Source organism: Chryseobacterium taeanense, assembly GCF_900099685.1.
Classification (GTDB): domain Bacteria; phylum Bacteroidota; class Bacteroidia; order Flavobacteriales; family Weeksellaceae; genus Chryseobacterium; species Chryseobacterium taeanense.
On the sequence record NZ_FNDW01000016.1, the window covers coordinates 1 to 42,639 of the forward strand.

Below are 42,639 nucleotides of genomic sequence, written 5' to 3' on the forward strand. Positions count from 1 at the left end.
TAAATCAAAAAACACCTGCAAAAAAGTTTTTGCAAGTGTTTAATTAATTATTTTTATCTAACAAATCTGTATCGATTTTTTAGGACTAGTCAATATATATTGAGTTTTTAATTGAAATTAGTTGTTGTTTTTAAGCCATTTCAGACGGCGTTCATCGGGTAAATGTTTTACTTCAAAATTTTCAAAAGTAGCATTGAATCCGTCACCGTCCGGGCAGGCCGCCATAAGACCCACCATGACAGGAGAATTATCCTGAAGATGAGCGTTACGCATCATGGTATAGTTTTTATCGTCAAAAGAATAGAATATTTCCACGGCATCAAGTCTTCTTACGGCTTTTACCCAGATATCAGAAGGAGTCTTATCCAGTGTGATTACGCTCCAGTCACTGGTTGTATGTGTAACTACTGTGCTGAGATTGTATTTTCCGTCGACAAATTCAATTCCGGCTTTGATGTAGTTTTCCTTATCGATCCTCAGCATAAGACCTGTCTGATCGAATCTCGTTTTGTAATTTCCCTTGATTTTAACTTTTGCTTCAAACTCGCCGCCATATACATTATATAAAAAGGGCGCATCATCAACTGTAAAGCCATAATGTGATATTCTCCAATAATCACTTTGCGGTGTGACAAACATCTTCAGACTGTTATTCTTAATTTCCCATTTTGAGGGTTCGTTGAACCACGTCATCTTTTCTAATGTCTGTGCAAAGCTTTTACTGATTATTCCTAATACACAAAAACTTAAAAATATTCTCTTCATTTTATTTCCACCTAAATACGGTCGTTTAATTATTGTTAATTTAGCAAAAGTATTATTAAACATTTTTTCGTCCAATACTGAAAAATAACCATTTTATGGAAATTGTAAAAAAACTGAATAAAGCTTTGCTTCATAACAAACCTGATGGCAGATGTCTTCTGAATATCGAAGATTTTAAAAATATTGCAGAAGCTTATACCGGAACGGAAAATTGTATTGCAGTGCTTAGCGATATGCAGTATGATAAAAGCTATATATTCAGCTCAAAAACATCTTTAGAATTAGGATTAAACTTTCACGATTATCCTGTGACTATTGACTCGATATGGGAAGAGGAAATGCTGAAAAAAATTCATCCGGACGACAGAATGAAAAAATATGTTCATGAGCTAAGATTTTTCAGATTTTTAGAATCTGTGAATATTGAAAATCGTTCTGAATTCAGTGTATTTTCAAAAATCAGAATGGAGGATAAAAAAGGAATCTATCAGTGGATAAGACATAGGATGTTCTATTTTTTTTCGCCATACAACCGGAAACTGAGATTTGCTCTGTGTTTATATGATATTGAATGGGATCAGTCAGCATTATCTTCCAGATTTTTAATAATTAATACTGTAAAAGGTAAAGTGGCTTTTGAAGACAAAATGGATTATAATAATATTCTTTCTTCGCGGGAAATGGAAATTCTTAAACAGATAGGCGAGGGACTTACCAGTAAAGAAATCGCTGATGTATTATCAATAAGCATTCATACTGTAAACAGACATCGCCAAAACATCCTGGAAAAACTGAAAGTAAAAAACTCTGTAAGTGCTTTCAATGAAGTAATGGATAAATTTCTTTAAAAAATTTATTCATAACCATATAATAGCTTTTTTGAATTGAAATTTTATATTTTGATTTATTAATGATATTTATTTAAAAATATTGAGAATATGAAATTTTTTTAAGACTATTTAATAAAAAATATTCTGAGAATAGTAAAATTTAATATGTATTCAAAACAATTTTATATAAATAATTCCTATATTTGTTATATAACAACTAACACTTATAGGATGAATATTAACTTCTCAACAGCAACTTTTAAGGATTTTGAGAATATTCCCGGATTTGATATGATGGAACGTGCGGATATTTACTACGATTTCCTTGAATATATGAAAACAAATGGTCATCGATACAGGCTACAGAATAATACAGGATGTAGCTCCGTAATGAATGTCGGTACGCAAGATGACGGAATAAAAGAAATGGTGAGTTTTGTCACCAGTGATTATTTAGGACTTACACAACATTTAAAAGTAAAAGAAGCTGCAATAGAGGGGATTAGAAAGTACGGTACAGGCTCTGCAGCAACACCGCTTATAGGCGGGTATTATTCCTACCACAATGATCTTGAATCAAAAATTGCTGGTTTTTTCGGACGTTCTGCGGATGAAGCTGTAACATTCACTACAGGATATACAGCCAATAGTGCCACACTTCAGATATTACTCCAGAAAGAAGATATTGCAATTGTTGATATGGCAGTGCATGCAAGTGTTTATGAAGGATGTATACTTACAAACAGAAAAACATTTCCTCATAATAACCTGGAAGCCCTTGAGCAGATTTTGAAACTTTCTAAAAATCAGTTTCGTACAAAATTAGTAGTAATTGATGGTGTTTATTCGCAGGATGGAGATACTGCACCAATTGAAGAAATTTATAATTTAGTAAAAAAATATGATGCCTACCTGATGGTTGATGACGTACATGGAGTAGGGATTTTAGGGAAAACAGGAAGAGGGACTATTGAAGATACAGGATTACTGGATAAGATTGATATTATAACCGGAACCTTCAGTAAAACGTTTGGTAATCTGGGTGGATATGTAATAGCAAGTAAAAAACTTACAAATTTTATCAGATTTCAGTCGCGTCAGCAGATATTTTCTGCTACTATTCCTCCGGGAACGGCTGCAGGAATTATCAAGGCAATTGATTTAATAGATGAAGAACCACATTTGCGTACCAAACTATGGGATAATATAAATTATTTTAAAAAAGGTCTTAATGATTTGAAACTGGATACCGGAACTACTTGTTCTGCAGTTATACCCGTTAAAATCGGAGATATTCACACTACTATGGATGTAGGCAAAATGCTTTTAGACAGAGGAGTCTATACAAACCCAATTATGTACCCTGCCGTAGCAAGAAAAGATGCACGTATCAGGATGAGTATGACGGCTTCACATGAGCGTGAACATCTCGACAAAACACTCAATGCATTTGAGGATATCAATAAAAAGTTGCATATTGCGAAAAAATAATAACAAATGGCTAGAAAAGTTGTCCAAGGCCCTATCAGGGACAAAGAAAAAACAAAACAAAAACTGTTGGGCGCAGTAGGGAAAATTTTAAGAACAAAAGGTTATGCAGGTCTGAAAGTCAGTAAGATAGCTGCAGTAGCCGGATTTGATAAAAAATTAATTTATGAATATTTCGGAAGTACCGAGAAGCTGATTGACGAATACGTAAAAACTCAGGATTACTGGAGCCGGATGAATCAAAACAATATGGAAGTTGATATTTCTGATGGTGGAAGAGAACTTTCTAAAATGGCGATTCTCAATCAGTATGATTATATTAAGAAAAATAAGGAACTTCAGAAAATTATTCTTTGGGGACTTTCAGAAAGCAAACCTATTCTTAAGAAGATTGCTGATGAAAGAGAACAGATGGGCGAGCTGCTTTTCAGTAATATTGTAGATCCATATTTTGAAGAAAAATCTACAAGATATCGTGCCATTGCAGCAATCCTTGTATCGGGAGCTTATTATCTGAACCTTTATACGGCGCATAATGCAAGCACATTTTGCGGAATCGATCTGAAGACCGATGAAGGACGACACGAAATCGAAAAAGCTATTGCCGAAATCATTGATTTCGCATACGATGAAAAATAATGATGAGAAGAAATTTTCCTATTGACCAATAATAAGTTTTTGTGGATAATTTGAAATTTAAAATTTTCAAATTACAACTATATTTCTTACTTTTGGCCAATGGAAAATTTTATTGTATCTGCACGAAAGTATCGTCCACAGCAATTTGATACTGTTGTCGGACAATCGCACATTACGGATACTCTAGAACATGCAATCGAAGAAAATCAGCTTGCTCAGGCTTTATTGTTCTGTGGGCCGAGGGGAGTAGGAAAGACTACCTGTGCAAGAATTCTTGCAAGAAAAATCAACGAAAAGGATGGATCTGTTTCAGATGACGGATTTGCTTATAACATTTATGAGCTGGATGCAGCATCAAACAACTCTGTTGATGATATCAGAGAACTTATCGACCAGGTGCGTTTTGCTCCACAAGTCGGTAAATATAAAGTCTATATCATCGATGAGGTACATATGCTGTCTTCTGCAGCTTTCAACGCTTTTCTAAAAACTCTTGAAGAACCGCCTGCTCATGCTATTTTTATCTTGGCAACAACCGAAAAGCATAAAATTATTCCCACCATTCTATCACGTTGTCAAATCTACGACTTCAAACGAATCACTATCGAAGATATTAAGGGACACCTCAGAAGTATCGCCCAGAAAGAGAGCATCCAATATGAAGATGATGCCTTGTATCTTATTGCTCAGAAAGCTGATGGTGCCTTAAGAGATGCGTTGTCTATTTTCGACAGGCTTTCTACTTTTTCACAGAAAAATATTACTTTGGCCAAAGCTGCTGAAGTACTTAATATTCTTGATTACGATCAATATCTGAAAATTGTGGATCTTGCCAAAGAAGGTAATATTCCTGAAGTACTCGCTGCTTTCAATGATATCGTAAAAAAAGGTTTTGATCCTCATATTTTTATTGCAGGATTGGGAAATCATTTCAGAGATCTGATGATGGCTCAGAACTCATCTACAATTGACCTGATTGAAGTTGGTGAGCAAACAAAAACCAAATTTGTACAGCAGGCTCAGAACTGGAATGCACAACAGCTGATCGATGCTATAGAAATCTGTAATCATGCAGATATCAATTATAAAAATTCAAAGAATCCAAGGCTTACTGTGGAAATAGCTTTGATGCAAATTTCTTCTCTTACAGCCAACGCAGATATTTCTAAAAAAAAAAGTTTATAATATTAGCGCCGTTTCTCAGTGAAAAACAGGAGGTAAAAATTCCTGAAAAAAGTGTTGAGAAAAGAGAAGTGAAAGTTAGCCAACCACAAATCGTGGATCTGGATACTCCTCAAGAGGCTGAAATTAAAAAAACAACCAAACCTCTTACAAAACAGGTAATATCTACAGGCTTCAGTATCAATGCTCTTCTAAACAAAGAAGAAAAAACTGAAGATGAGGAAGAAAAAACAACTGTAAAAGCAGATAATCTTCCCCAAAACCATTTTACCGAAACAGATCTTCAGGCAGAATGGAGTTTACTGTTAAAACAACTTCAGAAGAAAGATACTTTTGTATTCAATGCTATTAAATCGTTTAAAATAATCAAATCAGGTGAAAATCAGATTACTGTTTTGTTTCCTTCAGATTCTGCAAAATCAGAGTTTGATAAAGTGAGCAGGGAATTTTTCAATCATTTTAAAACCAAAGTACACAATTTTTCTATTGAAATAGTCTACAAGAGAGACGTAGAAAATCTAAAGATTGAAGTGATGACCAAACGTAAAATCTTTGAAAAGTTTGTACAGAAAAATCCTCTTTTAAAAGATCTTGATGATTTAATGAGATTTGATCTTACGTAAAAATAAATCCTCATTTAAAGGAAAATATATTTTCAAAATCCTGCATACCATATTTAAATAAATTTTATATATTTGCTAAATAATTGCAGAGAAAATAATTTTTCACAAAGGCAATTTATACAGAAAAGCTTATCAACAGAAGATTGAAAGTGAGAAATTTATTGAAATCATATCAATTTGTTTTTACACCCGCTACATATTTTAGCGGCTATTTTAGCTTTTCTTCAATGTATTTTAGAAGTTCAGGAAGATATTATCGATTTTACTATTGGTATTGTTAACTGAATTTCTTTCCAAAAAATAACAGGAAACCCGATTCTTCGGTCCTGATTCCATTAATTAAAATTTTTAACGGCATTTTTTAGAAAGAATTATAAAGTGACTTTATAATGAGATTTCTATGGATTTATATTAACAAAAAAGAATAAAAGAATTAACAATAATGAATTTAAGAGAATTACAGAACGACTGGATCAATGCTTTCTCGCAACCTATGATGATTGCTGGGCCATGTAGTGCAGAAAGTGAATTCCAGATGTTGGAAACAGCCAGAAGAATTAAAGAAACCAATGCAAATGTGCCGATTTTCAGAGCAGGAATCTGGAAGCCACGTACCAAACCGAATGGATTTGAAGGGGTAGGAGTAATCGGTTTGAACTGGTTAAAAAAAGTAAAAGAAGAATACGGATTTAAAACAGCTACTGAAGTTGCAAACGCCCACCACGTTTTTGCAGCTCTTGAGGCAGATGTTGATATCCTCTGGATCGGAGCGCGCTCTACGGTAAATCCGTTCACTGTTCAGGAAATTGCGATGGCATTGCGGGGAACCGATAAAATCGTACTTGTGAAAAATCCTGTAAATCCGGATCTTGCTTTATGGATCGGTGCTTTGGAAAGGCTCTTAGGTCAGGGTATTAAAAATCTTGGAGTGATACACAGAGGGTTTTCAACTTACCAGAAAACAAAATACAGAAATAATCCAAACTGGCAGATTGCTTTAGATTTTAAAAGTCAGTTTCCCAATATTCCTATGTTGATCGATCCTTCGCATATTTGTGGAAACAGAACAGGTTTGGCTGATATCACACAGGAAGCGTTGAATGTTGGTTATCAGGGAGCTATTATTGAAACCCATGCAAATCCTGACGAGGCATGGAGTGATGCATCTCAACAGATTACACCGGAAGTTTTGGCAGAACTTATTGCCAATCTTAAAGTAAGAAGCACTGACTTAGCAGGTTTTGAAGGAGACATGGGAAGACATAGAACCTTAATTTCCGACATCGATTTTCAACTGATTGAATTGCTTTCCCAGCGAATGAAAATTTCAGAGAAAATAGGTAAGCTTAAAAAAGAGAATGATATTGCGATTTTTCAGCCGGAGCGCTGGAAAGTAATCACGGAATATGCTACACAAAAAGCTGTAGAAACAGGCATGTCTAAAGAATTTATCGAGAAGGTATTTAAAGCTATTCATGAAGAATCGATAGAGGTTCAGAATAGTATTATGATTGACAGATAAATTATTTACAGATAATATAATAAGGGCTTAGATTTCGGGAAAGAATGCAAAATATTTTAACCTGAATTCTAAGCCCTAATTTCTTATATTTGCATTAAGTTAAAATATGAAAGGAAAAATCATTAAATCTACGGGAAGCTGGTATCAGGTTTTAGAAATGGAAACCGGTAAAATTTTTGAAGCCAGAATTCGGGGTAAATTTAAACTGATAAAAACCAGACTCACCAATCCGCTTGCTGTAGGAGATTTTGTGGAATTTCAACTCGAACAGGATGACATTGCATGGATTACTAAAATCGAACCCCGCAGAAATTACCTGATCAGAAAATCTGTAAACCTTTCAAAAGAGGCACACATTATTGCTTCTAATATTGATCTTGCCTGCTTTATCTTTACCTTAAAACACCCGGAAACATCCCTCGGGTTTCTTGATCGTTTTTTAGCATGTTGCGAAGCATATAATATCACTCCGCTGATTTTATTCAATAAAATAGATGTATTGCATCACGAAGAAATTGAAATTGTGAAAGATATAGAATTTCTTTATGGTGAAATAGGATATCAGACCTTAGAGATCTCATCTTATTCCCGATTGAATTTGGATAAACTAGAAGAAATTCTTAAAGATAAAACTTCAGTATTTTTCGGACATTCAGGATGTGGTAAATCTACTTTGGTAAATGCGCTGCAACCCGGGCTCAATTTAAAGACTTCGGAAATTTCCGATACCCATTTGAAAGGTAAACATACTACCACTTTTGCCCAAATGCACTTTTGGGATTTTGGTGGTAATGTTATTGATACACCAGGCGTTCGTGAATTTGCCATGATTGATATTGAAAAAGAAGAAGTACAACATTATTTTCCGGAAATTTTCAAAAAACGAGAAGAATGTAAATTTCACAACTGTCTTCACATCAATGAGCCAAAATGTGCCGTCATTGAAAGTCTTGAAACCGGAGAAATACAACATTCGAGATATTCAACATACATTAAGCTGATGGAAGAGGCTGAAGAAATCAATCAAAAATAATTCATTTTTTCTTAATAATAAATTCATTTCAACATTCATTGATTTAAAACGAAGCAATAACTATTTGACTTCGTTCTATTTATCGTTTTTAAAATTTACTTTGGAGATAAAAACCTTCGGAATGCCCACCAATAAAAAACCCAGCCGAGGCTGGGTAAAAACTAATAACCATGAAAACTCAAATTAAACATGAGAATCACAACTATATAAGCAATTAGTGTGCCAAAGTTTAATTTCTATCACCATCATTAAATGTTATTTTTATGTTAAAATTTGTTTAAAAATAAAGTAACCGAATTTTTTTGTATTTTTGCGCCATTAAAAAATATACATATATGTCTAACATTACATTCACCATGATTAAGCCTGATGCGGTAGCTGACGGACATATTGGTGCTATATTAGGTAAAATTGCTGAAGGAGGTTTCAAAATTAAAGCATTAAAACTTACGCAGCTTACTGTAGCTGATGCTAAAAAATTCTACGAGGTTCATGCTGAAAGACCATTCTATGGAGAATTAGTTGATTTTATGAGTTCGGGGCCGATTGTTGCTGCTGTGTTGGAAAAGGATAATGCTGTTGAGGATTTCAGAACTTTAATCGGTGCTACTAACCCTGCGGAGGCTGCAGAAGGTACAATCAGAAAAATGTTTGCAAGAAGCATCGGAGAAAATGCTGTTCACGGTTCTGATTCTGATGAGAATGCTCTTATTGAAGCTAAATTTCACTTTTCAGGAAGAGAGATTTTCTAATAAAATTCACTTAAAAAATAATGATCCGGAGAAATACTTTTTCTCCGGTTTTTTTTATATTAAAATAATCAATTGTAAATCAGATGGAAAGTCTGGTGAATAAATATGAATTAGGTATAAATACTGACTGGGAAAATCAGTGTTTTTACGGATGTTTTGCGTGATTTTTTTTGCCAATTTTACATTGTAATTAAAAACAAAACAATTACCAACGCTAATAACCATTAAAGACTCTGATTCGGTAAAGAAGAAAGGCAGCTCAACGAGCTGCCTTTTTGTCATATATGCTTTTGTTTTGTCATATTTTCAACAATTCAATTGTTCTTTCAGGGTTTTCTGAGGAAAAAACAGCATTTCCAGCCACCAGAACATCTGCTCCTGCTTCAAATAATTTTGCAGCATTGTCAATATTCACGCCTCCGTCAATTTCAATAAGTGCTGTAGAATTGTTACTCAGGATAAGATCTTTTGTTTCAGCTATTTTTTTGTAAGTATTTTCAATAAATTTTTGCCCGCCAAATCCAGGATTCACGCTCATTAGCAATACCAGATCTACGTCGGCAATAATATCCTCAAGCATTAGTACAGGAGTTGAAGGATTCAAAACAACACCTGCCTTTGCCCCTAAGCTCTGAATGTGGTGGATTGTTCTGTGAAGATGAATGCATGCTTCATAGTGCACGGAAACGAGGTCTGCTCCCTGATTTATAAATTCTTCGACATACTTCTCTGGTTCTACGATCATTAGGTGTACATCAACAAACTTTTTGGCATGTTGCTGCACGGTTTTCATTACCGGAAAGCCGAATGAGATATTCGGGACAAATCTTCCGTCCATGACATCCACATGAAACCAATCGGCCTGTGAATTATTAACCATTTCAATATCTCTCTGCAGGTTGCCGAAATCGGCCGCCAAAAGGGAAGGAGCAATAAGCTTTGTTTTCATTTTTTACTTTTATACTTTACTTTATTCTTTATTTCTTATTTGTAAAAATATTAATACAAATACAGGAAAAAGCTACCAAAAATAATGGTCTCAATAATTGCTAATTTAATATTATTAATTTTAAGCACTAACAATCGGTCAATCATAAATAAACCTAAAGGAACTATACTGAAGACGAGAAGTGTTTCGAGAACCATATTATAAGCTGACCCAATCTTAGGAGGATCGAACCATTTATATACAACAGCATAAATAATGTAAGCAAAGTATAGAGCTGTCATAATGGATATAAATGTTGGCTTCCTGACCAGATGATTAATGAAGCTATTCATCCTAGTGATATTTCAGTTTCATTTCAGGCTGGATTTTTAGAAGTGTTTCATAAATCAATTTAATTACATTTCCTACATCTTCCTTGGAAACCATTTCTACGGTGGTGTGCATATATCGCAAAGGCAATGAAATTAATGCACTCGGAACCCCTCCGTTTGAATGGGCAAAAGCATCGGTATCTGTACCGGTCATTCTGCTCGCGGCGGCTCTCTGGAATGGAATCTTCTTATTTTTTGCCGTTTCGATAATCAATTCTCTTATAGTATGATGAACACTTGGTGCAAAAAATATAACCGGTCCGTCGCCACATTTCTGATCACCTTCCTTTTTCTTTTCGATCATAGGTGTCGATGTATCATGAGTAACATCTGTCACAATGGCAATATTGGGTTTAATTGTATCTGCAATCATATCTGCGCCATACAATCCTACTTCCTCCTGAACCGAATTGGTGATGTACAAGCCAAAAGGAAGTGATTTTTTATTTTCTTTTAAGAGACGTGCTACTTCAGCAATCATAAATCCACCGATTCTGTTGTCTAAAGCTCTGCAAACAAAATATCTCTCATTCATTTCAAAGAATTCGTCAGGATAGGTAATCATGCAGCCTACATATATTCCCATCTCTTCAACCTCTTTTTTTGAAGTGGCACCACAGTCGATAAATATATTTTCTATTTTTGGTGTAGGTTCGTTCTGGTTTGTTCTGGTATGGATAGCCGGCCATCCGAAAACACCTTTCACAATTCCTTTTTCACCATGAATATGAACTACTTTTGATGGAGCAATCGTTTGGTCAGAACCTCCGTTTCGGATTACATAAATGAGTCCGTCATCAGTAATATAATTCACATACCATGAGATCTCATCGGCATGAGCCTCAATTACCACTTTAAATTCAGCTTCAGGATTTATGATACCGTAACATGTTCCATAATGATCTACCTCAACTTTGTCAACATAAGGCTTGATGTAATCCATCCAGATTTTCTGCCCTTCATGCTCATAACCAGTAGGAGACGAGGTATTTAAATATTTTTCTAAAAATTTCAAAGATTTCTTGTCAAACTTCATAAAAAGGAATGATTTTTGCGTTTAAATTTCTTTATAATAGCTGTAAAAATAATGAAATTTAGCAAGATTATTTATCTTTATCTTTTCTTTTTTGGGGTGAGTGCTTTTGGTCAGAAAGATTCTGTTATTGCAAAACCGCTAAGTCAATATCCTCAGGAATTATTAAAGGTAGACGAATTCGGAAATAAATATTTTTATGATGAAAGGCAGAAAGCTAAGATTTATGAAATAAATGGGGAGACCGTTGTGGTAATGGACGAATTGATTTTGCTTAATAAGCCTAAATTCAATAACCAGCTAGACAGAAATTATTACTATTTTCTTAATAAAAAACTGTACAGAGTGTACCCTTTATTTGTAACTGCTTTGCAGCAATACAGGGATATACAGGGTGAAATGACCAATATGGACAGTAAAGCAAAAAGAAGGTATATAAAAGACCGACAGAATATGCTTGCCGATCAATATGAAAAACAGCTTCGCGATCTTACCACAACAGAAGGACAGATATTCGCCAAATTGATGAACAGGGCTACCGGGAAAAATGTCTATGAAATCATCAGGGAATTAAGGGGAGGATGGAGCGCCTTCTGGTGGAACCTAAAAGGTAAAATGGCAGACATTGATCTTAAAGACAAGTATGACCCTCATGCCAACAGAACCGATGAATACCTTGAATCGCTGCTTCAATCAAACTGGAATTCAGGCTATCTTCAGCCTTATCCTGGAGCAGGTGATTTTAAAATCTACAAATAATATCAGCATAAAAAAATTCCTGTAAGTTTTTTACAGGAATTTTTCTTTCAGTTTATCAAAAACAATTTTATCAATAGGAAGTACAAAAGGATTATCGGATCTGCTGATATCTATCCATTCGGTTTTTTCTATGCATGGATCAAGAATCAGAAAATCTTCTTCATTGGTAATATTCACCAGATAATAAATGGTAAGTAACTGTTCATTTTCCCGGAAGCGTGAAACCAGGAAATCTTCCTGAGTGTAGAAATGTTCTACGACTTCTATCTTTACATTTAATTCTTCATCAAACTCGCGGTGCAGGCATTCTATCGTTCCTTCTCCAAATTCCAAACCTCCACCCGGAAATTTCATTAATGGTTCGCCAGCATATTCTTCAAATAAGGCCAGGACTTTTTTATCCTTCACTGCACAGGCATAAACCCTAATGTTGATCTTATCTATCATATATAATAATTTGTATTGCTAAATTAAGAAATTAACTGCAAAACGTCTGTGCAAAGCATTAAACTATTTTGAAATCATTTAATCAGCTTTGAATTAATCCTAAATTTCAGTATATTTAAAGATAAACGTTTAACCAAAATCATTATCAACATCACTAAAAATACTAATTTGATGTGCTTAATTTAGGCAATATAAATTTAATTTTTTTATAAGGTGTTGTTTTTCAGTTGTTTTTATATTGGATTTGTATTAATTTAAAAAGGCGCTAAACTACAATTATTTCTGAAACAGCCAAAAAATAATGCTATTGTTTTTTATCTCTATTAAAGAATATTTTTGTGCTAAAGTAAATCACAATGAAAAGAGCTTCTATAAAAGACATTGCAAGAATCGCGGGTGTTTCCGTAGCAACGGTATCGTATGTTCTCAACCGAAAAGAAGGAAGCAGAATCAGCGAAGCTACGCAGAAGAAAATACTGGAAGTTGCGGAAAATATCAATTATACTCCCAATAAGATTGCCAAAAGTCTGAAAATGAGCAAGAGTAAACTGATAGGTCTTATTGTGGCAGATATCTCAAATGATTTTTACTCCAATATTGCAAGAAGCATTGAAGATGAAGCCATGAAACTTGGATACACTCTTCTGATCGGAAGCTGCGATGAGAATCCCGAAAAATTTAAAAAGCTTACAGAGCTGTTTTCCGAGCAGCAGGTCGACGGAATGATCGTGGCTCCCGTAGTAGACTCTGATGATGCAATTAACAAGCTGATTAGGGAAGAGTACCCGATTGTGACCATTGACCGTTACCTGAAAAATATAAACCTCCCTGGGGTAATGATTAACAATTTCGAGGTTTCACAGTATATCTGTGACTATTTGCTTAAAAAAAACTTTAATGAACTGATTTACGTCGGTTACGATACGGAATTACCACATCTTCTTGACAGGCAGCATGGTTTTGATGAAAGAATTGAAAAATCAGGTATTGCGGTAAAGAGAATTTTGACAGGCATTCATAATATTACCGAAGAAGTACACAAACAATTAAAAAATAAACTTGATCTTTCTAAAAAGACAGCTATCTATTTTTCAAGCAACAAATTGGGAATTGCAGGTCTCCGATATCTTATTGACAATGATATCAAAGTTCCGGAAGATGTTTCCTTGGTGGCTTTCGATGAAACCGAGGCTTATTATCTTTTTCCTACGGAAGTGAGTTTCGTACAACAACCTTTAGCAGAGATGGCAAGAGAATCGGTGAAACTTCTTGACCAACAGATTAATCATTATAACCCTGATGGAAAAAGAGTGACTTTTCAGGCAAAATTCATGCAGCGGAATTCTGTAGAATGATAATTTTAATTTTTAAAACAGACAAATGAAAGATAAACAACCTTATATAGTATGTTTTGGTGAGGTTTTATGGGATGTTTTTCCTGAAGGTAAACGAGCGGGAGGAGCACCATTCAACGTAGCCTATAATGTTCATAAAATGGGTTTTGATGCGAAAGTACTCAGTAAAATCGGAAAAGACGATCTTGGTCAAAAACTTATACAGCAGATCAGCAATTGGGGGATTTCTACCGAATATATTCAGATTGATGAGTGCTATCCCACCAGTACAGTAATTGCGAAGATTGATGAACACAACGAAGCAACATATGAAATCATTAATAACGTTGCATGGGATCATATTGAATTCAATCCTAATCACAATGAATTAATAACCAATGCAGAAGCATTTGTATTCGGAAGTCTTTCTTCAAGAAACGAAGAAACTAAAAACACACTTTTCCGACTTCTTGAAATGGCAAAACTCAAAGTTTTTGATGTTAATTTAAGACCTCCTTTTATTGATATCGAATTGATTAAAACTCTTTTACTTAAATCTGATATTGTTAAAATAAATAAACTCGAATTGCATCAGATCATCGATTTCATCGGTGAAAAATTTAATACAGAAGAGCAAGCTGTAAAGTTGATTCAGAACCATTTCGATATTGGAGAAGTTATTCTTACAAAAGGAAGCGAAGGAGCAATATATTTTGTACAGGATCAACACTACGCTTTTCCGGCATTACCGATTAGTATTGCTGATACGGTTGGAAGCGGAGATTCTTTTTTATCAGGATTTATTTCAAAAAGAATTCAAAAGGGAACGACTCCTGAAGAAATACTCAGAGAAGCTATTGCATTAGGCGCATTTATTACTTCAAAATCCGGAGCTTGTCCGGAATACGAATATTCCGACTTTGAGAAATTTAAGGCGAAAAGTTTTCTCTGAAACAAAAGGGCTACCACATAAATGATAATCATGGAAAATTTTATTTAAAATCTGTAATAATTGAGAGCTGATTTCGTTTTAAATTTAAATCAACAAAATTAAACGATATGAAAAATTTAAAAAAGCTGACAAAAACAGAGCTTAAATCATTGTATGGCGGAGAACCCAAAAAGTATTGCGTTTACTGCGAAAGACTAAACAAAACAGTATGTAGTGAGATTCCGATCGCACAATGTCCTTAATCTTTTAAAACCGCTTTTTCAGGCGGTTTTTTGTTTGGGCTAATCCTGAATTTATAACGTAATTGGTGTTTCTTCTGAGAATGTAGGCCGGTAAAAATATATTGACACATTTTGAAGTTGATCTGGTTTATTTCTAAAGATTTGAAAAGTGAATAAGCGTTTGGTTTTATTGATGATTTGGCATCCTGATTGATAATTATATATCAATCACAAATCAAGACTTATGAAAAACTTATCCAAAATGTTATTGGTACTGGCTATGGTTTCGGTGCTATCGTCATGCCTGCACAGACCGCCGGCTCCGCCAAGACCACCTGAACCGCCACACAGACGTTAAAAAAAGTAAGCCCGGAATTTTTCGGGCTTTATGTATTTTTTAGAAGGAATAATTTTAAATTCTTGATTTCTTTGGGTTCAAAAAAGTATTGAAAATCATTACTTCCTGTCCAAATTTAGCTTCAACGCGTTCTGCTATATTAGGAAGCTCGCTTTTTACAAAATCTTCTCTCAGCTCGTCATTGTCAAAAATGAGCAGGAGATTGTAGTTTTTACCTTCTTCGATATAATCACTATATACTTCGGAAAGAATGTATTTACTAACATCCATCAAATTTTCAGTCATTAAAACCAATGTTTCATCGATATAATTTTCCCATTCTTTAAGATTGCTTTTTGTACAGTGGAAAGTTATACTAAGTAGGCTCATGTTTTATGATTTTTTTAATATTTTGATTAAAATTCTACAGCAAAAATCGGCAAATTTTTCGTAAATTAGCCCGTTAATAAAAATTCAAAAAAAATAATTTTCAGACATACAGCTAAGGGTCTGACTGTCATTATAATAAAATTTGTTTATGCAAAAAGAAGGAGAAAGACTGATTCCCATCAACATTGTTGATGAAATGAAGTCGTCTTATATCGATTATTCGATGTCGGTTATCGTTTCAAGGGCGTTACCTGATGTAAGAGACGGCTTAAAACCCGTTCATAGAAGAGTACTTTACGGTATGTATGGATTAGGGGTTTTTTCTAATAGAAAATATTTAAAATCTGCTAGAATTGTTGGAGACGTTTTAGGTAAATATCACCCTCACGGAGATTCTTCTGTATATGATGCAATGGTAAGAATGGCTCAGGACTGGAGCCTTCGTTATCCTCAGGTAGACGGTCAGGGTAACTTCGGTTCAATGGATGGCGACCCGCCTGCAGCAATGCGTTATACCGAAGCACGATTGAAAAAAATTTCTGATGAAGTACTTTCGGACTTAGACAAAGAAACGGTAGATTTTCAGAATAACTTCGACGACAGCTTACAGGAACCGACTGTTCTGCCTTCAAAAATTCCTAATCTTTTAGTAAACGGAACTTCCGGTATTGCAGTAGGGATGGCGACCAATATGGCACCACATAATTTGTCTGAAGCTGTAGATGCCATCTGCGCATATATTGATAATAAAGAGATTACGATTGATGAATTAATGCAACACATCATTGCTCCTGATTTTCCTACAGGTGGAATTATCTACGGATATGACGGGGTAAGAGATGCATTTCATACAGGTAGAGGAAGGGTAGTGCTTCGTGCTAAAGTTGCCTTTGAAGAAATAGGAAATAGAAATGCCATTATCGTCAATGAAGTTCCCTATCAGGTAAACAAAGCCGAGATGATCGCCAGAACCGCAGATTTGGTGAAGGAAGAAAAAATTCCCGGAATTTATGAAATCAGAGATGAGTCGGACAGAAGAGGGCTTCGTATTGTTTATGAATTGAAAAATGATGCGATCCCGAATGTTGTTCTGAACTTATTATATAAATATACTGCACTTCAAACATCTTTCAGTGTTAATAATATTGCTTTGGTACACGGAAGACCGGAACAATTAAACCTGAAAGACATTATCCACCATTTTGTGGAGCACAGACATGAAGTGATCGTAAGAAGAACCCAATTTGAGCTTAGAAAAGCAAAAGAAAGAGCTCATATTTTGGAAGGTTTCATGAAAGTGATCGGGACTCAGGATTCCCTGGACAGAGCGATTTCTATCATTCGTCATTCTGCCAATCCGCAGGCTGCAAAAGAAGGATTAATTGAAGCATTTGAACTTTCTGAAATTCAGGCTCAGGCAATTCTTGATCTTCGTCTTGCGCGTCTTACAGGAATGGAGCTTGATAAGATTCGTGATGAATATGATGCAATCATGAAAGAAATTGCTGATCTTGAAGATATCCTTACTAATGAGCCAAGAAGATTCCAGATTATTAAAGATGAATTAATTGAAGTTAAAGAAAAATACGGCGACGAAAGAAGAACAGAAATCGACTATTCCGGAGGTGAAATGTCTATTGAAGATATCATCCCTAATGAAGCTGTAGTACTTACAATTTCTCACGCCGGTTATATTAAAAGAACTTTGCTTTCAGAATATAAAATTCAAAGTAGAGGAGGTGTAGGAAATAAAGCGGCAACAACAAGAGATTCAGATTTCCTTGAATATATAGTTTCAGCAACCAATCACCAGTATATGCTGTTCTTCACTGAAAAAGGAAGATGTTACTGGCTAAGAGTATTTGAAATTCCTGAAGGTTCCAAAACTGCAAAAGGAAGGGCGGTACAGAATTTAATTAACATCGAGCCTGATGACAAAATTAAAGCGTATATAAGAACCAATAACCTGAAAGATTCTGAATATGTTAATCAGATGAGCGTAGTAATGGTAACCAAAAACGGTACGATCAAGAAAACATCACTGGAAGCTTATTCAAGACCTAGGGTAAATGGGGTTAATGCTATTGAAATTAGGGACAATGACCAGTTGTTAGGAGCATATTTAACGAATGGTACATCAGAGATCATGATTGCCACGAAAAACGGTAAATGTATCCGTTTCCCGGAAGAAAAAGTAAGAGAAGTAGGAAGAGGATCTATCGGGGTGCGCGGTATTGCTATGGAAGACAATGACGAAGTAATCGGTATGATCGTTGTAAATGATGTGGAAAAAGAAACCGTTCTTGTAGTATCTGAAAAAGGATATGGAAAAAGAACAGCCGTTGAAGATTACCGAATTACCAACAGAGGAGGAAAAGGAGTTATTACCCTCAATATTACTGAAAAAACAGGAAATCTTATTGCTATCCAGAATGTAACAGATGAAGACGGTCTAATGATTATCAATAAATCCGGTGTTGCCATCAGAATGGGAATGGATGAGATGAGAGTAATGGGAAGAAATACCCAGGGCGTACGATTGATTAACCTTAAGAAAAATGACGAAATTGCTGCTATTGCAAAAGTCGCAATGGATAAGGAAGTAGAGGAAGACTCTGAAGAAATTGAAGGAACTGTAGCTGATAACCACGAAAACGATACAGAAACTCCGCAGAACGATAATAATGCTGAGGAAAATGAGAATTCTGATTCGGAAAATAATATTGAATAACTAATATAAAATATTGATTATGAAAAAGCTAATTTTAGGGATGGCTATCGTAGCGTCAGCTTTGGTTTTCGGACAAAAAGGAGATGTGAACGCTCAGCTACAAGAAGCTAACAAAGTAGCAATGGATGCATATAACGCAAAAAACTATGCTGCTGCGGCTCCTAAGTTTATGGAAGTTTATAACTTACTCAAAACTAGCGGGCAGGATAATAAAGTATATATGTATTATGCAGGTCTTAATTATGCTTTGGCAAATGATATTCCTCAGGCTACAAAAATATATACAGATCTTATCAACTCAGGCTATACCGGTGTTGAAACTACTTACACTGCAAAAGATAATAAAACAGGACAGGTTGCCAGCTATGACAAAAATACCTGGGAATTGTTGAAGAAAAGCTCTTCAAAAGATTATTCTGATTTTAAAACTGAACAGTCTCCCAGTGTAGAGGCTGATCTTTATGAGACTTTAACAACTCTTTTGCTGAATGCTAAGAAAAATGACGAAGCTTTAGCGATTATTGAAAAAGGACTTGCAAAATTTCCTAACAATGCTAAATTGAAGGAATATCAGGGAAGTGCATTATATGCTTCCGGAAATACGGATAAATTTATGCAAAATCTAAAGGAGCAATTGGCAAAAAATCCTAATGATGCTACAAACTGGTACAACCTTGGGGTGCTTCAGTCCAAAAATCCGGAAACAGCAAATGAAGCGATCACTTCTTTCCAAAAAGCGATTGAGCTTAAACCTGATTTTACGAATGCTTACCAAAATTTGGTTTATACAGTAATCGGCGATGATGAAAAAGCAGTAAATGAAATTAATGCATTGAGAAAGACTAAGCCGGATGAAGCAACCAAACTTATTGAAGCAAGAAAAGAAAGGTTTAATAAATCTTTACCATACGCAGAAAAATGGTACCAGGCAATGCCGAATGAGATTACCGCTGTTCAAGTATTAAAGGATATTTATAATATGACTAAAAATATACCTAAATATAATGAAATGAAAGCTAAAGAAGCTGAACTTCAGGCAAAACAGTCAAAATAAAATAAACGAAAAACCGAAGCATTTAAGTTTCGGTTTTTTTTTATAAAAAGTTTTTGGATTCAAAATTAATTTGCTGTTATCCAAGAACGGTTACACCTTTCTCAATCATTTCATAAATTGCATCTCTTCCATTGTCAGGCTTTACATTTACAGCCCTTGTCCCATTGAAGTGAAGACAGGTGATATATCCACTGTTTACCGCATCAATACAGGTAAATTTTACACAATAATCCATGGCAAGGCCAACAATTTCTACCAATTGAATGTCATGGTATTTCAGAAAATCATCCAATCCGGTTTTCATAAAATGATTATTGTCCTGAAAGCCGCTGTAACTGTCAATCTCAACATTTTTTCCTTTCTGGATGATATGAGTAACTTTATCCCGGTTAAGATCTTGATGGAATTCCGCACCGAACGTTCCCTGAATACAATGATCCGGCCACATAAACTGAGGAACTCCGTTTAAAATAATGCTCTCGCCAACTTTTCTGTTATTGTTGCTTGCAAAACTTTTATGATTAGCAGGATGCCAGTCCTGAGTTAAAACAATTTCATCATAGTCGTTTTCTTCCATAAGAGCATTGATATAAGGAATCACCTCATTAGCTCCCGGAACTGCCAACGCACCACCTTCACAAAAATCGTTCTGTACATCTACGATTATTAACGCTTTTTTCATATTTAATATTCTCGAATTTTTGATAAATTTACAAAAACTAAATTCAAAAAATTGTCCAAATATAATTTATCGGACAAATATGCATTATGAAAACATATACCATTGATAAAGGAATCCTGAATAATAAAAAATCTATTCTCACAGTTGATGAAAAAACTTTAACGCTCGATGGTATTGTTTTAAAAAAAGACGAAATTACAGGAATTCGATACGGGATACACTTTATCAGAGGATATATGTTAACTATCGGAAGAGAATATCAGATCTTTATAAAAACTGTTTCCGGTAAAGAAATGAGAATTTCCTTCAGACTCTTTTATGGAAGAAAACTTAACGAAAAACATAAACTTTATTGTGATATTATCAATACGCTTTGGGAAAGTTTTTATCATGATATTTTAAAAAATTATATTAATAGGTACTTAAATAAAGAACCTCTGCTAATATCTGGCATTGAAATTTCTAATGATAAAATTACTTTCAATAAAGAGGTAATTGCGTTTGAAAATCTAATGATTAAGAAATACTATCACTATTTTATTCTTTTCTCAAACAAAGATCAGTATCACAACAAAATGTTATATTATTTAAAAGATCAGGATGCCGTTATTTTATCAGAATTATTAAACTACATACTTAAAAATGAACTCTATAGAACAGAAAAAATTTCCCATAGGCAGGTTTGAGGCACCTGAAAACATCTGCGATATTAAACTGGACGAATATATAAAAGTCATCAAAGATTTCCCGGGCAGACTGAGAAATCTGATAGAAAATTTTTCGGACGATCAGCTTGATACCCAATACAGAGAAGGTGGCTGGACGGTAAGACAATTAGTGAATCACATTGCGGACAGCCATATTAATAGTTTCATTCGCTTCAAACTGGCTCTCACGGAAGATAATCCTACGATAAAGCCATATGATGAAGCAAAATGGGCTGAACTTCAGGATAGCCAGAGTATGCCGATAAAACCAGCCATGAGAATAATTAGAGGGACACATCAAAGATGGACGGTACTCCTGAAAAGTATGACCAATAAACAGTTTGAAAGAACTTTTCATCATCCGGAGCATAATCAAAACTACGATCTGAGACATTGTCTTGCTATGTATGCATGGCACTGCAATCATCATTTTGCCCATATCGAAACTATTAAGAAAGAAAAGGGTTGGTAAAAAAAAGTCTTCATAATCCGGAATGTATTAAAGAAATTGTAGACAGAATTCATCATTTAACCCAAAATTCGCAGCCAGCTTGGGGTAAAATGGATGCATCTCAGATGATGAGACACTGTAATCAGGTTCTCCAGGTTCCGATTGGGGAAATTAAACTTCCGGAAATCAACTTTCTATTTACAGCGATCGGAATTGTTACCAAGTGGGAAATTCAGGTTTTTAATAATGGAATTCCCCGAAATATGCCGACTTTTCAAAAACTTATTGTTAATTTTGAATGTGATTTTAAAGAAGAAAAAGAAAACCTTCTGAAAACGCTTGAAGATTACAGGATCTGTTTCCAACATAAAAATCTGCCGGATCATCATGTCCTTTTCGGGAAAATGAAAGAAAAAGATTGGGGTTTTCTGGAATACAAGCATCTTCATCATCACCTAAAACAATTTAACGTATGAGTTTTTTTGACAAAATATTCGGAGGAAAGGAAGACAGTTCTGAAAAAAATCCGATCTGGAAATATATAGAATCGGATGATGATCTGAAAAAAACAATTGAAAATTCTTTTGTTCACAAGGTTGCTATCTTTAAACATTCAACAAGCTGTTTCATCAGCAAGACAGTACTAAGGAATTTTGAAAAAGAAATAGAAAATTTAGATCAAAAACCTGAATTGTATTTTTTAGACCTTCTTGCTCACAGAAGCATTTCAAATAAAATTGCAGAAGATCTCAGTGTAAGACACGAAAGCCCGCAATTGCTGGTGATTGAAAACGGAAAAGTTATTAACAGTGCTTCGCACCAACATATATCGGCAGAACAAATTGTATCATGAAGAATATCAATAATTATTTATCTAAAGTTCTGGATGTTCCGGTTGATAAAGTAAACATGTGCAGTCTGCATTATGAAGTAAAAAAAGTACAGAAAAACCAATTTCTGTTGCAGTACGGCGAAGTCTGCAGATATATTTATTTTGTTGAAAAAGGACTGCTCAAAATGTATTCTATCGACAAAAACGGGAAAGAACATATCATTCAGTTTGCGCCGGAAAGCTGGCTTACCTCAGATCGAAGCAGTTTATATTTTAACGAAAAATCAATTTATTATATCGAGGCTGTGGAAGATTCTGAAGTTCTTTTGCTGCATCCCGATTTTATCAATAAACTTATAGGAGAATTTCCGAACAGTCTTGAGAAAAGTGATATACTTCTTCAGAAACATATTAAAAGTCTGCAGGACAGAATCAATTCTCTTTTGGGAGAAACCGCTGAAGAACGCTATATGAAATTCATTAAAATGTATCCGGATTTATTACTTCGGGTTCCACAATGGATGATCGCTTCGTATCTTGGCATTACTCCTGAAAGTCTCAGCCGTGTCCGGAAAGAACTGGCAAGAAAAAACTTCGTTCCGGATAGTAAATAAATTCATCATAATATATATCTGACAGCCTGATTTTTCGGGCTGTTTTGCTATTCGATGTATGACTCAACAGATTACAAATTGCACAAAATTATTTCTGAAAAATCGGTCAGCAAATCCTAATAAAAAATGAAAAATATTAGATTAAAATCACAAAATTTTATATAGATTTGTTTGATTATTAATTTTTTACGATCCTTTAGAAAAACTGTCAAAATGAAGACAATAAGCTGCATGAACATCGAGCCCGAAACTCTTTACTCATATGGGGGCGAGAAAAAAACTTACAAACAAAAGGAAATTATATACAGAGAAGGAGATCATGCCACATATTATTATCAGATTTTACAGGGAAAAGTAAAGCTGAACAGTTATAATGAAGAAGGAAAAGAATTTATTCAAAATATTATAGGGGGAAATCAAAGTTTTGGAGATTCGCTTCTTTTTCTTGAGAAATTCTATGTAATGAATGCAATCTGTCTCGTAGAATCCGAAATAATCCGACTTCCAAAAAATAATTTTCTCGAACTTCTGGAAAACAATCCAAAAATTTCCCTGGAGATGAATGCATGCTTATCTCAGAGGCTGTACTTCAAAGCGATTATGCTACAGAATATGTCTTCCCCTAATCCTGTGCTGCGCCTCGAGGGATTACTGAATTATCTTAAAAGTTATCACGATGGAGACTGCGAGCAGTGCTTTCCTGTAGAATTAACAAGGCAACAGATTGCCAACCTCACCGGCCTGAGAGTGGAAACCGTTATCAGGAATCTAAAAAAAATGGAAAAACTGGGCAAACTTAAAATACAGGATAGAAAAATCTTATATTAATAATGTCAATATGACTTGAGTCATAAAATAGTGAAATATTCTAACGTATATTTGAGTTAATTAATTCATCCATATTCTTAATGCCTCATTTCGAGGTACATATTAAGCTATTTAGCTTGTGTGTTCAATGCAAATTAACCAAAAACTCATTGCCGGCTAATACTAGTCACGGCTGGCAATGCCATCACTATAATATTAATATAAAAATTCAGTTATGAACACTAGAAATTCAAGAAATCGCAGTTCAAGAAATTCAGATTCATCAAGCAATCTCGAAGAAATTTATCAATTAGGTTATGACCATGGTTATAACGATGCGTCACAGGACGAAGAATATGATGATGACTTCTCAGAGTATGAAGATTACTTTGACGAAGATTATGATGATGAAGATGACTATGATGATGAAGATTATGACGATTACGACGACGATGATTATGATGATGAAGACTACGACGACGATGAAGATGATAATAGAGGAAGAGGCAGAGGAAGATCAGGAGACGGAAACCAGCAGAGAGACAGCCAGGGAAGATTTACTTCCGGAGGCGGTCGTGGAGGATCAGGACGTGGTTCTGGTTCGGGATCTTCAGGAAGAGGAAGGAACTCAGGAGGATCCGAAGGATCAAGATCTGGCGGAAGAGGCAGGTCATCATCAAGAGGATCATCAAACTCAAACAGTGACAATTATGATCACAGACATGATAATCCGGGAAGACCAAGAGGAAGCAGAAACAGCGGAGGAAGATCTTCGGGATCAGGTTCTAATTCAAATTCAAACTCAAGAAGATCGGGATCTGGCGGAAGAGGCGGCTCCGGATCAGGAAATAATAGCGGTTCAGGTCGAGGTTCCAACTCAGGTTCTGGTTCAGGAACATCAAGAAGAGGTTTTGCATCGATGAGTAAGGCAGAACGTACGAGAATTGCTCGTATGGGCGGACAGGCATCTCATGGAGGCGGAAGATCTTCAGGTTCCGGCAGATCCGGATTTGGAGGCAGACGTAATAATTCATAATTCTTTTTCCACGATTACCTCTTTATTGTCTTAAGTAAAGGGGTAATCTTTTTTAAACCAAACACCACATTCACATTATGGCAACTAAAACAACAGATAACAAAGACAACAGTACTACAGGTACAGACACTTCATCTGCATCTGGCGCTAGTTCATCAAAAAAAACAGCATCCGTTGATAATGCTACGGTAGACAAAAACGAGATGAACAATTCTCCATTACACAAATTTTATGTTTCTGCTCTTAAAGATATTTATTACGCAGAAAATGCTATCATTGAGGCATTGGGAAAAATGCAGGAAGCCGCTACTACAGAAGAGCTGAAAGAAGCATTTGAAGACCACCAGCTTCAGACTCAGAAACATGTGATCAGACTTGAAAGAGTTTTCAAGCTGATTAATGAAAGTCCTGAGGAAAAAGAATGTAAGGCAATCAAAGGAATTATCGAAGAAGGTGAAGAAATCATCAAGTCTACAGAAGAAGGCTCTATGACGCGTGATGCGGCGCTTATTATTGCTGCACAAAAGGTTGAGCATTATGAAATCGCAACCTATGGCGGACTGGCACAGCTGGCCATCACTATGGGATATGATAAGGCTGCAGATCTTCTCGAAAAAACATTGCAGGAAGAGGAAGATACAGATTATGATCTGACAGAAATCGCCGAAACCTACATCAATTTTGATGCGGAACAGGAAGATTAATTTACAATATAAAGCCATATAGCGCTTGTTTATATGGCTTTTATATAAAATTCAAAGTATATGGATTGCAATAAAATAATTAAAAAGTTGAAGTCTTGTCACTTTAAAGAAATTATCAGCAATAAGAACTGGCTTGAAGAAGATTCTACAATGTATGCTAAAGAAATACGTCCAGACATCTTTCTGCTTTTCATTATGATTAAAGATCCAAATGCCGAAAATACACGTGCTCTGATAGCTCATTTTGATGATTTCAAAAGTGTAGGAATAACAGCCCCCAAGCAGATACTTTTCTACCTCTCTATTAAAAGCGAAAAAGATTTACATTACCTGGAAAAATATTTAAAAACTAAAAATGAACTGACCACTTTTTAGACACACCAATTATTACAAATACAAAATATAGAATTATGAATGACAACAAACCGACCAACCAAAAACTCAACCAGTTGGAAACTCACATGACATCTAATGAAAATGAAAAACTGACGACCAATCAGGGACTGAAAATCAACAACAATCAGGATTCTCTGAAAGATGGAGAAAGAGGTCCGACTCTGCTTGAAGATTTTATACTGAGAGAAAAAATAACCCATTTCGACCATGAAAGAATTCCTGAAAGGGTAGTTCATGCCCGAGGATCCGGTGCTCATGGAGTATTTAAACTTACAAAAAGTCTTGCAAAATATACGAGAGCCAAATTTTTAACCGAAACCGATAAAGAAACACCTGTTTTTGTGAGATTCTCAACGGTTGCAGGAAGCAGGGGAAGTACAGATCTTGCCAGAGATGTGAGAGGTTTTTCCGTAAAATTTTATACAGAAGAAGGTAATTACGATTTCGTAGGAAACAATATGCCGGTATTTTTTATTCAGGATGCTATTAAATTCCCCGATCTCATTCATGCTGTAAAACCGGAACCCCACAATGAAATACCACAGGCGCAGTCTGCACACGATACTTTTTGGGATTTTATTTCTTTAATGCCGGAAAGTATGCACATGATTATGTGGGTGATGAGCGACAGGGCGATTCCCCGAAGTTTATCCATGATGGAAGGTTTTGGTGTTCACTCTTTTAAATTTATTAATGATGAAGGGAAAGTTCATTTTGTTAAATTTCATTTTAAACCGAAATTAGGAGTACATTCAGTCGCTTGGGACGAAGCACAGCGAATTTCCGGAATTGATCCTGATTTTCATAAAAGAGACCTTTGGGAATCTATTGAAAACGGTATTTTCCCGGAATGGGATTTTGGCGTACAGCTGATTCCTGAAGAAGACGAACATAAATTTGATTTTGATCTTCTTGATCCTACCAAGCTTGTCCCTGAAGAACTTGTTCCTGTTGAGCTTGTAGGCACTTTAACTTTAAATAAAAATCCTGAAAACTTTTTTGCAGAAACAGAGCAAGTTGCTTTCCATCCGGGGCATATCGTTCCGGGAATTGATTTTACCAACGATCCGCTTTTACAAGGAAGACTATTTTCCTATACAGATACGCAGCTGATAAGGTTAGGAGGCCCGAATTTTCATGAAATTCCGATTAACAGATCTGTAAATACCGTTCACAATAACCAGAGAGACGGTTACATGAGACAGCAGATCGCCAAAGGAAAAGTAAGTTACGAACCAAATTCTATCGGTGGGGGATGTCCGTTTCAGTCGATGATGAAAGAAGGTGGTTTTGTATCTCACGAAGCAAGAGTTTCGGGAGCAAAAGTAAGAGAAAGAAGCAAAAGTTTTGTCGATCATTATTCGCAGGCCAAATTATTTTACAACAGCCAGTCGGCTCCTGAAAAAATGCACCTTCAAAATGCATTGATCTTTGAACTTTCTAAAGTAACAATTCCTGAAATTCGTGAAAGGATGGTAGGTCAGCTGAATTTTATCGATAAAGATCTAGCATCAAAAGTTGCTGAAAAGGTAGGGGTTGAAGTAAAAGAATTAGATCAGCCCAATCAAAGTATTCCAGCAGATGCAGATCCTGCAGCACTGCAAAGTGAAGAAAGAGAACCTGATACCAAAAACTCAGAAGCACTCAGTATGCAAAATACCGCTAAAAATACCATTAAAAGTAGAAAAATAGGTTTTATAATGGCAGACGGAGCAGACACTGAAGCCTTTAAAAATCTTAAAAACAAGCTCGAGGCGGAGAGTGCAGTCGTAGAAATCATTGGCACAAGTATGGCTATGGTAAAGACTAAGGACGGATCATCGCTTACACCTAAACATTCTTTAACAAGTACAGCCAGTGTTGCTTTTGATGCTCTTTACATTGCAGCGGGAGAGGATTCAACAAAGAAACTTCTTTCCCCGGAGAATAAACCCCATGTGTTAAATTTTGTCAACGAAGCTTACAAACACTGTAAGGCTATTTACTTCGGGGAAGGCACAGAACCTCTTTACATGAACAGCAATGTAAGTATGAAAAGTCACATCGATCCTGCAATTGTCATTGCTGAAGATGAAAACCCTTCCGATAAATTTATTAAAGCCATTGCCAATCACAGAGTCTGGGATCTTGAATTGGAAAGAAGTATCCAGAATTAAATAAACACACCTTCACACCACTAAATATTAAAATATGAAAGCAGCAGTTATTCACGGGCCTGGACTTATCAAATGTGATACTGTCGACGATCCGATCATCAAAGAAGCAAATGATATTATTCTTAAAGTGACATCAACTGCCATCTGCGGCAGCGACCTCCATATGTATTCTGGAGGAATCCCCCAGGCAAGGCCTATGGTGATGGGACACGAATTCATGGGAATTGTTGAAGAAGTCGGACAGCACATTACCAACCTTAAAATAGGAGATAGGGTAGTAGTACCATTTCCGATTTCATGCGGAAGTTGCTATTTCTGTCAGCATGATCTTCCGACTGCCTGTGAGCACAGTAATCCTGAACATTATGGCCCGGAAGGCGGAATTCTTACTGATAAAGGCGGAGCACTTTTTGGGTATTCCGACCTTTATGGAGGTTATGATGGTGGCCAGGCACAATATGTAAGAGTTCCGTACGCACATTTCGGTCCCAGAAAAGTCCCGGATAACCTTACCGATGAGCAGGTTCTTTTCCTCACAGACATATTCCCAACCGGCTATACCGGAGTAATGTGGGGAGAGTTAAAAGGAGGCGAAACAGTGGCCATCTTCGGTGCCGGCCCCGTAGGTTCAATGTCGGTAAAATCAGCGATTCTGCATAATGCAAAAAAGGTAATCGTTGTTGATACCCAGCAGTACAGACTGGATCAGATTAAAAATCTCACGGGCTGCGACACTATTTTATGGGAAGAAGGCCAGGATGTTATCGACCAGATCAGAGACATGACAGACGGCAGAGGAGCAGATCTTTGTATTGATGCTGTAGGATTTGAACCGGATAGAAATCTCATAGACCGTGCGAAAGCCGTGATTAATTTTGAGAAAGGTTCCATTAAAGTTCTGGAAGCTTGTATGAGTGCCGTAAGAAGAGGCGGAATTGTTTCTGTTCTCGGAGTTTATCCGGTAAATTACGATAATTTCAAACTTGGACAGATTTTTGATAAAGGAATTACTATAAAAGCCGGCCAGTGCAACGTTCATGCAATCATTGATGAATTGCTGGGGCATGTACAGAGCGGCAGAGTACAGCTGGATGATATTATTACCCATCGTCTTTCTCTTGAAGATGTTTCTAAAGGTTACGAAATCTTCGATAAAAAGCAAGACGGATGCGTAAAAGTTGTTCTCGATCCATGGAAGGCCTCTGGCCTTTAAAAATGCACACAAACACACTAAATATTATTATTATGGAATTTCAAAAAAATCTTCTGGAATACATCAGCCAGTCTTTAATGACTACAGATGAAACCATTTCAGTAGCAGAAAGCGTTACATCAGGCTGTTTACAGCTGGCTTTCTCACAGATGCCGAACGCCTCAATGTTTTATAAAGGAGGTCTTACTGCTTATACTTTGCAGGAAAAAGTAAGATTGCTGAATGTTGATGCTCATGAAGCAGAAGAATGCGACTGCGTTTCAGAGAATATTGCAGAAACAATGGCCCTGAACGTCGCAAAACTTTTCCAGTCCGACTGGTCAATTGCAACAACCGGTTATTGTACGCCAATACGAAATTCTTCGTATAAAATCTTTGCTTTCTTTTCATTTTCTTACAAAGGTGAAATCATTTTAACGAAAAAACTTGAGCTGCATCCTAAAACCCAGGCTTTAAATGCTCAGATGTATTATACAGAATTTATTTTAGGATGTTTTAAAAGTGAAATTAATCAGTTATTAATTTTAAAGTAGAGAAAAAGGCCGTAAAAATTTAAAAAGGTCTTTGAAAAATTGTTTTATATGGGGAATTTGAAATTAGAAAATAAATCTGTCCTGATTACAGGAGCCGATAGCGGAATCGGTAAAGCAGTTGCTTTATTGTATGCAAAAGAAGGAGCAGATATTGCAATTATTTTTCATTCGGATGAAGAAAATGCGAAAAAAACAAAAGCAGAAATAGAAAATCTAGGAAGAAAAGCAGCCATATTTCAGGGAGATATTAATGACTATCAGTTTTGTGAAGAAACTGCCCAAACAGTAGTTTCCGAATTCGGAGGTATTGATGTTTTAGTAAATAATGCGGGTGTACAATTTCCTGCTGATAATATTGTTGATCTGAAGGAAGAAAACATTAGAACAACATTCAATTCCAATATCATAGGAATGATCCTTTTAACAAAGCTGGTTTTTCCACATTTAAAGCAAGGAAGCTCTATCATCAATACAACATCGGCAACCGCTTATCAGGGGCACGAGGAATTGTTGGACTACTCGGCTACAAAAGGTGCAATCGTTTCATTTACCCGTTCGCTTGCTCTACAGTCTAAACCAAAAGGCATTCGTGTTAACGCAGTAGCACCGGGTCCTGTAGCAACTCCGTTAACGAAAGAGACTTTTGGTGAAGAAGAAGACGATCCGAACAAACCACCTTTTGAAAGAAATGCAACCCCGGAAGAAGTAGCTGCCAGCTATCTTTTTCTTGCAAGCGAAGATGCTGCGCAGATCACCGGACAGGTTCTGCATCCTAACGGAGGTCTTATTGTAAATGGATAAATCTTAAAATATATAATCCTTAGTTTCATTATAAAAGAAGAGCCGATTCTATTGTGAATCGGCTTTTCTTGAATGTATTCCAAAGCTCAGTTGCTTATTAAATTTTTGCGTTGCCTTCAACGCCGTCAGAATTGTCTGTAGTGTTACCCGTAACAGCAGCGGTAACGAAATTAACAAGGCTTACGAGTTTACCTATTTTGGTATCCCAGTAATATGATTCCCTTGGTTCTACACGAATGATGGAAACGTCGGGATCATCTTTTCCATCCTCAAACCATGCTTTTGCCATTGGCGACCATTTGTCTTCAATTGTTGAGCGGTCTTTATAGATCGTAGCATCTCCAAACACTGAAAGATACTGATAATCTCCATTGTTCATGAAAAACAGCTGCACTCTTTTATCATCTTTAATTTCAAAATTCTTATTGCTGCTGTCGCCACTGATAAACCATAAATTGCCTTCATCATCAGTCTCCTGAAGACTCATCGGTCTCGAATTGATAGGAAGGGTATCTAGCTCTGTACAGAACATACAGATTTTTGCACTTTCCGATAGATCTTTAATTTTTTTTACAGCGTCATGATGTGTAAGATTTTCTGTTGACATAATTTTATATTTTAGTGATTTGTTGAATAAAAATTACTGTTGACTATTCAAAAACCTGACCATAGTGAAGTGGTAATTCAAAAAATTATAACAATAACGGTACTTACAAATGATTTCTCTTCAATACAGAAATAAAATATAAACATAAACTTATTGACGAGTATTTTTAAAGTATAACAAAGAGTGCCGAAATATTACAAAAAACCTGCGCAGGTTTTATCTAAAAGATGCTTAGGTTTTGACCAAAAGCTGCCTAGGTTTCAGTCAAAAGGTGCGCAGGTTTTTAATGAAGGTTACGGATGATTTAAAAAATGACAAAAAAGGCTTTTAGTATTTAGCTTAATTTATTTCTGATTCTGAAACTTTCTCAGTATTTTTACTGAACTTTTTAATTAAATATAAAATGATTCAGTATTTAGATAATATTCATCACAAAGATTCCAAAAACTTTTTTCTGATCGCAGGTCCGTGCATTATTGAAGGCGAAGATATGGCACTCAGAATTGCTGAAAAAGTAGTTGAGCTCACCAATAAATATAATATTCCTTATATCTTTAAAGGAAGTTTCAAGAAAGCCAACCGAAGCAGGGTAGATTCTTTTACCACAATCGGTGAGGAAAAGTCGCTGGAAATTCTTAAAAAAGTAGGTGAGACTTTCAATATCCCCACAACGACAGATATTCATGAAAATGAACACGCTGCTCTTGCCGCTCAATATGTAGATGTATTGCAGATTCCTGCGTTTCTCGTTCGTCAGACCGATCTTCTCGTAGCTGCTGCGCAGACAGGAAAGTGTGTGACTTTAAAGAAAGGACAATTCCTTTCCCCGGAATCCATGAAGTTTGCCGTTCAGAAAATTACAGATTCTGATAATCAAAAAGTAGCCATCATCGAAAGAGGAAATTCATTCGGATATACAGATTTAATCGTAGATTACAGAGGTATCCCAACAATGAGAAATTATGCTCCGGTAATTCTTGATGTAACTCATTCTTTACAGCAGCCTAATCAAAGTTCTGGCGTGACAGGTGGAAGACCCGATCTTATCGAAACCGTTGCAAAAGCAGGAATCGCTGTAGGAGCAGACGGAATTTTCATTGAAACACACCCGACTCCGGAAACAGCTTTATCAGATGGCGCGAATATGCTCAGACTTAATCTTCTGGAAGATCTTCTGCAAAAACTAACAAGAGTGAGAGAAGCGATTTTATAATGAAAAGACTTTTTATAATAGCAACACTGTCTATTTCTGTTGTTTTTTATTCGCAAAAAAAAGATTCATTGCAGTTTTCATTACCTGAAAAATATAATCTTCATTTGGAAGAAAAACAGGAAAATGGTCAAATGGTCATGATGGAATATATTCCGAAAGGACAAAATTGGGACAACTACGATATTATCGTAACAAAAATAGTTAGTAAAAATTTAGCAAAATTTCCATTACAGACTTTTTTCGACAATAGTAAAAAACTTCTTCAGTCTAAAACCAAAAATCTTAGAATTAAGGAATTATCAAGAAATAAAAAAGGTGAAAGAGAATATATTCTTTTTACAGCTGAGGCAGATTCTTATAAAGATTCGGAAACCACAGAATCTCAGATACAATATTTTACAAAAGGTGAGAATGATGTATTTATGTGCATGGCTGCATTAAAACAAAAGAATTTATCGAAAGATTTTGTAGAAGAATGGTCAAAAGTTTTCCTGCAAAGTCAAATTATAAAATAAAAGTTATAAATTAACCGTTTGAAATTCTAAAACATTTCTTTTGAAAAAACTAGTTTTACCATTGAGCCTTATGGTTCCTGCATTAGTATTCTCTCAGGTAAGAAAAAAGAAGGATACAATGAAAACCACAAACATTGAAGAAGTGGTGTTTCAGAAAAAGGTGACAGGAAGAACCAATGATCTTACCACTGTAAAAATTTCAGCGAAAGACGCTCAGAATGTAGCAAGCATTTCCGGAGGTATTGAAGGAATTATCAAAACATTACCTTCCGTAAATTCAAATACGGAGCTTTCTTCACAGTATATGGTTCGTGGCGGAAACTATGACGAAAACCTTATATACATTAATGATATTGAAATCTACAGGCCTTTCCTGATCAGAAATTCTCAGCAGGAAGGATTGAGTATCATCAATCCCGATATGGTTTCAACGGTTAACTTCTCAGCAGGAGGTTTTGAGCCGAGATATGGCGATAAAATGTCTTCAGCATTAAACATCTATTATCGTGAACCTGAGAAATTTGAGCTTTCAGGAGAAGGAAGCTTAATTGGCGGAAGATTGACGACTGGTTTCGCAGCAGGAAAAGATCAGGAGGGCAACAGGAAATTCACCGCTTTATTTTCAGGAAGATACAGAAATACAAACCTTGTCCTCAATACTTTAAAAGAAGATACAGATTTTAATCCTAAGTATATGGATTTTCAGACGTATCTGAATTACCATTTCAGTCCGAAACTCACCGTATCATTTATCGGATATTACTCAAAGAATGACTACGAAATGATTCCAAAAGAAAGGGAAGTTGATTTCGGGAGTCTTCAGCAGCCACTTAAACTGAATGTAAATTATCATGGTCGCGAAGATGATAAGTATAAAAATATGATGGGAACAGCATCAATCAATTTCAAACCGTCAGACAAATTGCGCTTTACGCTTGATGCTTTTGCTTATCAGAATCGTGAAAGGGAATATTACAGCATTTCTTCAGCGTATGCCCTGCAGACTTTTGATCCGGTAACTGGAGATCCTGTGACTTCTTATGACGCAGGCGGACAAATAGAGCATGCAAGAAATGACTTGCAGGTAAAAACGTACGGAGCGCAGTTCAGAACCCGTTTTTCACCCAACGTCAATACAGATATAGAACTTGGCTTCAAATATGAAAAAGAAAATCTGAAAGATCTTACCAACGAATGGAAACTGGCAGATTCTGCGGGATACAGTATTCCTCATGAAGATTTTATAGATCCGCGAAATGCCGGAGATCTTCGGTTAATGTATAATATTGCCGGTAAAAATCATATACAGCCAACACGATTTTCTGCGTACGCACAATATTCTCAGAAGTTTTTCTGGGGCAGCAATAAGGTATTTTTGAATGCCGGAGCAAGGGTGGCTCACTGGAGTTTTAATAATGAAACCATTTTCTCTCCAAGAGCACAGTTTGCCATCAAACCGGATTGGGATACCGATATGCTATTCAGACTTTCGGGAGGAGTTTATTATCAGGCTCCTTTTTATAAAGAAATCAAAGATCTTGATGGTAATTTCAACTCTTCTATAAAATCTCAGCGATCCATTCAGGCGATTTTAGCCAATGATTATGAATTTTATATGTACGACAGACCTTTCAAGCTGACAACAGAACTTTATTATAAAAAAATGAATGACCTGATTCCGTATTATATGGATAATGTAAGAATACGTTATACTGGTAAGAATAACGCTTCAGGATATTCATACGGAATTGATACAAGACTTTTCGGGGAATTTGTTCCGGGGGTAGATTCCTGGCTGTCGGCGAGTTATGCAAGAGTTTATGAAAACATAGACGGGAAAGGCGATATTCCACGACCTACTGACCAACGATTCAGATTTGCTATGTTCTATCAGGATTATATGCCGGCGTTTCCGCAAATGCGCGTTAACCTTACATTAACCTATGCGATGGGACTGCCGACCGGAGCACCAGTGCTTACCGATCCTTATCAGTACCAGAAAACTTTACCTTCTTACAAGAGAGTAGATCTTGGACTTTCCTATGCATTTATTGATCCCAAAGAGAAAAATGCAGGCTACGGATTCTGGGGGAATTTCGATGAATTGACTTTAGGTGTACAGGTTTTCAATGCATTTAATATCAGAAATACAGTTGCCAACCAGTGGATTACGGATGCTAATACCAATTATATGTATCCGGTTCCGGTACGTCTTACAGGACGATTCTTTAATGTAAAGCTTGAATTTAAAATTAAATAATACAAAAAGAACTTCTGATATTCAGAGGTTCTTTTTTTAATAATTCTTTAATAACAATACGAAATTTTATACCGTAAGCTCAGTATATATTTTTAAATTTGCTTTAAATAAATTATAAAGAAAAGTAGATATGAAAAAGTATATCATCACGGCTTTATTTTCTATATTATCCGTAATTTCGGTTGCTGCACAGTCAAAGAAAGATGCGAAAATTTCAGGATTATATCAAAATTATATTGCCATAAAATCTGCTCTTGCCTCTGATGATGCTAACAAAGCTTCAATAGCAGCTACACAATTTATCAAAATATCTTCTGAAATCAATAATAAAGCAGTTTCTGAAGCAGAATTGAATAACCTTAGAAAAGATGCTAAGATAATTGCAGGCTCTAAGAATATCTCGGCACAAAGAGAATCTTTTCATAAATTATCGGATAACATGATCGGCCTGTCAAATGAATTTAAATTATCACAAAATCCGGTTTATGTCCAATATTGTCCGATGGCTGATGGAAGCTGGCTGAGCGATGAATCTAAAATTGTAAATCCATATTACGGAAAATCAATGCTGTCTTGTGGGAAGGTAAAGTCGACGATTAAGTAGAAGTGTATAAGTGTCATATAATCCATTGATTACATATTTTAAAGTATTGAATAACTTTAATAATATATACAAAAAGAAATTCAGTTTTTGAATTTCTTTTTTCGTTTCTTTGATAAAAAAAAACGGAGCCTGAAAATCAAGCTCCGCTAGTATTTTAAACTTAAAAATTATTTCCCTAAATAAGATTTTAAGATCTTACTTCTGGTGTTGTGCTTCAATCTCTTGATCGCTTTTTCTTTGATCTGACGAACTCTCTCTCTGGTAAGGTCGAAAGTTTCACCGATTTCTTCCAAAGTCATTGGATGTTTACCGTTCAAACCGAAATACAATCTTACCAAATCTGCTTCTCTTGGAGTCAGTGTATTTAACGCTCTCTCGATTTCGATTTGAAGCGATTCAAGCATTAGATCTTTATCCGGGCTTGGAGATTCTCCTGAACGTAATACATCATAAAGATTGGAATCTTCACCTTCTACCAAAGGCGCATCCATAGACAAATGTCTTCCGGAGTTCTTCATCGATTCCTTGATATCCTCTTCGCTCATATCAAGAACTTCTGCCAATTCTTCCGGTGAAGGAGGTCTTTCGTTTTCCTGTTCAAGGTGAGCGTAAGCTTTATTGATCTTGTTGATTGATCCGATCTTGTTCAATGGCAATCTTACAATTCTCGACTGTTCAGCCAAAGCCTGTAAAATCGACTGACGGATCCACCAAACTGCGTAAGAGATAAATTTGAAACCTCTAGTTTCATCGTACCTTTTTGCCGCTTTCATTAGTCCCAAATTACCTTCATTAATCAAATCCGGTAAAGAAAGACCCTGATTTTGGTACTGTTTGGATACTGATACCACGAAACGAAGGTTAGCTTTAATTAATTTTTCCAGTGCTGCTCTATCGCCCGCACGGATTCTCTGTGCCAATTCTACCTCTTCGTCCGCAGTGATTAGTTCTACTTTACCAATTTCCTGCAAATACTTGTCTAATGAAGCAGTTTCCCTGTTGGTTACCTGCTTAGTGATTTTTAATTGTCTCATCTATTTATTCCTCAAAAAAGAGTTTCTATGTATTATACGTATGAGATTACAAAAAGGTTACAATGGTTTCAATAATTTTTTATTTAATTAAACTACATCTGAGAAAATAGTTGTAAATTATGACTCTTGCGAAATAAATAGCATTTGTCGCAATGTTTTATTTTTTTAGAAGCAATTTCCCGCTTTCCGCTGCAATCTTTTTTTCAAAAAGGATTTTCGCTACAATCGGGGCTAGGATAGAGGTAAAAATATTACAACTAGACATCATAAAGAATTCATCATTCAATTGCGTAGCATATTCGCTTTATAAAACCACCCCGACAAAAATTCTCTCGAATTTTCGCCACCCCTCCAGAGGAGGGGAATTTTAATACCGCTGATATTAACTCATTTAATTCCAATCGGAGTAACTATTGATTATTGTCAATTCACTAATCCTTCTAACAAAAAAGCGAAACCGAAGTTCCGCCTATAATATTATAACAAATAGTAAAAGTAAATTGACTATTCACAATTCACCATTCATTCTTTAAAAAAGATCATTCAGCCATTTTGCAAGTCTTAAACCACCATATAAAAGCTGTCTTTCCATCGTATCATTGAATTTATACTGATAGTCGAAATACAGTTTAGAATCCATAGGTGTCTGAGCATAGATTCTGTTTGCGATTTTGTGAGAATCGTAGAGCCAGTCCTCAAGAGTTCCTTTCTGGATTTGTTTCACTTCATCACTAGATTTAATATCCAAAAGTTTTGCGTATTCTGTATAGCTGTATTTTTGAGAGTCTACCAATTTTCCGTCCCACACAGAATGCAGATTTGTTTTTTCTCCGAAATAAGTGACATTAATTTTATTTCCTCCTAAATCTTCAGCTCTTCCTACGTGTAAAGGTTGAGCAAGATCTCCCATAATATGGATCAGGAAGATCAAAGCAATTTTCCTGTCTTTTTCAGAAGTTTTAGCATCTTTAATCTGGCTGGAAAGAACCTTTACCTGAGTGTATAAACTTGGTCCGGCCTGAGCTTTTAGTTTCTCTTCAAAAACTTTAAAGTCCGTTTGCGGATCAATGTTTACATAATGCCATGCCGAAGCCTGCTTCCATGCACCGGTAGTATCAGATTTAATGAAATCCGGCCAGTTTGCCCAGTAAGCAAGACGTTCTTTTCCCATCATTTTTTTGATCTCTCTTCTTGCCTTTCCGGAAAGATGATTTTCTGCAATTTCCGCAATAATTCTGTGTCCCGTCAATCCCCAGGCATATGAATAAAGCGAGGATGCGATAAATGCCAGCATCAGAATTTTAGAATAAATACTTTTCATTGTAAATAACATTTCAGGGAGCAAAGATACAGTTAATTTTAAGGTTAAGATTAAGGTTTATGGAAGGAGTAGGAAATTTAATCAAATCTTAATTTCAATGAAAGGCTAAGATTAGTCAAGTTGTGAAGCTGATTATCTCAACCTCAACCTTAATCTTAATTTTCCTCAACCATATTTTTATTTTTTTCTTCTTTTACTTATAATTATTTACTATTTTTAGGATAGAATTAAGTATAAATACTTTTTCAATAATTTGAGATATAGTATTTTTACAGGCCAAATCACAGCAAACATTATGTATGAGAATAATATTGTAGAAATGCATTATAATAAACTGCAGACAGATTTCAAGGCGGAAGCTGTGGCAGTAAACCTCTTAAAATATCATCGGGCAGTAAGCAATATTTTTATAGAAAGAATCGGGATCAACGACCGGGCTTATCTTAAAGATATTAAAAGCATAACAAACGACTATCTGGGTTTTGACGAAGAGGTTTTCACAATAGAAACATATAGAGAAGGCATTTATGATTATCTTCCTGAAGGTCTTTTTCATCCACCTTCACTCGGTGCGACAAGGAAGAATGTGGAAAGTGTCGTAAGAGAAATCCGGAAGCAGAAAAGGGTAGAGCAGGATGCCAGAAAGTTTTTCAAACCTTTTGAACTGGAGATTTTTTTTACAGAAATCGGCGCTTTGCTTAAAGAATTTGAATTCGATATTTCAAGTGATACCGATGCCCTGTTGGAAACCATAAGCGAGTTGTGGCCGCTTATTAAGATGTTGGACAAAAAGAATGCGTATATTTTCATTTATATTTTACCTTTTTTTCATCAGATCCGGGGAGATAAGGCCTGGTTTGAAAGATGCATGACCGCTTTTCTACAGATTCCTGTTAAGGTAACTTTTGCCCCTAATACTATTGACGGCATTGAAGAGCAGGATGATTCGATGCTGCTGGGAAATTCACGGCTGGGCGTAACCTATATTCCAAGCGGTAAACATATGGATGGCCAGCGAAACTGGGTTGTAAACATTGGCCCGATTCCTTATGTGGAAATGAAAAAATATATTGGCGGAAGCCCTTTCCGGAAAGTTCTTCAGGCTATGTATGATTATTTTCTGCCCTTAAGTGTGGATATTGAAGAGAATTTTATTACCGAAAAAGAAGAATATTCTTTTGCGCTGGAAGATGATGAAAGAAATGCAAACAGGCTCGGATACTCTACATTCCTCTGAAAATTTTTAACTATATTTACTTCACCAATTAAAAATATTAATTCGAAAAAGACACATGGAAATTTCTTCAGTAAAAGGAATCTTTTTAAGGTATATTTTAATGCCTTTGTTTGCAGTAATCATGATGGTAATTTTAGGGATTATCAGAAGAAACAAGCCTGCTATAAAAATCAAAACCATTATTATATATGTTCTTCTGTGCAGCTTGTGTCTTGCCATTCCGGGAATTTTCGGTTTTGCGGGAAATCTTTTTAATCCTTACTGGTATCTTATTGCGCAGATCATTTATATTATTTTAGGAATCATACATGTAAATCTTTCCGACAGATATTTCAAAAAACATTTTAGCTCTTTAACGAAAAGCATTTTGTTTGAATCCATTCTATCCATTACTTGTGTAGGTTTCGGAGGATATCTGTTTTATCTTATTTTCAACTGGATGAGCAGAGGAACGGGCTATCCGATCATGGCTGCAACCAGCATTCTTGCATTTTTGGTTCCGTTGGTGTTCCATTATTGTTATATTCAGCTGATAAGCATTCCGGTAGATATTTACAAAACCTGGAGGTATTCTCCCGATCAGAGGCTTCCTGATTTTGAAGGCGCTGATTTCGACAGGTTAATGGTGCTTAATGTTGAGCTGAACAAAAATCTTGAGGATGCCAACAGATTCAGAATTAAGGCTAAAACACTGCCGACAGGTGTTACTTTCGGAGACTGGTTCTACAGAGTTGTTGATGACTATAATCATAAAAACCCGAATTCTGTCATTCATTTATCCGATCAGGATAAAGAACCGTATTACTGGATTTTTTATACCAAGAAATCATTCTTCAGCTTTAGAAAATATATTGATTTCGAGCAGGATATTACAGAAAACAGAATCGCTGAAAACGATGTTGTTATTTGTAAAAGAGTTATCCAGCACGAAGAAGAAGGAGTAAGAAGAACACAATCACACACAGTTTAAAAAATATTGAATATGATACAGCCTATTAAGCATTTTGCCATCAATTGGGTTGACGGGATGAAGGTTTCCCAGAGACATCTTAACGATCAGGACAATTTTTTAATTGACACCATAAGAGATGCCAATTCACTGGCCATTACGACATATAATTACGGACTTTTACCTATATCCAACGAATTTACGGACCGTACGATTTTTGATGTTCATAATACAGCGACAAATGATGTTCAGCTGGTTATCAAACATTGCAGTGCAGTAACGCTTGCCGGGTACAGAATCGAACTTAATGACAGAAGAGTCAGCGTAAAATCACTGGCAAGAACAATGAATGAGGAACAGGCAGACGGAGATTATTATATTTTGATTTCCGTTAATCCTTTTGATAAAGTGCCGTTCGGAGATATTGATCCCGAAGAAATTCCGCCGCGCCATCCCAATACACAGTCCAATCATCATATTGAACTTCTTCCCATTGCCTCTCTAAACAGCAGCTATTCCGGAGGAAACTATCTGATTATTGGTAAGGTTGATCTGAAAGGAAATATTGCTCAGGTAGATTCTAATTTTATTCCGCCGTGTACTTCTATACAGAGTCATCCGGCATTGCTGAACTATTACAATGTTTTTGCAAAATCTATCGGAAATCTTCAGCAATACTCTTTTAAGATTATTCAGAAAGCATCTCATAAAAATCAAAATACAGCTTTGGCACAGAACGTTAAGTTTTTGTGTAATACCATGATTGATACATTCGGCGATATGTATTTCCAGTTCAGAAATATCACCCCTTATCAGTCACCTGTATTTTTAATCGAGTCTTTTGCAAAACTGGCGCTCCGTCTGTACAATGCTACTCAGGTTCTGGTGCCTGCAGAGTTGGAAGAAATGCTCAATTATAGCCTGGAATGGAGTGAAATTGCTCCTCATACCTTGCTCAATCAATTGTCGATTGTCGCTGAAACCAATTATGACCATCACAATTGTGGTGAGCCGTTGTTGTACATCCAGCAGATGCTGCGAAGTCTGGAAACCATTTTCTCTAAACTTAGTGAGCTGGATTATATTGGCCAGCGAAAAGAAAACATCATCGTCAACGAACAGGAGGTTTCAAACAACAACAATCCGAAAAGAGGCTGGAGTGTTTTAGATTAAAATAAATTCAACATACTTATTATAAATCCCGTTATTCTCTTCGGGATTTTTTATGTAAAATTGTTTCAGATAAATTTAAAAAAATGAACACAGATAAAATAAGACAGGATATCAGGGGACTTAAAGACGGAAAGATCTTCCTTAATAATGCAGGATCTTCTTTAATGCCATCAGTAGTTGTTGACTCTATGATTGATTACCTTGAGCTGGAAGAGCAGATGGGTGGCTATGAAGTTGCCAACAGAAATTCTGAAGTGCTGGAAGAGTTTTATAGTGAAACAGCAAAATTAATTAATGCAAAACCTCATAACATTGCTTTTGCAACAAGTGCTACCGAAGCATTTGCCAAGGCTTTGTCGAGCATTATCTTTAAGGAAAATGATGTTATCATTACGACTGCCGATGATTATATTTCTAATCAGATTACTTTTATTTCACTCCAAAAAAAGCTGAATGTGAAGATTATCAGGATGAAAAACCTGCCTGATAATGAACTGGATCTTGACGATCTGGAAAAATTAATTAAAGAACATCATCCAAGGCTTGTGGCGGTAACCCATATTCCTACCAATTCAGGATTGATACAAGATGTGGAAGGTGTTGGGAAACTCTGCAAACAATATGATATTTTGTACCTGGTTGATGCCTGTCAGTCGGTGGGCCAAATGGTTGTTGATGTACAAAAAATTAATTGTGATTTTCTTACGGCCACCGGTAGGAAATTCATGAGAGGGCCAAGAGGAACAGGGTTTTTATATGTTTCGGATAAAGCTTTAAAAGAGAACTATGCGCCACTGCTTCTGGATATGAGAGGTGCCGACTGGACAGCTCCTGATGATTATATATTGTTTGATACCGCTAAACGATTTGAGCATTGGGAAATTTCCTATGCGTCTTTAGCTGGTTTTACTCAGGCTTTAAAATATGCCAATACCATTGGTATGCATGAAATCGAAAAATACAATGCCTCTCTTTCGCAAACGCTCCGCAATAATCTTCAGAGCAGCGGGTTCCGGGTATGGGATTTGGGTAAGCATCTGAGCAGCATTATTACATTCACCGGTCCTGAAGGAGATCTTGATGCCATTCAGAAGGTATTGAATGATAATAGCGTATTTTTTTCAGTGACGTATAAAAATTCTGCTTTAATAGATTTTACCCGAAAAAATATTCATGGAATTGTGCGGCTTTCACCACATTATTTCAATACTTTGGAGGAAATAGAAAATGTTTCTGCTATGTTAAAGGAAAGCTTAGCTTAAGGTCTGTTTAAAATTTTTATAACCACAAAAGGTACTGTGTTAATATGCAAATTATTTTTTAAATTTGTTTAAACTATTTTAGGGGAAAGCTATTATTTATCCCGTTCAGACAGGCGAAAC

General features: G+C 35.8%; 44 protein-coding genes. 35 read left to right on the plus strand and 9 right to left on the minus strand.

All coding sequences use genetic code 11. The features are described 5' to 3' along the window. Positions 1 to 117: 117 nt before the first annotated feature. Positions 118 to 765 (minus strand): DUF1349 domain-containing protein, encoded by a 648-nt coding sequence (locus tag BLR30_RS16590; RefSeq protein ID WP_089861404.1) that lies wholly within the window; start codon positions 763 to 765, stop codon positions 118 to 120. 95 nt (positions 766 to 860) lie between these two features. Between BLR30_RS16590 and BLR30_RS16595 the strand changes: the two genes are divergently transcribed. The 8 genes from BLR30_RS16595 to BLR30_RS16630 all read left to right on the plus strand — a co-directional run bounded on the left by BLR30_RS16595 (position 861) and on the right by BLR30_RS16630 (position 8,834). Next, complete coding sequence (locus BLR30_RS16595; protein WP_089861323.1) at positions 861 to 1,613, plus strand: helix-turn-helix transcriptional regulator; 753 nt, start codon at positions 861 to 863, stop codon at positions 1,611 to 1,613. A 213-nt stretch (positions 1,614 to 1,826) separates the two neighbouring features. Beyond that, the gene (locus BLR30_RS16600; RefSeq protein ID WP_089861325.1) at positions 1,827 to 3,086 is read left to right on the plus strand and encodes an aminotransferase class I/II-fold pyridoxal phosphate-dependent enzyme; all 1,260 of its coding nucleotides are present in this window, start codon (positions 1,827 to 1,829) and stop codon (positions 3,084 to 3,086) included. A 6-nt stretch (positions 3,087 to 3,092) separates the two neighbouring features. Then, the gene (locus BLR30_RS16605; RefSeq protein ID WP_089861327.1) at positions 3,093 to 3,722 is read left to right on the plus strand and encodes a TetR/AcrR family transcriptional regulator; all 630 of its coding nucleotides are present in this window, start codon (positions 3,093 to 3,095) and stop codon (positions 3,720 to 3,722) included. Between the two features lie 99 nt (positions 3,723 to 3,821). Then, complete coding sequence (dnaX, locus tag BLR30_RS16610; RefSeq protein ID WP_089861329.1) at positions 3,822 to 4,907, plus strand: DNA polymerase III subunit gamma/tau; 1,086 nt, start codon at positions 3,822 to 3,824, stop codon at positions 4,905 to 4,907. Positions 4,908 to 4,975: 68 nt separating this feature from the next. After that, positions 4,976 to 5,527, plus strand: coding sequence for a hypothetical protein (locus BLR30_RS17945; protein ID WP_228400792.1), 552 nt, complete (start codon positions 4,976 to 4,978; stop codon positions 5,525 to 5,527). 442 nt (positions 5,528 to 5,969) lie between these two features. Next, positions 5,970 to 7,049: a chorismate mutase gene (locus BLR30_RS16620; RefSeq protein WP_089861331.1), complete on the plus strand. Its 1,080-nt coding sequence runs from the start codon at positions 5,970 to 5,972 to the stop codon at positions 7,047 to 7,049. A 106-nt stretch (positions 7,050 to 7,155) separates the two neighbouring features. Then, entirely contained in the window at positions 7,156 to 8,082 is a 927-nt protein-coding gene (gene rsgA / locus BLR30_RS16625; RefSeq protein WP_089861333.1) for a ribosome small subunit-dependent GTPase A, read from the plus strand. 335 nt (positions 8,083 to 8,417) lie between these two features. Beyond that, positions 8,418 to 8,834 (plus strand): nucleoside-diphosphate kinase, encoded by a 417-nt coding sequence (locus BLR30_RS16630; RefSeq protein ID WP_089791439.1) that lies wholly within the window; start codon positions 8,418 to 8,420, stop codon positions 8,832 to 8,834. Between the two features lie 298 nt (positions 8,835 to 9,132). Here the strand turns inward: BLR30_RS16630 and rpe are convergent, their stop codons facing one another. Together rpe and chrP are read right to left on the minus strand one after the other, a co-directional pair. Then, on the minus strand, positions 9,133 to 9,783 hold the full coding sequence (gene rpe / locus BLR30_RS16635; protein WP_089861335.1) for a ribulose-phosphate 3-epimerase: 651 nt from the start codon (positions 9,781 to 9,783) through the stop codon (positions 9,133 to 9,135). Between the two features lie 333 nt (positions 9,784 to 10,116). After that, positions 10,117 to 11,190: a chryseobasin maturation metalloprotease ChrP gene (gene chrP, locus BLR30_RS16645; RefSeq protein WP_089861339.1), complete on the minus strand. Its 1,074-nt coding sequence runs from the start codon at positions 11,188 to 11,190 to the stop codon at positions 10,117 to 10,119. Between the two features lie 51 nt (positions 11,191 to 11,241). Between chrP and BLR30_RS16650 the strand changes: the two genes are divergently transcribed. After that, positions 11,242 to 11,946: a DUF4294 domain-containing protein gene (locus BLR30_RS16650; protein WP_089861341.1), complete on the plus strand. Its 705-nt coding sequence runs from the start codon at positions 11,242 to 11,244 to the stop codon at positions 11,944 to 11,946. Between the two features lie 30 nt (positions 11,947 to 11,976). On the opposite strand, the gene BLR30_RS16655 is transcribed toward BLR30_RS16650, so the two are convergent. Continuing rightward, entirely contained in the window at positions 11,977 to 12,393 is a 417-nt protein-coding gene (locus BLR30_RS16655) for an NUDIX domain-containing protein (RefSeq protein ID WP_089861343.1), read from the minus strand. Between the two features lie 356 nt (positions 12,394 to 12,749). On the opposite strand from BLR30_RS16655, the gene BLR30_RS16660 reads away from it, so the two are divergent. The 3 genes from BLR30_RS16660 (at position 12,750) to BLR30_RS16670 (ending at position 14,921) form a co-directional block, all read left to right on the plus strand. After that, positions 12,750 to 13,748, plus strand: a complete 999-nt coding sequence (locus BLR30_RS16660) for a LacI family DNA-binding transcriptional regulator (RefSeq protein WP_089861345.1) — start codon at positions 12,750 to 12,752, stop codon at positions 13,746 to 13,748. Between the two features lie 25 nt (positions 13,749 to 13,773). After that, the gene (locus BLR30_RS16665; RefSeq protein WP_089861348.1) at positions 13,774 to 14,679 is read left to right on the plus strand and encodes a carbohydrate kinase family protein; all 906 of its coding nucleotides are present in this window, start codon (positions 13,774 to 13,776) and stop codon (positions 14,677 to 14,679) included. Positions 14,680 to 14,786: 107 nt separating this feature from the next. Further along, the gene (locus BLR30_RS16670) at positions 14,787 to 14,921 is read left to right on the plus strand and encodes a bacteriocin-like protein (RefSeq protein ID WP_089861350.1); all 135 of its coding nucleotides are present in this window, start codon (positions 14,787 to 14,789) and stop codon (positions 14,919 to 14,921) included. A 391-nt stretch (positions 14,922 to 15,312) separates the two neighbouring features. Here BLR30_RS16670 and BLR30_RS16675 read toward each other — a convergent pair whose 3' ends face one another. Then, positions 15,313 to 15,627 carry a DUF4286 family protein gene (locus BLR30_RS16675; protein WP_089861352.1) on the minus strand — a complete coding sequence of 105 codons (315 nt, stop codon included), beginning with the start codon at positions 15,625 to 15,627 and terminating at the stop codon, positions 15,313 to 15,315. A gap of 148 nt (positions 15,628 to 15,775) precedes the next feature. Here BLR30_RS16675 and gyrA point away from each other — a divergent pair, with 148 nt between their 5' ends. Both gyrA and BLR30_RS16685 read left to right on the plus strand, forming a co-directional pair. Beyond that, entirely contained in the window at positions 15,776 to 18,358 is a 2,583-nt protein-coding gene (gene gyrA, locus BLR30_RS16680) for a DNA gyrase subunit A (protein ID WP_089861354.1), read from the plus strand. 19 nt (positions 18,359 to 18,377) lie between these two features. Then, positions 18,378 to 19,412: a tetratricopeptide repeat protein gene (locus tag BLR30_RS16685; RefSeq protein ID WP_089861357.1), complete on the plus strand. Its 1,035-nt coding sequence runs from the start codon at positions 18,378 to 18,380 to the stop codon at positions 19,410 to 19,412. 76 nt (positions 19,413 to 19,488) lie between these two features. Here the strand turns inward: BLR30_RS16685 and pncA are convergent, their stop codons facing one another. Beyond that, positions 19,489 to 20,094: a bifunctional nicotinamidase/pyrazinamidase gene (gene pncA, locus BLR30_RS16690; RefSeq protein WP_089861358.1), complete on the minus strand. Its 606-nt coding sequence runs from the start codon at positions 20,092 to 20,094 to the stop codon at positions 19,489 to 19,491. Between the two features lie 86 nt (positions 20,095 to 20,180). Between pncA and BLR30_RS16695 the strand changes: the two genes are divergently transcribed. The 13 genes from BLR30_RS16695 to BLR30_RS16755 all read left to right on the plus strand — a co-directional run bounded on the left by BLR30_RS16695 (position 20,181) and on the right by BLR30_RS16755 (position 30,344). Further along, complete coding sequence (locus BLR30_RS16695) at positions 20,181 to 20,780, plus strand: hypothetical protein (protein WP_089861360.1); 600 nt, start codon at positions 20,181 to 20,183, stop codon at positions 20,778 to 20,780. Next, the gene (locus BLR30_RS16700; protein ID WP_089861362.1) at positions 20,737 to 21,273 is read left to right on the plus strand and encodes a YfiT family bacillithiol transferase; all 537 of its coding nucleotides are present in this window, start codon (positions 20,737 to 20,739) and stop codon (positions 21,271 to 21,273) included. The genes BLR30_RS16695 and BLR30_RS16700 overlap by 44 nt, the downstream gene beginning before the upstream one ends. Continuing rightward, positions 21,267 to 21,728, plus strand: coding sequence for a DUF1569 domain-containing protein (locus BLR30_RS16705; RefSeq protein ID WP_228400793.1), 462 nt, complete (start codon positions 21,267 to 21,269; stop codon positions 21,726 to 21,728). Before BLR30_RS16700 ends, BLR30_RS16705 begins: the two co-directional genes overlap by 7 nt. Further along, positions 21,725 to 22,105: a bacillithiol system redox-active protein YtxJ gene (gene ytxJ / locus BLR30_RS16710; protein WP_089861364.1), complete on the plus strand. Its 381-nt coding sequence runs from the start codon at positions 21,725 to 21,727 to the stop codon at positions 22,103 to 22,105. The genes BLR30_RS16705 and ytxJ overlap by 4 nt, the downstream gene beginning before the upstream one ends. Next, positions 22,102 to 22,698: a Crp/Fnr family transcriptional regulator gene (locus BLR30_RS16715; protein WP_089861366.1), complete on the plus strand. Its 597-nt coding sequence runs from the start codon at positions 22,102 to 22,104 to the stop codon at positions 22,696 to 22,698. The genes ytxJ and BLR30_RS16715 overlap by 4 nt, the downstream gene beginning before the upstream one ends. A 213-nt stretch (positions 22,699 to 22,911) precedes the next feature. Continuing rightward, complete coding sequence (locus BLR30_RS16720) at positions 22,912 to 23,526, plus strand: Crp/Fnr family transcriptional regulator (RefSeq protein WP_228400794.1); 615 nt, start codon at positions 22,912 to 22,914, stop codon at positions 23,524 to 23,526. 214 nt (positions 23,527 to 23,740) lie between these two features. Then, positions 23,741 to 24,541, plus strand: coding sequence for a KGG domain-containing protein (locus BLR30_RS16725; protein ID WP_089861370.1), 801 nt, complete (start codon positions 23,741 to 23,743; stop codon positions 24,539 to 24,541). A 77-nt stretch (positions 24,542 to 24,618) separates the two neighbouring features. Further along, positions 24,619 to 25,245: a ferritin-like domain-containing protein gene (locus BLR30_RS16730; RefSeq protein ID WP_089861372.1), complete on the plus strand. Its 627-nt coding sequence runs from the start codon at positions 24,619 to 24,621 to the stop codon at positions 25,243 to 25,245. Between the two features lie 60 nt (positions 25,246 to 25,305). Beyond that, positions 25,306 to 25,620 (plus strand): hypothetical protein, encoded by a 315-nt coding sequence (locus BLR30_RS16735; protein WP_089861374.1) that lies wholly within the window; start codon positions 25,306 to 25,308, stop codon positions 25,618 to 25,620. Between the two features lie 35 nt (positions 25,621 to 25,655). Further along, complete coding sequence (locus tag BLR30_RS16740; protein WP_089861376.1) at positions 25,656 to 27,797, plus strand: catalase; 2,142 nt, start codon at positions 25,656 to 25,658, stop codon at positions 27,795 to 27,797. Between the two features lie 34 nt (positions 27,798 to 27,831). Then, on the plus strand, positions 27,832 to 29,010 hold the full coding sequence (locus BLR30_RS16745) for a zinc-dependent alcohol dehydrogenase (RefSeq protein ID WP_089861378.1): 1,179 nt from the start codon (positions 27,832 to 27,834) through the stop codon (positions 29,008 to 29,010). A gap of 32 nt (positions 29,011 to 29,042) precedes the next feature. Further along, positions 29,043 to 29,543, plus strand: coding sequence for a CinA family protein (locus BLR30_RS16750; protein ID WP_089861381.1), 501 nt, complete (start codon positions 29,043 to 29,045; stop codon positions 29,541 to 29,543). 48 nt (positions 29,544 to 29,591) lie between these two features. Further along, positions 29,592 to 30,344 (plus strand): SDR family oxidoreductase, encoded by a 753-nt coding sequence (locus BLR30_RS16755; protein ID WP_089861383.1) that lies wholly within the window; start codon positions 29,592 to 29,594, stop codon positions 30,342 to 30,344. A 97-nt stretch (positions 30,345 to 30,441) separates the two neighbouring features. On the opposite strand, the gene BLR30_RS16760 is transcribed toward BLR30_RS16755, so the two are convergent. Further along, entirely contained in the window at positions 30,442 to 30,951 is a 510-nt protein-coding gene (locus tag BLR30_RS16760; protein ID WP_089861385.1) for a pyridoxamine 5'-phosphate oxidase family protein, read from the minus strand. 403 nt (positions 30,952 to 31,354) lie between these two features. On the opposite strand from BLR30_RS16760, the gene kdsA reads away from it, so the two are divergent. The 4 genes from kdsA (at position 31,355) to BLR30_RS16780 (ending at position 35,543) form a co-directional block, all read left to right on the plus strand. Next, a complete protein-coding gene (kdsA, locus tag BLR30_RS16765; protein WP_089861387.1) occupies positions 31,355 to 32,164 on the plus strand; it encodes a 3-deoxy-8-phosphooctulonate synthase in 810 nt (269 codons plus the stop codon). Between the two features lie 68 nt (positions 32,165 to 32,232). Then, on the plus strand, positions 32,233 to 32,679 hold the full coding sequence (locus BLR30_RS16770) for a hypothetical protein (RefSeq protein WP_139164653.1): 447 nt from the start codon (positions 32,233 to 32,235) through the stop codon (positions 32,677 to 32,679). Between the two features lie 40 nt (positions 32,680 to 32,719). Continuing rightward, positions 32,720 to 34,939, plus strand: a complete 2,220-nt coding sequence (locus BLR30_RS16775) for a TonB-dependent receptor plug domain-containing protein (RefSeq protein WP_089861391.1) — start codon at positions 32,720 to 32,722, stop codon at positions 34,937 to 34,939. A gap of 130 nt (positions 34,940 to 35,069) precedes the next feature. Next, entirely contained in the window at positions 35,070 to 35,543 is a 474-nt protein-coding gene (locus BLR30_RS16780) for a DUF3347 domain-containing protein (RefSeq protein ID WP_089861393.1), read from the plus strand. A 167-nt stretch (positions 35,544 to 35,710) separates the two neighbouring features. On the opposite strand, the gene BLR30_RS16785 is transcribed toward BLR30_RS16780, so the two are convergent. Beyond that, positions 35,711 to 36,577, minus strand: coding sequence for a sigma-70 family RNA polymerase sigma factor (locus BLR30_RS16785; RefSeq protein ID WP_002979276.1), 867 nt, complete (start codon positions 36,575 to 36,577; stop codon positions 35,711 to 35,713). Between the two features lie 529 nt (positions 36,578 to 37,106). After that, entirely contained in the window at positions 37,107 to 37,898 is a 792-nt protein-coding gene (locus BLR30_RS16790) for a S1/P1 nuclease (RefSeq protein WP_089861395.1), read from the minus strand. A 295-nt stretch (positions 37,899 to 38,193) separates the two neighbouring features. Here BLR30_RS16790 and BLR30_RS16795 point away from each other — a divergent pair, with 295 nt between their 5' ends. From BLR30_RS16795 to BLR30_RS16810, 4 genes are all read left to right on the plus strand, one after another. Further along, on the plus strand, positions 38,194 to 39,135 hold the full coding sequence (locus tag BLR30_RS16795; RefSeq protein WP_089861397.1) for a type VI secretion system baseplate subunit TssG: 942 nt from the start codon (positions 38,194 to 38,196) through the stop codon (positions 39,133 to 39,135). A gap of 55 nt (positions 39,136 to 39,190) precedes the next feature. After that, positions 39,191 to 40,105: a TssN family type VI secretion system protein gene (locus BLR30_RS16800; protein WP_089861398.1), complete on the plus strand. Its 915-nt coding sequence runs from the start codon at positions 39,191 to 39,193 to the stop codon at positions 40,103 to 40,105. Between the two features lie 12 nt (positions 40,106 to 40,117). Continuing rightward, the gene (locus tag BLR30_RS16805) at positions 40,118 to 41,257 is read left to right on the plus strand and encodes a hypothetical protein (protein WP_089861400.1); all 1,140 of its coding nucleotides are present in this window, start codon (positions 40,118 to 40,120) and stop codon (positions 41,255 to 41,257) included. A gap of 83 nt (positions 41,258 to 41,340) precedes the next feature. Then, on the plus strand, positions 41,341 to 42,519 hold the full coding sequence (locus BLR30_RS16810) for an aminotransferase class V-fold PLP-dependent enzyme (RefSeq protein ID WP_089861402.1): 1,179 nt from the start codon (positions 41,341 to 41,343) through the stop codon (positions 42,517 to 42,519). Positions 42,520 to 42,639: the final 120 nt, after the last annotated feature.

What these genes read in the sequence shown, in the direction of transcription:
- BLR30_RS16590 (WP_089861404.1), bottom strand. Translation starts at nt 765, where the DNA reads ATGAAGAGAATATTTTTAAGTTTTTGTGTATTAGGAATAATCAGTAAA.
- BLR30_RS16595 (WP_089861323.1), top strand. Translation starts at nt 861, where the DNA reads ATGGAAATTGTAAAAAAACTGAATAAAGCTTTGCTTCATAACAAACCT.
- BLR30_RS16600 (WP_089861325.1), top strand. Translation starts at nt 1,827, where the DNA reads ATGAATATTAACTTCTCAACAGCAACTTTTAAGGATTTTGAGAATATT.
- BLR30_RS16605 (WP_089861327.1), top strand. Translation starts at nt 3,093, where the DNA reads ATGGCTAGAAAAGTTGTCCAAGGCCCTATCAGGGACAAAGAAAAAACA.
- dnaX (WP_089861329.1), top strand. Translation starts at nt 3,822, where the DNA reads ATGGAAAATTTTATTGTATCTGCACGAAAGTATCGTCCACAGCAATTT.
- BLR30_RS16620 (WP_089861331.1), top strand. Translation starts at nt 5,970, where the DNA reads ATGAATTTAAGAGAATTACAGAACGACTGGATCAATGCTTTCTCGCAA.
- rsgA (WP_089861333.1), top strand. Translation starts at nt 7,156, where the DNA reads ATGAAAGGAAAAATCATTAAATCTACGGGAAGCTGGTATCAGGTTTTA.
- BLR30_RS16630 (WP_089791439.1), top strand. Translation starts at nt 8,418, where the DNA reads ATGTCTAACATTACATTCACCATGATTAAGCCTGATGCGGTAGCTGAC.
- rpe (WP_089861335.1), bottom strand. Translation starts at nt 9,783, where the DNA reads ATGAAAACAAAGCTTATTGCTCCTTCCCTTTTGGCGGCCGATTTCGGC.
- chrP (WP_089861339.1), bottom strand. Translation starts at nt 11,190, where the DNA reads ATGAAGTTTGACAAGAAATCTTTGAAATTTTTAGAAAAATATTTAAAT.
- BLR30_RS16650 (WP_089861341.1), top strand. Translation starts at nt 11,242, where the DNA reads ATGAAATTTAGCAAGATTATTTATCTTTATCTTTTCTTTTTTGGGGTG.
- BLR30_RS16655 (WP_089861343.1), bottom strand. Translation starts at nt 12,393, where the DNA reads ATGATAGATAAGATCAACATTAGGGTTTATGCCTGTGCAGTGAAGGAT.
- BLR30_RS16660 (WP_089861345.1), top strand. Translation starts at nt 12,750, where the DNA reads ATGAAAAGAGCTTCTATAAAAGACATTGCAAGAATCGCGGGTGTTTCC.
- BLR30_RS16665 (WP_089861348.1), top strand. Translation starts at nt 13,774, where the DNA reads ATGAAAGATAAACAACCTTATATAGTATGTTTTGGTGAGGTTTTATGG.
- BLR30_RS16670 (WP_089861350.1), top strand. Translation starts at nt 14,787, where the DNA reads ATGAAAAATTTAAAAAAGCTGACAAAAACAGAGCTTAAATCATTGTAT.
- BLR30_RS16675 (WP_089861352.1), bottom strand. Translation starts at nt 15,627, where the DNA reads ATGAGCCTACTTAGTATAACTTTCCACTGTACAAAAAGCAATCTTAAA.
- gyrA (WP_089861354.1), top strand. Translation starts at nt 15,776, where the DNA reads ATGCAAAAAGAAGGAGAAAGACTGATTCCCATCAACATTGTTGATGAA.
- BLR30_RS16685 (WP_089861357.1), top strand. Translation starts at nt 18,378, where the DNA reads ATGAAAAAGCTAATTTTAGGGATGGCTATCGTAGCGTCAGCTTTGGTT.
- pncA (WP_089861358.1), bottom strand. Translation starts at nt 20,094, where the DNA reads ATGAAAAAAGCGTTAATAATCGTAGATGTACAGAACGATTTTTGTGAA.
- BLR30_RS16695 (WP_089861360.1), top strand. Translation starts at nt 20,181, where the DNA reads ATGAAAACATATACCATTGATAAAGGAATCCTGAATAATAAAAAATCT.
- BLR30_RS16700 (WP_089861362.1), top strand. Translation starts at nt 20,737, where the DNA reads ATGAACTCTATAGAACAGAAAAAATTTCCCATAGGCAGGTTTGAGGCA.
- ytxJ (WP_089861364.1), top strand. Translation starts at nt 21,725, where the DNA reads ATGAGTTTTTTTGACAAAATATTCGGAGGAAAGGAAGACAGTTCTGAA.
- BLR30_RS16715 (WP_089861366.1), top strand. Translation starts at nt 22,102, where the DNA reads ATGAAGAATATCAATAATTATTTATCTAAAGTTCTGGATGTTCCGGTT.
- BLR30_RS16720 (WP_228400794.1), top strand. Translation starts at nt 22,912, where the DNA reads ATGAAGACAATAAGCTGCATGAACATCGAGCCCGAAACTCTTTACTCA.
- BLR30_RS16725 (WP_089861370.1), top strand. Translation starts at nt 23,741, where the DNA reads ATGAACACTAGAAATTCAAGAAATCGCAGTTCAAGAAATTCAGATTCA.
- BLR30_RS16730 (WP_089861372.1), top strand. Translation starts at nt 24,619, where the DNA reads ATGGCAACTAAAACAACAGATAACAAAGACAACAGTACTACAGGTACA.
- BLR30_RS16735 (WP_089861374.1), top strand. Translation starts at nt 25,306, where the DNA reads ATGGATTGCAATAAAATAATTAAAAAGTTGAAGTCTTGTCACTTTAAA.
- BLR30_RS16740 (WP_089861376.1), top strand. Translation starts at nt 25,656, where the DNA reads ATGAATGACAACAAACCGACCAACCAAAAACTCAACCAGTTGGAAACT.
- BLR30_RS16745 (WP_089861378.1), top strand. Translation starts at nt 27,832, where the DNA reads ATGAAAGCAGCAGTTATTCACGGGCCTGGACTTATCAAATGTGATACT.
- BLR30_RS16750 (WP_089861381.1), top strand. Translation starts at nt 29,043, where the DNA reads ATGGAATTTCAAAAAAATCTTCTGGAATACATCAGCCAGTCTTTAATG.
- BLR30_RS16755 (WP_089861383.1), top strand. Translation starts at nt 29,592, where the DNA reads ATGGGGAATTTGAAATTAGAAAATAAATCTGTCCTGATTACAGGAGCC.
- BLR30_RS16760 (WP_089861385.1), bottom strand. Translation starts at nt 30,951, where the DNA reads ATGTCAACAGAAAATCTTACACATCATGACGCTGTAAAAAAAATTAAA.
- kdsA (WP_089861387.1), top strand. Translation starts at nt 31,355, where the DNA reads ATGATTCAGTATTTAGATAATATTCATCACAAAGATTCCAAAAACTTT.
- BLR30_RS16780 (WP_089861393.1), top strand. Translation starts at nt 35,070, where the DNA reads ATGAAAAAGTATATCATCACGGCTTTATTTTCTATATTATCCGTAATT.
- BLR30_RS16785 (WP_002979276.1), bottom strand. Translation starts at nt 36,577, where the DNA reads ATGAGACAATTAAAAATCACTAAGCAGGTAACCAACAGGGAAACTGCT.
- BLR30_RS16790 (WP_089861395.1), bottom strand. Translation starts at nt 37,898, where the DNA reads ATGAAAAGTATTTATTCTAAAATTCTGATGCTGGCATTTATCGCATCC.
- BLR30_RS16795 (WP_089861397.1), top strand. Translation starts at nt 38,194, where the DNA reads ATGTATGAGAATAATATTGTAGAAATGCATTATAATAAACTGCAGACA.
- BLR30_RS16800 (WP_089861398.1), top strand. Translation starts at nt 39,191, where the DNA reads ATGGAAATTTCTTCAGTAAAAGGAATCTTTTTAAGGTATATTTTAATG.
- BLR30_RS16805 (WP_089861400.1), top strand. Translation starts at nt 40,118, where the DNA reads ATGATACAGCCTATTAAGCATTTTGCCATCAATTGGGTTGACGGGATG.
- BLR30_RS16810 (WP_089861402.1), top strand. Translation starts at nt 41,341, where the DNA reads ATGAACACAGATAAAATAAGACAGGATATCAGGGGACTTAAAGACGGA.